At 67.6% G+C, this 56456-nt stretch carries 51 protein-coding genes (2 of these 51 only partly in view); 29 read left to right on the top strand and 22 right to left on the bottom strand.

Annotated elements, in window-relative coordinates; all coding sequences use genetic code 11:
* The 3 genes in view from ACZ50Q_RS09890 to ACZ50Q_RS09880 are tightly spaced (each overlapping or abutting the next) and all read left to right on the top strand, a layout consistent with a single transcriptional unit that may run on beyond the window.
* On the top strand, positions 1-693 hold the 3' portion of the coding sequence (locus ACZ50Q_RS09890; protein WP_464081371.1) for a glycosyltransferase family 2 protein. Its footprint begins 195 nt before the window's first position; only the last 693 of its 888 coding nucleotides appear in the window; its start codon lies off the left edge, out of view; its stop codon occupies positions 691-693.
* Positions 690-1250, top strand: coding sequence for a putative colanic acid biosynthesis acetyltransferase (locus ACZ50Q_RS09885; RefSeq protein ID WP_076520099.1), 561 nt, complete (start codon positions 690-692; stop codon positions 1248-1250). Before ACZ50Q_RS09890 ends, ACZ50Q_RS09885 begins: the two co-directional genes overlap by 4 nt.
* On the top strand, positions 1247-2518 hold the full coding sequence (locus ACZ50Q_RS09880; protein ID WP_464081370.1) for a WcaI family glycosyltransferase: 1272 nt from the start codon (positions 1247-1249) through the stop codon (positions 2516-2518). Before ACZ50Q_RS09885 ends, ACZ50Q_RS09880 begins: the two co-directional genes overlap by 4 nt.
* 192 nt (positions 2519-2710) lie before the next feature.
* On the opposite strand, the gene ACZ50Q_RS09875 is transcribed toward ACZ50Q_RS09880, so the two are convergent.
* The 3 genes from ACZ50Q_RS09875 to ACZ50Q_RS09865 all read right to left on the bottom strand — a co-directional run bounded on the left by ACZ50Q_RS09875 (position 2711) and on the right by ACZ50Q_RS09865 (position 6652).
* Positions 2711-3376, bottom strand: coding sequence for a helix-turn-helix transcriptional regulator (locus ACZ50Q_RS09875; RefSeq protein WP_464081369.1), 666 nt, complete (start codon positions 3374-3376; stop codon positions 2711-2713).
* Positions 3377-3734: 358 nt separating this feature from the next.
* Positions 3735-4484: a helix-turn-helix transcriptional regulator gene (locus ACZ50Q_RS09870; RefSeq protein ID WP_464081368.1), complete on the bottom strand. Its 750-nt coding sequence runs from the start codon at positions 4482-4484 to the stop codon at positions 3735-3737.
* 563 nt (positions 4485-5047) lie between these two features.
* Complete coding sequence (locus ACZ50Q_RS09865; protein ID WP_464081367.1) at positions 5048-6652, bottom strand: glucosamine inositolphosphorylceramide transferase family protein; 1605 nt, start codon at positions 6650-6652, stop codon at positions 5048-5050.
* Positions 6653-7029: 377 nt separating this feature from the next.
* On the opposite strand from ACZ50Q_RS09865, the gene ACZ50Q_RS09860 reads away from it, so the two are divergent.
* The 15 genes from ACZ50Q_RS09860 to ACZ50Q_RS09790 all read left to right on the top strand — a co-directional run bounded on the left by ACZ50Q_RS09860 (position 7030) and on the right by ACZ50Q_RS09790 (position 28088).
* Positions 7030-7713, top strand: coding sequence for a TetR/AcrR family transcriptional regulator (locus tag ACZ50Q_RS09860; RefSeq protein ID WP_092581399.1), 684 nt, complete (start codon positions 7030-7032; stop codon positions 7711-7713).
* Positions 7714-7804: 91 nt separating this feature from the next.
* Positions 7805-10153: an acyl-CoA dehydrogenase gene (locus ACZ50Q_RS09855; RefSeq protein WP_464081366.1), complete on the top strand. Its 2349-nt coding sequence runs from the start codon at positions 7805-7807 to the stop codon at positions 10151-10153.
* A 10-nt stretch (positions 10154-10163) separates the two neighbouring features.
* On the top strand, positions 10164-11456 hold the full coding sequence (locus ACZ50Q_RS09850) for an acetyl-CoA C-acetyltransferase (RefSeq protein WP_464081365.1): 1293 nt from the start codon (positions 10164-10166) through the stop codon (positions 11454-11456).
* Positions 11453-13420 carry a 3-hydroxyacyl-CoA dehydrogenase NAD-binding domain-containing protein gene (locus ACZ50Q_RS09845; protein WP_464081364.1) on the top strand — a complete coding sequence of 656 codons (1968 nt, stop codon included), beginning with the start codon at positions 11453-11455 and terminating at the stop codon, positions 13418-13420. The genes ACZ50Q_RS09850 and ACZ50Q_RS09845 overlap by 4 nt, the downstream gene beginning before the upstream one ends.
* 59 nt (positions 13421-13479) lie before the next feature.
* Positions 13480-14802 (top strand): OmpP1/FadL family transporter, encoded by a 1323-nt coding sequence (locus tag ACZ50Q_RS09840; RefSeq protein WP_175493223.1) that lies wholly within the window; start codon positions 13480-13482, stop codon positions 14800-14802.
* Positions 14803-14856: 54 nt separating this feature from the next.
* Entirely contained in the window at positions 14857-17247 is a 2391-nt protein-coding gene (locus ACZ50Q_RS09835; RefSeq protein ID WP_464081363.1) for a 3-hydroxyacyl-CoA dehydrogenase/enoyl-CoA hydratase family protein, read from the top strand.
* Positions 17248-17263: 16 nt separating this feature from the next.
* Complete coding sequence (locus tag ACZ50Q_RS09830) at positions 17264-18463, top strand: acetyl-CoA C-acyltransferase (protein WP_464081362.1); 1200 nt, start codon at positions 17264-17266, stop codon at positions 18461-18463.
* 16 nt (positions 18464-18479) lie between these two features.
* Positions 18480-19025 (top strand): DUF4442 domain-containing protein, encoded by a 546-nt coding sequence (locus tag ACZ50Q_RS09825; protein WP_464081361.1) that lies wholly within the window; start codon positions 18480-18482, stop codon positions 19023-19025.
* Positions 18989-19579: a chalcone isomerase family protein gene (locus ACZ50Q_RS09820; protein WP_076520087.1), complete on the top strand. Its 591-nt coding sequence runs from the start codon at positions 18989-18991 to the stop codon at positions 19577-19579. Before ACZ50Q_RS09825 ends, ACZ50Q_RS09820 begins: the two co-directional genes overlap by 37 nt.
* A 29-nt stretch (positions 19580-19608) precedes the next feature.
* On the top strand, positions 19609-21318 hold the full coding sequence (locus ACZ50Q_RS09815) for an AMP-binding protein (protein ID WP_464081360.1): 1710 nt from the start codon (positions 19609-19611) through the stop codon (positions 21316-21318).
* A gap of 282 nt (positions 21319-21600) precedes the next feature.
* Positions 21601-23718: a TonB-dependent siderophore receptor gene (locus ACZ50Q_RS09810; RefSeq protein WP_371467370.1), complete on the top strand. Its 2118-nt coding sequence runs from the start codon at positions 21601-21603 to the stop codon at positions 23716-23718.
* 194 nt (positions 23719-23912) lie between these two features.
* Positions 23913-24899 carry a 2-keto-3-deoxygluconate permease gene (locus ACZ50Q_RS09805; protein WP_369825617.1) on the top strand — a complete coding sequence of 329 codons (987 nt, stop codon included), beginning with the start codon at positions 23913-23915 and terminating at the stop codon, positions 24897-24899.
* Positions 24896-26113: a D-threonate kinase gene (gene dtnK, locus ACZ50Q_RS09800; protein WP_464081359.1), complete on the top strand. Its 1218-nt coding sequence runs from the start codon at positions 24896-24898 to the stop codon at positions 26111-26113. Before ACZ50Q_RS09805 ends, dtnK begins: the two co-directional genes overlap by 4 nt.
* Positions 26110-27162 carry a 4-hydroxythreonine-4-phosphate dehydrogenase PdxA gene (gene pdxA / locus ACZ50Q_RS09795; protein WP_076520082.1) on the top strand — a complete coding sequence of 351 codons (1053 nt, stop codon included), beginning with the start codon at positions 26110-26112 and terminating at the stop codon, positions 27160-27162. The genes dtnK and pdxA overlap by 4 nt, the downstream gene beginning before the upstream one ends.
* Before the next feature lie 5 nt (positions 27163-27167).
* Positions 27168-28088 carry a GntR family transcriptional regulator gene (locus tag ACZ50Q_RS09790; RefSeq protein WP_464081358.1) on the top strand — a complete coding sequence of 307 codons (921 nt, stop codon included), beginning with the start codon at positions 27168-27170 and terminating at the stop codon, positions 28086-28088.
* Positions 28089-28119: 31 nt separating this feature from the next.
* On the opposite strand, the gene ACZ50Q_RS09785 is transcribed toward ACZ50Q_RS09790, so the two are convergent.
* The 7 genes from ACZ50Q_RS09785 to ACZ50Q_RS09755 form a co-directional block, all read right to left on the bottom strand.
* Complete coding sequence (locus ACZ50Q_RS09785; protein WP_464081357.1) at positions 28120-29517, bottom strand: 3-carboxy-cis,cis-muconate cycloisomerase; 1398 nt, start codon at positions 29515-29517, stop codon at positions 28120-28122.
* A 28-nt stretch (positions 29518-29545) separates the two neighbouring features.
* Positions 29546-30124 (bottom strand): protocatechuate 3,4-dioxygenase subunit alpha, encoded by a 579-nt coding sequence (gene pcaG / locus ACZ50Q_RS09780; protein ID WP_464081356.1) that lies wholly within the window; start codon positions 30122-30124, stop codon positions 29546-29548.
* 3 nt (positions 30125-30127) lie between these two features.
* Positions 30128-30829, bottom strand: a complete 702-nt coding sequence (pcaH, locus tag ACZ50Q_RS09775; protein WP_464081355.1) for a protocatechuate 3,4-dioxygenase subunit beta — start codon at positions 30827-30829, stop codon at positions 30128-30130.
* A 69-nt stretch (positions 30830-30898) separates the two neighbouring features.
* Positions 30899-32179: a TRAP transporter large permease gene (locus ACZ50Q_RS09770; RefSeq protein WP_464081354.1), complete on the bottom strand. Its 1281-nt coding sequence runs from the start codon at positions 32177-32179 to the stop codon at positions 30899-30901.
* Positions 32176-32751, bottom strand: coding sequence for a TRAP transporter small permease (locus tag ACZ50Q_RS09765; RefSeq protein ID WP_464081353.1), 576 nt, complete (start codon positions 32749-32751; stop codon positions 32176-32178). Before ACZ50Q_RS09765 ends, ACZ50Q_RS09770 begins: the two co-directional genes overlap by 4 nt.
* Positions 32752-32794: 43 nt before the next feature.
* Positions 32795-33238 (bottom strand): type II 3-dehydroquinate dehydratase, encoded by a 444-nt coding sequence (locus tag ACZ50Q_RS09760; RefSeq protein WP_092581417.1) that lies wholly within the window; start codon positions 33236-33238, stop codon positions 32795-32797.
* A 20-nt stretch (positions 33239-33258) separates the two neighbouring features.
* Positions 33259-34266, bottom strand: coding sequence for a TRAP transporter substrate-binding protein (locus ACZ50Q_RS09755; protein WP_464081352.1), 1008 nt, complete (start codon positions 34264-34266; stop codon positions 33259-33261).
* 136 nt (positions 34267-34402) lie between these two features.
* Between ACZ50Q_RS09755 and ACZ50Q_RS09750 the strand changes: the two genes are divergently transcribed.
* Positions 34403-35233, top strand: coding sequence for an IclR family transcriptional regulator (locus ACZ50Q_RS09750; RefSeq protein WP_464081351.1), 831 nt, complete (start codon positions 34403-34405; stop codon positions 35231-35233).
* Here ACZ50Q_RS09750 and ACZ50Q_RS09745 read toward each other — a convergent pair.
* Positions 35230-36060 carry an IclR family transcriptional regulator gene (locus ACZ50Q_RS09745; RefSeq protein WP_464081350.1) on the bottom strand — a complete coding sequence of 277 codons (831 nt, stop codon included), beginning with the start codon at positions 36058-36060 and terminating at the stop codon, positions 35230-35232. The genes ACZ50Q_RS09750 and ACZ50Q_RS09745 overlap by 4 nt on opposite strands.
* 180 nt (positions 36061-36240) lie before the next feature.
* Between ACZ50Q_RS09745 and ACZ50Q_RS09740 the strand changes: the two genes are divergently transcribed.
* Positions 36241-37272 (top strand): TRAP transporter substrate-binding protein, encoded by a 1032-nt coding sequence (locus ACZ50Q_RS09740; RefSeq protein WP_464081349.1) that lies wholly within the window; start codon positions 36241-36243, stop codon positions 37270-37272.
* Between the two features lie 2 nt (positions 37273-37274).
* A complete protein-coding gene (locus ACZ50Q_RS09735) occupies positions 37275-37958 on the top strand; it encodes a hypothetical protein (protein WP_464081348.1) in 684 nt (227 codons plus the stop codon).
* A gap of 52 nt (positions 37959-38010) precedes the next feature.
* Here the strand turns inward: ACZ50Q_RS09735 and gudD are convergent, their stop codons facing one another.
* Both gudD and ACZ50Q_RS09725 read right to left on the bottom strand, forming a co-directional pair.
* Entirely contained in the window at positions 38011-39360 is a 1350-nt protein-coding gene (gudD, locus tag ACZ50Q_RS09730; RefSeq protein ID WP_464081347.1) for a glucarate dehydratase, read from the bottom strand.
* Between the two features lie 46 nt (positions 39361-39406).
* The gene (locus ACZ50Q_RS09725) at positions 39407-40378 is read right to left on the bottom strand and encodes a Bug family tripartite tricarboxylate transporter substrate binding protein (RefSeq protein ID WP_464081346.1); all 972 of its coding nucleotides are present in this window, start codon (positions 40376-40378) and stop codon (positions 39407-39409) included.
* Between the two features lie 213 nt (positions 40379-40591).
* Between ACZ50Q_RS09725 and ACZ50Q_RS09720 the strand changes: the two genes are divergently transcribed.
* From ACZ50Q_RS09720 to ACZ50Q_RS09705, 4 genes are all read left to right on the top strand, one after another.
* Positions 40592-41632: a LacI family DNA-binding transcriptional regulator gene (locus ACZ50Q_RS09720; RefSeq protein ID WP_464081345.1), complete on the top strand. Its 1041-nt coding sequence runs from the start codon at positions 40592-40594 to the stop codon at positions 41630-41632.
* A 159-nt stretch (positions 41633-41791) separates the two neighbouring features.
* On the top strand, positions 41792-42670 hold the full coding sequence (locus ACZ50Q_RS09715) for an RNA polymerase sigma-70 factor (RefSeq protein ID WP_464081344.1): 879 nt from the start codon (positions 41792-41794) through the stop codon (positions 42668-42670).
* Between the two features lie 157 nt (positions 42671-42827).
* A complete protein-coding gene (locus tag ACZ50Q_RS09710) occupies positions 42828-43277 on the top strand; it encodes a cupin domain-containing protein (protein WP_092581427.1) in 450 nt (149 codons plus the stop codon).
* Positions 43278-43427: 150 nt separating this feature from the next.
* Complete coding sequence (locus ACZ50Q_RS09705; RefSeq protein WP_464081343.1) at positions 43428-44432, top strand: LysR family transcriptional regulator; 1005 nt, start codon at positions 43428-43430, stop codon at positions 44430-44432.
* Positions 44433-44484: 52 nt separating this feature from the next.
* On the opposite strand, the gene ACZ50Q_RS09700 is transcribed toward ACZ50Q_RS09705, so the two are convergent.
* Genes ACZ50Q_RS09700 through ACZ50Q_RS09690 form a run of 3 tightly spaced genes read right to left on the bottom strand, consistent with a single transcriptional unit; the run spans position 44485 to position 46276 of the window.
* On the bottom strand, positions 44485-44979 hold the full coding sequence (locus ACZ50Q_RS09700; RefSeq protein WP_092581429.1) for an Ohr family peroxiredoxin: 495 nt from the start codon (positions 44977-44979) through the stop codon (positions 44485-44487).
* A 20-nt stretch (positions 44980-44999) separates the two neighbouring features.
* Positions 45000-45755: an SDR family oxidoreductase gene (locus ACZ50Q_RS09695; protein WP_464081342.1), complete on the bottom strand. Its 756-nt coding sequence runs from the start codon at positions 45753-45755 to the stop codon at positions 45000-45002.
* 41 nt (positions 45756-45796) lie between these two features.
* Positions 45797-46276, bottom strand: coding sequence for a carboxymuconolactone decarboxylase family protein (locus tag ACZ50Q_RS09690; protein ID WP_464081341.1), 480 nt, complete (start codon positions 46274-46276; stop codon positions 45797-45799).
* A 200-nt stretch (positions 46277-46476) separates the two neighbouring features.
* Between ACZ50Q_RS09690 and ACZ50Q_RS09685 the strand changes: the two genes are divergently transcribed.
* Positions 46477-47364: a LysR family transcriptional regulator gene (locus tag ACZ50Q_RS09685; RefSeq protein ID WP_464081340.1), complete on the top strand. Its 888-nt coding sequence runs from the start codon at positions 46477-46479 to the stop codon at positions 47362-47364.
* 25 nt (positions 47365-47389) lie between these two features.
* Here the strand turns inward: ACZ50Q_RS09685 and ACZ50Q_RS09680 are convergent, their stop codons facing one another.
* Positions 47390-48058 carry a FadR/GntR family transcriptional regulator gene (locus tag ACZ50Q_RS09680; RefSeq protein WP_464081339.1) on the bottom strand — a complete coding sequence of 223 codons (669 nt, stop codon included), beginning with the start codon at positions 48056-48058 and terminating at the stop codon, positions 47390-47392.
* A 198-nt stretch (positions 48059-48256) separates the two neighbouring features.
* Here ACZ50Q_RS09680 and ACZ50Q_RS09675 point away from each other — a divergent pair, with 198 nt between their 5' ends.
* Both ACZ50Q_RS09675 and ACZ50Q_RS09670 read left to right on the top strand, forming a co-directional pair.
* Positions 48257-49126 (top strand): fumarylacetoacetate hydrolase family protein, encoded by an 870-nt coding sequence (locus ACZ50Q_RS09675; RefSeq protein ID WP_464081338.1) that lies wholly within the window; start codon positions 48257-48259, stop codon positions 49124-49126.
* Positions 49127-49199: 73 nt separating this feature from the next.
* Complete coding sequence (locus ACZ50Q_RS09670; RefSeq protein WP_464081337.1) at positions 49200-50171, top strand: tripartite tricarboxylate transporter substrate binding protein; 972 nt, start codon at positions 49200-49202, stop codon at positions 50169-50171.
* Between the two features lie 46 nt (positions 50172-50217).
* Here the strand turns inward: ACZ50Q_RS09670 and ACZ50Q_RS09665 are convergent, their stop codons facing one another.
* The 5 genes from ACZ50Q_RS09665 to ACZ50Q_RS09645 are packed head-to-tail and all read right to left on the bottom strand — an operon-like array spanning position 50218 to position 55216.
* Positions 50218-51708, bottom strand: coding sequence for a class I adenylate-forming enzyme family protein (locus ACZ50Q_RS09665; protein ID WP_464081336.1), 1491 nt, complete (start codon positions 51706-51708; stop codon positions 50218-50220).
* Between the two features lie 29 nt (positions 51709-51737).
* Complete coding sequence (locus ACZ50Q_RS09660; RefSeq protein WP_464081335.1) at positions 51738-52472, bottom strand: CoA-transferase subunit beta; 735 nt, start codon at positions 52470-52472, stop codon at positions 51738-51740.
* Positions 52465-53298 (bottom strand): CoA transferase subunit A, encoded by an 834-nt coding sequence (locus ACZ50Q_RS09655; protein WP_092581437.1) that lies wholly within the window; start codon positions 53296-53298, stop codon positions 52465-52467. The genes ACZ50Q_RS09660 and ACZ50Q_RS09655 overlap by 8 nt, the downstream gene beginning before the upstream one ends.
* Before the next feature lie 29 nt (positions 53299-53327).
* The gene (locus ACZ50Q_RS09650; protein WP_464081334.1) at positions 53328-54050 is read right to left on the bottom strand and encodes an enoyl-CoA hydratase/isomerase family protein; all 723 of its coding nucleotides are present in this window, start codon (positions 54048-54050) and stop codon (positions 53328-53330) included.
* Positions 54047-55216 (bottom strand): CaiB/BaiF CoA transferase family protein, encoded by a 1170-nt coding sequence (locus ACZ50Q_RS09645; protein ID WP_464081333.1) that lies wholly within the window; start codon positions 55214-55216, stop codon positions 54047-54049. Before ACZ50Q_RS09645 ends, ACZ50Q_RS09650 begins: the two co-directional genes overlap by 4 nt.
* Before the next feature lie 305 nt (positions 55217-55521).
* Here ACZ50Q_RS09645 and ACZ50Q_RS09640 point away from each other — a divergent pair, with 305 nt between their 5' ends.
* Positions 55522-56456, top strand: partial view of a Bug family tripartite tricarboxylate transporter substrate binding protein gene (locus ACZ50Q_RS09640; RefSeq protein ID WP_464081332.1) — the 5' portion only. 34 nt of this gene lie beyond the right edge of the window; only the first 935 of its 969 coding nucleotides appear in the window; the start codon lies at positions 55522-55524; its stop codon lies off the right edge, out of view.

Raw genomic sequence — 56456 nt, 5'->3', positions numbered from 1 at the left:
AAAAAACAGTGGTGCCTGGAACAGTTGCCGTTCACGCATCCGGTCGTGCTGTACGTGGACGCCGACGAAGAGATGACGCCCGGCCTGGCGGCCGAGATACGCGAGGTGCTTCCGCGTTTTTCCGCGGGCGCCGGCGGCGCGTTCGTGCCCTTCGACTACGTGTTCTGCGGCAAGAAGCTCGAGCACGGCCACCGCGTGTACAAGCTGGCGCTGCTGGCGCGCGACCGCTCGCGTTTCCTGGACTATGACGACCTGGACGTCGCCAACATGTGGGAAGTGGAAGGCCACTACCAGCCGCAGGTCGAGGGCGAGACCTTCGCGCTGCGCCAGCGCATGGTCCACAACGATCACGATTCGCTCTATCACTATTTCGACAAGCACAACCGCTATTCGGACTGGGAAGCGAACCTGCGCACCAAGGGCCTCATGAACGATCCGCGCGAGGCCAACGTGGGCGGCCGCGCCCTGCTCAAGCGCATCTTCCAGGCCATGCCGTTCAAGGCCCCCATCGCCTTCCTGCATTCCTACGTCTTCCGGCTGGGCTTTCTGGACGGCAAAGCCGGCTATGACTATGCGGTGGCGCGCGCCATGTACTACTGGCAGATCCGCATCAAGACCGAGGAAATCCTGAAAGCGCGCCAGGCCAGCGCGGCCGCCTCCCAGCGCGATGCGGTCGCGGGAGCCGCCAAATGAGCACATTGCAACGGCTGGACCAGTTTTCGCTGGCCCCGGGGCAGCGCGGGCGGTCGGCGCTGACCGTCCAGTTGTGGTGGATGGTGCAGGGCACCCTGTTCCGCTGGTCTCCGCAGGTGGCCTACGGCTTTCGCCGGTGGCTCTTGCGCTGCTTCGGCGCGCGCGTGGGCCACAAGGTGCTGATCCGGCCCACGGCCACCGTGACCTATCCCTGGAAGGTCGAGATCGGTGATTACGCCTGGATCGGCGACGACGCCGTGATCTACAGCCTGGGACCCATCCACATCGGCGCGCACGCCGTGGTGTCGCAGCGCAGCTACCTGTGCGCCGCGGACCACGACGCCGGCCGGCCGGATTTCCCGCTGCGCGAGCGCGCGGTGCGCGTGGAGGAAGGCGCCTGGGTGGCGACCGACGTGTTCGTCGGACCGGGGGTGACGATCGGGCGCGAGGCGGTGATCGGCGCGCGCAGCTCGGTGTTCCGCAACATGCCGTCCGCAATGGTGTGCCATGGCAACCCTTGCCGTCCCATCCGGCCCCGCACCGCCACGCCGACATGAAAGTCCTCATCTATGGGATCAACTACGCGCCCGAACTGACCGGCACCGGCAAGTACACGGCCGAACTGGCCGAGTGGCTGGCCGCGCGCGGCCACGAGGTCAGCGTGGTGACGGCGCCACCCTACTATCCGCAGTGGAAAGTGCATGAGGGCTACCGCGGATCGCGTTACGCGAAGGAGACGCGCCGCGGCGTGACCGTGCGGCGCGCGCCCTTGTGGGTGCCCGAAAGACCAGGCGGCGCCAAGCGCCTGGTGCACCTGGCAAGCTTTGCGCTGTCCAGCCTGCCGTCGCTGCTGCGCGCCGCGATGCGCCGGCCTGACATCATCCTGGTGGTCGAGCCCGCCCTCTTCTGCGCGCCCGGCGCGTGGCTTGCGGCGCGCCTGTGCGGCGCGCGCGCGTGGCTGCACATCCAGGACTTCGAGGTGGACGCGGCGTTCGAGCTGGGCCTGCTCAAAGGCGCGGGCCTGCGGTCGCTGGTCAAGCGCGCCGAACGCTGGCTGATGCGCCGCTTCGACCGCGTGTCCACGATCTCGAACCGGATGCTGGATCTGGCGCTGGCCAAGGGCATCGACCCGGGCCGCGCCGTGCTGCTGCCCAACTGGATCGACGTCAACGCGATCACCCCGCTTGCCGAAGGCGGGGATTACCGCGGCCAGCTCGGCATTCCGGACAACGCCATCGTCGCGCTGTACTCCGGCAACATGGGTGGCAAGCAAGGCCTGCAGATCCTTGCGGACGTGGCCCGCCGGCTGAACCGCGAAGACCGGCTGTGGTTCCTGTTCTGCGGCCAGGGCCCCGAGCGCGCGGCGCTCGAGGAGCGGTGCCGCGGCCTGACCCGCGTCATCTTCCTGGACCTTCAACCGGCTGAACGGCTGGGCGCCCTGCTGAGCACCGCGGACATCCATCTGCTGCCGCAGCGCGCCGGCGCCGCGGACCTGGTCATGCCGTCCAAGCTGACCGGCATGCTGGCCAGCGGCCGGCCGGTGGTGTGCGGCGCGGCGCGCGGCACGGAGCTTGCCAGCGTGGTGTCGCATTGCGGCCTGCTCACGCCGCCCGAAGACGCCATGGCCATGGCCGAGGCCGTGCGCAAACTGAGCTACAACGCCCAGATCCGCGAAACCCTGGGCGCGGCCGCGCGCCGGTATGCGATGGAGCACCTGCACGTGGACGCCGTGCTGGGCGCCGCGGAACGCGAGTTCGCCGCGATCGCGAAGTCCAAGGGCCGTACGGCGCGGGCGGGCACGCAAGCGAGCGAAGGCGACGTTTAAGGTTTTTTTTGAGTCGGGGCCGTCTGCGGAAGTGTCGCAGGCGGCCTTTTTAATTGCGGTTTGCTTCACACACGCGGCTGCGCCTTCACACACGAGGCTGCGCCTTCACGCCTGCGGCTGCGCCTGAAATAAGCCAGGGCCTGTGCGGGCGGCGCCGCCACCCGCACAGGCCCTGCCTCGCACCGTGCGCGATCAGCTTGCGTCGCCCTTGTCTGGCGTCGGTTGCCCGTTGGTGTTTCTGACCAGGCCCATCTGCACCGCGATATAGGCCGCCTCGGCCTGATTGCGCGCGTTCAGCTTCCAATAGAGCGTGCGCGCATGGCTCTTGACGGTCGCGACAGATATGCCCACCTGCTGCCCGATCTCGCGCATGGTCTTGCCCTGCACGAGCAACTGCAGGATTTCCTCCTGCCGCTGCGTCAGTTCGCGCAGCTCCTGCACGGACCCATGCGTCGTGCCGGGCGGCCTGCCGGCGGGTTGGGGATAGCATTCCCCGCCGGCGATCACCAGGCTGACGGCCGCGGCCAAGGCATCGGGACTTGAGGCCTTGGGCAGGTAACCGGCCACGCCCGCCCGCGCGCAGGCGCCCATCACGCTCGGGTCCAGCGCGGAATACAGGACCAGCACCAACCTGGGCATGAAAAAGGCCATGGCCTGCGACAGGAGCCCTATGTCCTGCTCGGCGGACCCGCTGCAACCCACCACCAGCAGTTCCACTGGCTTGTTGATCGAGCTTGACATGGTGAGCAGATGGGCTGGCGAGATGGCCAGAATTTCGTCGGCGTTGCGCACACGTTCCAGCACATGCTGAATGGCGACACGAAGCAGAGCGTAGTCTTCGATCAGTACGGTTGTCATCCCGGGAAGAACCTTGTGACGCATGGCCCATTACGGTTCCCACGACGCTGGCGCAATGCCGCGCAACGCACGGGTCTACGCGCATCGCCAGGTTCGGGGGAATCCTGTCCGCGGCCTTGGGATTGCGCTGGCGAGATTAAGTGATTCGCCCTATCAATCCATGCTTGCGGACACAACCCATGCTATCAGCGGCTAGGTTCGCTGAATCTCGTTCAGGAGGATGATAGGTGGCGGAAAGCGAGGCGACAGCTACGTTTGACACCTGCTTTCTATGCCTTAGCCGTATTGGCTATGCGCAACCCCGGCAGCATCGGAACTGGGCGTTCCAGGCTGCCGGGCAGGCAGCGCAAACCTTCTACTACCCGAGCTTGCGCCCATAGATCTGCCCGGCGTCCACTTCGCGGCCATTCGGTTCATGCCATTCCAAGGTTGCGCCGCGTTGCAGCGCCGCGTAGACGGCTTCGCCCTTGTTCTTGACATGCAGGCGTTGATACAGCGTGCACGCGTGCGTTTTGGCGGTCGCTACCGAGATATTCAACATCCGGCTGACGGTCTTGATCGGATAGCCCCTGGCCAGCAGCACCAACACCTCATATTGGCGCGGCGTGATCTGGAGCAGTTGTGCGCCCGCGCTCACGGGCATGGCGCCCTTGGAGCCGGCATCGTCCGCGTCCCGCGACGGCAAGGCGCATACCGCGGAGGCCGGAGCCTGCAGCGCCTGTTCGCTCGGAAAGCATTGCCCGCCCGCCATGACCAGGCGTATGGCGGCCTCGAGGATTTCGACCGAAGCCGTTTTCATCAGGCATCCGTACACGCTGGCGCCAGGCAGGCCTTGCACCGGCATGGGCAAGGGCATGACGTCCGTCAAAAGCAGAATCCGCTTGGGCGTCAGCACGCGCTGAATCTCGTGCAAGGCGCTCCATGCTTCATCGGTATCCACCGGCAATCCGTAGATCAGGAGATCGGCGCCCGCGTGTACGCCGTCGGCCTTGGATACATCCGCAAGGCCCATTCCCTCGATTTCCCACACATCATCCAACTTGCTAAGAATCTGCCACAAACCCAACCGCAGGAGCGGATGGGCTTCAATCAGGACCATCTTGGCCATGGTGTCCTCCCGGTTTTTCGACGGGCCTCGAAGGGATCTTCGCTGTGCTGAAGACTATTATTTTCCAGCCCCTGCGGTGGGTGGTCCGCATATCCCGGAATATCTAATGAAGCTGAACCGGGACATTTGGGCTGGGCGACTTTGGTAGCCAACATAACGGATGGCATGGAACCCATCTTATGGTTCGGATTTGTCAAAATCAAGACGTTTCCGGGCGATATAATCCGATAAAATCAGAAATCAATCGTTAGCCTTAATCACGTTCGTAAATATGGATGAGAAACCCCTCTCGTCCTTTTTTACGCTAGGGTTTTCACCAGCCTCGCGCAGGGCGCGACCCCGACTCCCCTATGGAAAGGGGCCGCCGGGCGGCGTGGATAGGGCTTCAGGCTCGTGTTACAGACGAAAAAAAGCCGCGTCGGGGCATCGGCCGGACGCGGCTTCGAACAGCCGGATCGAGGGGGAAATCTGTCAACTTGTATCCGTAGACACATCCAGCCCGTGAACAGTCCCTGTATTCGAAATAACGGTAACATTTTTTATTTTGCCGCCTGGCGGCGGATTTACTCCATATAGGCGAAGTCAAATACCGTGTGCCCCCCCTGATGATGCCAATGGTGCATTGAAGCATGGCGTTTTCTCAGGAAGTTTGCGTAGTGGATTTCGCCGTCGGTTTCGATGTACGTGGTGGGTGTCAGCTCGTCGATCCGATTCAGCGACACGCCCTTGCCGTAGTGACAGAAGCCTTGGTACTGGGCGCAGCGAATCACGTCTCCGCCAGGAGACACAACGATTCCGGCGTTGCGGGCGCGCATCGGGTTGCGCACGATCGGGTTGCAGGCGTGCGGCGTCCAGGTGGTGGAGCGCGGCGAATCGGAGAAAAATGCAAATAATTCATCGCAATGGCTCTGGCCGTCGGTTCGGTCGATATTTGTTAATAACCACCAGTATTCTCCGTGTTTAAAAATAATGGTGTCGACCGCAGAAATATTCGTCATCAGATTAACGTCGAGCTCCCATTTCAGTGGAAATTCAGTGCATTTCCATAGCTCTATACTGCGATTTCCGCAGGTTTCCGGGACCATGTACGTTACCCCATCGTGTTCGAAAATATACGGAAACGAAAGGTGATACGGCAGGTTCAGCGCAGTGCCCAGCAGCCGGAAAGCCCCGTCGGAGTAGGTCGCGACCGAGATCGTGCCTTTGCGGGACGTAAAATCATAATCCTCGAAAAATATATACGGCTTTTTATCGTGCGTATAAACAAAGGGGTCGGCGAAAAACCTGCCCTTAGGCGGCTGCAATACCATGGCCTCGGACACCACGGCCTGTTGGCGCGCGGAGGGAAACATACCGATCCGCCAGCGGACATTGCGTTTCATGATGCGCCGCACAACCAGATCCGACATTAACCATGCCTGGCGCGCGATATATGCCGCGCTGTCCCATTCCGCGGGATCGGCGCGGCGCGGCCCGCTCATGATCTGCATGGCCGGCGGCGCGACGCCAGGCCGATCGCGGGCCAGCGCCTGCAGGGCGTCGTACACCATGAAATTTCCCAAACTGAATGCGCGCGCCTGGTTCTTCAGCCAGAACACCTCGGTGTTGAAACTGCGCTGGTCCAGCAGCTCGTCGTCTTCCTCTTTTTCGCCGACGCGCCACAGTTTCACGGTGGTGTGGTCTTCGCGTTGAAAGACTTCCCAGAAGCCTGCAAAACGGCTCGTCGACACCGCGATATCGGAATAGCTCAACTGCCACACGCCCAGCCGCGACCAGCTCGCCATCTGCGTGCGCGTGGCGAGCGACGCGCCCAACGTGATCACCAGATCCAGGCCCAGCGCCTGCACCTCGGCGCGCGCCTGCGCGTCCTCGTCGCCGGGCGCGAGCGCGATCACCGATGTGCCCGACTGCGGCAGGTGTTCGCGCATGTCCCGGCATGCCAGCATGGCGCGCTGCTTCTGCGGCAGCATCTTGCCCTCGAGACGGGACAGGGTGCCGAACAGCGCCTTCACGCCCAGCCGCGGCGCGCTGTCGGGCGCCTCGCCGTCCATCACCAGCAAGGCCGCAAGCTCGAAGTCCTGGCTATGGACGAGCCACTCAACCATCTCATGCATCCAGCCGGGTTGCTCATACCCGTCAACCAACAATCCCACCTTGTACGTCTTCATTTCTCGTGCTCCTGTATCAGGGCGATTGGCCTGCCGCGCCGTGTCTGCGTAGGGCCTCGCCCGGCACGCAGCCGGGGCAATGCATTCACGTTCTCGCGCTGATACTGCGGTGTTTTCCGCGTGCGTTCCAGAGCACATTCATCCTAGGGCCGGTGTCCGAGGCCATTCGGCCAATTCTCAGCCAGCGGCTCAGGGAACCCCTCATCCTTAATCCCGGCCGGGTCTCGTTCTTACGCCCGATGCGGCGGGCTCGTCCCGCAAAACCGACACATGGGACGTGGGAGGTTAGGGGTAAACCCTATTGGGGATAGCCGAGGCTCGCCTCTCGTCCTTCCCTCACGCATAATGCTTTAAAACAAACGTTTGAATTCAACCATATGCAAGAAATCAAATCCACGTCCACGAGGGAAACCATCCTGGACACCGCCGAAGCCCTGTTTGCACAACAGGGGCACGAAGCGACGTCCATGCGCCAGATCACCGGCGCGGCCGGCGTGAACCTCGCGTCGGTGAACTACCACTTCGGCTCCAAGGAGTCACTCGTGCAGGCGGTGCTCAAACGCCGCCTCGAGGTGCTGAACCGCGAGCGCATGCGTCTATTGGACGAACTGGAGGCGCAATCCGCCGGCAAGCCCCTGAAGCCCTCGCAGATCGTGGATGCGTTCTTCGGCACCCTGCTGCGCCTGGCTGCCGATCCCGCGCAGGCCGGCAGCACGTTCCTGCCGCTCCTGGAACGCACGATGACCGATCCCACGGATTTCATCCGCGCGCTGTTCGCCGAGGAGTACGCGGACGTGCTCGAGCGCTACCGCAACGCCCTCTTCGCCGCGCTGCCCGACGTGCCCCGCGCCGAGATCATCTGGCGCTTTCAGTTCATGCTGGGCGCGACTTCGTACGCCATCATGGGCACCGACCTCCTGCGCTCGGTCACCGGCCTGGGCGGCGACGATCCCGACCAACCCAACGACCGTGAACTGCTGCTGCCGAGACTGATGAGTTTCCTGCTGGGCGGGCTGCGCTCGCCCTTGCCGCACCTGGCCCCGAGTCCCGGAGGCGCCTGACCCGCCTCCTGCCCCGTCCGACCAGACCGCAGCCCGGCAAGCAACGCCAGACGGTCGCCAGACACCTGAAGAAAACCGAGGAGACAAAGAAATGGTCGCAGTCATCGTCACGTTGGTTGTCATTGCGCTCCTGGTCGCAGTGCTGCTGGGCGTGCGCCCCCTCCGCAGGGCGCTGCTGTCGGCGCCGATCTTCAATCTGTATCGCAAGGTGCTGCCGCAGATGTCCGACACCGAGCGCGACGCGCTGGAGGCCGGCACGGTCTGGTGGGAGGGCGAGCTGTTTCGCGGGCGGCCCGACTGGAGCCGCCTGCTGGCCTATCCCCGGCCGCGCCTGACCGACGAAGAGCAGCGCTTCCTGGACAACCAGGCCGAGACCGCCTGCCGCATGGTCAATGACTGGCACGTCACGCAAGAGCGCTTCGACCTGCCCGCGGACGTCTGGAACTACCTGAAGGCCGAGGGCTTTCTGGGCATGATCATCCCCAAGCAATACGGCGGACTAGCGTTCTCCGCGTATGCCCACTCCGAAATCGTCACCAAGCTGTCCACGCGGTCCTCCGCGCTGGCCGTGTCGGTGATGGTGCCGAACTCGCTCGGCCCCGCGGAACTGCTGCTGCACTACGGCACCGAGGAACAGAAGAACCACTACCTGCCGCGCCTTGCGCGTGGCGAAGAAGTGCCCGCCTTCGCGCTGACCAGCCCCTGGGCGGGGTCCGACGCGGCGGCCATTCCGGACAACGGCATCGTCTGCAAGGGCGAATGGCAGGGCCGTGAAGTGATCGGCATGCGCGTCACCTGGGACAAGCGCTACATCACGCTCGCGCCCGTCTGCACCCTGCTGGGCCTGGCGTTCCGCCTGTACGACCCGGACGGGCTGCTGGGCGGCAAGAAGGACCTGGGCATCACCTGCGCGCTGGTGCCGCACGATCATCCTGGCGTGGACACGGGCCGCCGCCACTTCCCGCTGAACGCGATGTTCATGAACGGGCCCACCCGCGGCACCGATGTCTTCATGCCGCTGGACTTCATCATCGGCGGTCCGGCCATGGCCGGACAGGGCTGGCGCATGCTGATGGAATGCCTGGCCGCGGGCCGCTCGATCTCGCTGCCCTCGTCCAATACCGGCATGTCCAAGCTCACGGCCCGCGCCGTGGGCGGCTATGCCCGCGTGCGCAGCCAGTTCCGAATGCCGGTCGGCAAGTTCGAGGGCGTCGAAGAGGCGCTGGCGCGCATCGGCGGACACACCTACATGATGGACGCCGCGCGCACCATGACGGCGGGCGCCGTGGACCTGGGCGAAAAGCCCTCGGTCGTGTCGGCCATCGTGAAGTACCACGTCACGGAACGCGCGCGCCAGGTCGTCAACGACGGCATGGACGTGGTCGGCGGCAAGGGCATCTGCCTGGGACCGTCCAACTTCCTGGGCCGCGCCTACCAGCAGATCCCCATCGGCATCACCGTGGAAGGCGCCAACATCCTGACGCGCAGCCTCATCATCTTCGGCCAGGGCGCGATCCGCTGCCATCCCTACGTGCTGGCGGAAATGCGGGCCGCGCAGTCGCCGGACCGCAAGCAGGGGCTCGACGATTTCGACGCCGCGTTCTGGGGCCATGCGGGATTCGTGGTCCGCAACACGCTGCGCGCGCTGGGCACCGCCCTGACCGGGGCGCGCTTTGCCGCCGTGAATGCCGACGTCGCGCCTGGCATGAAGCGCTATTACCAGCTTCTCTCGCGCTATTGCGCCGCGTTCGCGCTGCTGGCCGACACCTCGATGCTGGTGCTGGGCGGCAGCCTGAAGCGCCGCGAGCGCCTGTCGGCGCGCCTGGGCGACGTGCTGTCGCAGATGTACCTGATCAGCGCCACGCTCAAGCGCTTTGAGGACGAAGGCCGCCAGGCCGCCGACGCGCCGCTTGCGCACTGGTCCATCCAGGACGCGCTGTACAAGGCGCAGGAAGCCTTTGACGGCGTCCTGGACAACTTCCCCAACCGCCCCGTCGCATGGATCCTGCGCCGCATCGTGTTCCCGTGGGGCCATAGCCAGGTCCCGCCCTCGGACCAGCTCGGCCAGGACGTGGCGCGCCTGCTCATCAGCCCCAGCGCCACGCGCGACCGCCTGACCGCCGGATGCCACCTGCCCGACACCGCCGACGAACCGGTGGGCGCGATCGAGCTGGCGCTGGCGGCCACGCTGGACGCCGAGCCGATCGAAGCCAAGATCCGCGAGCTCGAAAAACGCGGCGTGCTGGACGGCAATCCGCAAGCCAACGTGCGCGACATCGCCGACGCGGCGGTGGCCATCGGCGGCATCACCGCGGAGGAATACGCCGTCGTGAAGCGCCGCAACCGCTTGCGCGATGCCGTGGTGAAAGTGGATGATTTCCCTTTTGATCTGGGCGCCGCCGGCGCGGACCGGCCCACGGCCGAACGCAAGGTCGCCTGAGGGGGAACGGATGGCATTCAAACCGGTTTACGTCATCGACGGATCGCGCACGCCCTTCCTGAAGGCGCGCACGGGCCCCGGGCCCTTCTCCGCCGGGGACCTGGCGGTGCAGGCCGGCCGCGCCCTGCTGCTGCGCCAACCCTACGCGCCCACCGACCTGGATGAGGTCATCGTGGGCTGCGCCGCGCCTTCGCCCGAGGAAGTGAACATCGGCCGCGTGATCTCGCTGCGCCTGGGGTGCGGCGACAAGGTGCCCGGCTGGACCGTCATGCGCAACTGCGCGTCCGGCATGCAGGCGCTGGATTCCGGCATCGCCAACATCCAATCGGGCCGCTCGCACCTGGTGCTGGCCGGCGGCACCGATGCGCTGTCGCGCGCGCCCGTCCTCTTTTCCGACGACATGGTGCGCTGGCTGTCGCGCTGGTATGCCGCGCGCGGCGTGGGCGCCAAGCTCAAGGCGCTGGGCGGCTTCCGGCCGAAGCACCTGGCGCCCGTCATCGGTCTGCTCAAGGGCCTGACGGACCCGGTCGTGGGCCTGTCGATGGGCCAGACGGCCGAAAACGTCGCCACGCTGTTCGGCATCGACCGCGCCGCGATGGACGCCTACGCGGCGCGCAGCCATCAGCGCGCGCTGGCTGCCCGCGCGGCCGGCATGCCTGAGATCACGCCCCTGATCGACACGCAGGGCAAGCTGCATGCCGAGGACGACGGCGTGCGTGAAGACTCCACGCCCGACAGGCTCGCCAAGCTCAAGCCCGTGTTCGACAAGCCCTGGGGCAACATCACCGCGGGCAACAGTTCGCAGGTCACGGACGGCGCGGCCATGCTGGTGCTGGCGTCCGAAGAGGCCGTGCAGAAGTGGAACCTGCGTCCGCTCGGCCGCATCGTGGATACGCAATGGGCCGGCCTGGATCCTGCGATCATGGGCCTGGGTCCCGTGCACGCCGCCACCCCGATCCTGCAGCGCCACGGCCTGGGCCTGAATGACCTGGACTTGTGGGAAATCAACGAAGCCTTCGCGGCGCAGGTGCTAGGCTGCCTGGCCGCGTGGCGGGACGAGGCCTATTGCCAGGAGAACTTCGGCACGCCAGCATGGGGCGATCTGGACCCGGCGCGGCTCAACGTGGATGGCGGCGCCATCGCCATCGGGCATCCGGTGGGCGCCTCCGGGGCGCGCATCGTCCTGCATCTGCTGCATGCGCTCCGGCGCCGCGGCGCCAGGCGCGGCATGGCGGCCATCTGCATCGGCGGCGGCCAAGGCGGCGCGATGCTGGTCGAAACCCTGGACGAGGATCGCCCATGACGACGATGCAAACGCTCTCCCACTGGCGCCTGGACCGCGACCCCGACGGCGTGGCCTGGCTGACATTCGACCGCGCCGGCAGCGCGGTCAATGCGCTGTCGGCCGACACCCTGGCCGAGCTCGCCGTCGTGCTGGACGCGCTGGACGCCGATCCGCCCAAGGGGCTCATCATCCAGTCCGGCAAGGCCACCGGCTTCATCGTGGGCGCCGACGTCAACGAATTCGCCAGCCTGGACACGCCTGAACAGGCGCGCGGCCTGGTGGCGCGCGGCTGGAACCTCATGAACCGCCTGGCCGGCGTGCGCTACCCCACCCTCGCGCTGATCCAGGGCCATTGCCTGGGCGGCGGCCTGGAACTTGCGCTGGCCTGCCGCTACCGGCTGGTCGCGGACCAGCCCGGCACCTCGCTGGCGCTGCCCGAAGTCATGCTGGGCATTTTCCCCGGCTGGGGCGGCATGCTGCGCCTGCCGCAGGTGATCGGCGCGCCCGCCGCGCTGGACATGATGCTGACCGGCCGCGGCGCCGATGCCCGCCGCGCGGCCGCGCTGGGCCTGGCCGACGCGCGCGTGCCGCCGCGCCTCTTGCTCGCCGCGGCGCGCCAGACGGTGCTGTCGCGCAAACCTGCCCGCCGCGCGCGCGGCCTGGGCGGTTTGCTGAACCGCTGGCCGCTGAAGGCCATCGTGGCCAAGCGCGCGCGCAAGCAGATCGCGGCCAAGGATCCGCTGGGCCATTACCCGGCAGCCCCCGCCATCGTGGACATCTGGGAAAAGCATGGCGGCAATGCGCTGAAGGCGCCCGAACTCATTGACCGCATCATTTCGTCCGGCACGGCGCGCAATCTGCTGCGGGTGTTCCGCCTGCAGGAGCGCCTGAAGGCCAACGGCAAGCAGCCGGGCGTCGCGCCCGCGCGCCACGTGCACGTGGTGGGCGCCGGCGTGATGGGCGGCGACATCGCCGCCTGGTGCGCGTACAAGGGCATGACGGTCACGCTGCAGGACCAGGACATGGCGCGCATCGCGCCCGCCATCAAGCGCGTCGGCGAGCTCTACGCCCGCCGCCTGAAAGATCCGCGGCTGGCGCGCGCCGCGTTCGACCGCCTCGTGCCGGACCCGGACGGGCGCGGCGTGCCGCTGGCGGACGTCGTCATCGAGGCCATCAGCGAACAGCCCGAGGCCAAGCGCGCCCTGTACCAGTCGCTCGAACCGCGCATGAAGCCCGGCGCGCTGCTGGCCACCAACACATCCAGCCTGTCGCTGGAAACGCTGCGCGCGGGGCTGGCCCGGCCGCAGCGCCTGGTGGGCATCCATTTCTTCAATCCCGTCGCCAAGATGCCGCTGGTCGAGGTCGTGCACGCGGACGGGGACGATCCCGCCGAGCAGGCGCGCGCCTGCGCCTTCGTCGGCCAGATCGACAAGCTGGCGCTGCCGGTCAAGAGCGCGCCGGGCTTCCTGGTCAATGCCGTGCTCGCGCCCTACATGCTGGCCGCCATGCGCAGCGTGGACGACGGCGTCGCGCCGGAAACCGTGGACGCCGCCATGGTGGCCTTCGGCATGCCGATGGGACCGCTGGAACTGGCGGACACGGTGGGGCTGGACATCGCGCGCGCCGCGGGCGCGGAACTTGCAGGCGGCGCCGAGCCGCCGCGCTGCCTGGCCGACCGGCTGGCGCGCAAGGAACTGGGCAAGAAGAGCGGAAAGGGCTTTTACACCTGGCGCGACGGCAAGCCGGTCAAGCAGCGCGGCGCGGACCCCGCCGCCGCGCCGGCCGGCCTGGCGCAGCGCCTGATCCAGCCGCTCATCGACGCCACGCGGCAACGCGTTGCCGCCGGCATCGTGGCCGACGCCGATCTGGCCGACGCGGGCGTGATTTTCGGTACGGGCTTTGCGCCTTTTACGGGCGGCCCTTTGCATTACCAGGAAAGCAGCACCATGCAGCACCGCAGCACAGCGGCTAGCGCCGATTAGACCGGGGCAACTCGGCAGTGGAAGAGAGAGACACACATCCAACTCGAGGAGGCAGTACCATGCGCAGACGTCCATTGTCCCTGAGCACTCTGTCGGCCGTATTGGTCGGCTTGGGCGCGTCCGCAACGTCCTACGGCGCCGGCTTTCAGCTCTTGGAGCAGAACGCCAGCGGTCTGGGCAACGCGTATGCGGGCTCGGCGGCAAACCCGGAGAATGCCAGCATCATGTATTACAACCCGGCAGGCCTGACCTATCTGCCGGGTCTCAATTTCTCCGGCGGGGTAAGCCTGGTCAGGCCATCGTTCAAGTTTTCCGACAACGGCAACAGCCGCAATCCCAGCGTTCCCGGCATTCCAGGATCGGGCCTGAACGGCTCGGTGCCCACCGGCGGCAACGGCGGGGACGCGGGCAACCTGGGTGTCGTGCCCAACATCTACGGCTCCTGGCAACTGAACGAGCAGTGGTACGTCGGCCTGGGCATCGGCGCGCCCTTCGGCCTGATGACCGAGTACGACGACGGCTGGGTGGGCCAATACCACTCCAACAAGTTCGAGATCAAGACCATCAACGTCAACCCGTCCATCGCCTACAAGGTCAACGAAAAGTTCTCGATGGGCTTCGGCGTGAACTGGCAGCACATCGACGCCAACTACAAGAAGAAAACCGTGGTGCCCATCGCCGGCCTGCCCCTGGCCACGACCGGCGACGCGGACCTGAACCTGAAGGGCGATGCCTGGGGCTGGAACGTCGGCTTCATGCTGCAACCCACGGAAGACACGCGCATCGGCCTGTCGTACCGCTCGAAGATCAAGCACTCGGCCACGGGCGACACCGACATCGACAACATCGCCCCGGGCGGCCGGTCGGTGTCGTTCGACGCCAAGGCCAACGTCGACCTGCCCGACACGCTGATCCTGAGCGCCACGCACCAGCTCAATGAAAAATGGGAGCTGTTGGGCGACGTGTCGTGGACCGGCTGGAGCAGCATCCCCGAGCTGAAGATCAAGAACTCGGGGACGGGCGCGCGCGATGACGTGCTGCCGCTCAACTTCCGCGATACGTGGCGCGTCGCGGTGGGCGCGAACTACAAGTTCGCCCCCGCCTGGAAGTGGAAGTTCGGCCTGGCGTTCGACCAGTCGCCGGTGCATGACGCCGCCGACCGCCCGACCTCCCTGCCCGACAACGACCGCTACTGGTTCTCGACCGGCGTGCAATGGGCCGCCACGAAAGACACCACCATCGACGTCGGCTACACCTACCTGTACCTGCGCAAGACGGACATCGACACCACGTCCGGCAACCAGGCCACCAAGGGCCTCGTCGCGGGCACGTACGACAGCAACGCCCACATCTTCGGGCTGCAGCTCTCGTCCCGCTTCTAGCCGTGAACGGGCGGGCGGCCGCACGCCGCCTGCCCGCTTTTTCAGGAGACTTCCTTGAGCAAGTTCGTCGTCAAACACGTCGCCGTGCTGGGTGCCGGCGTCATGGGCGCGCAGATCGCCGCCCACCTGGCCAATGCCGGCGTGCCGGTCACGCTGTTCGACCTGGCCGCCCGCGAAGGCGACCGCAACGGCACCGTCAAGAAAGCGCTGGCCGGCCTGAAGAAACTGGAACCCGCGCCGCTGGCCGGCGCGGCGCGCCTGGCCCTGATCACGCCGGCCAACTACGATGACGACCTGGAGCGCCTGCGCGGCTGCGACCTCATCATCGAAGCCATCGCCGAACGCATGGATTGGAAGACGGCGCTGTACGAGCGCATCGCGGGCCACGTCGCGCCCGGCGCCATCGTGGCGTCCAACACGTCCGGCCTGTCCATCGATGCGCTGGCCAACGCGCTGCCCGAATCGCTGCGCGCCCGCTTCTGCGGCATCCACTTCTTCAATCCGCCGCGCTACATGCGCCTGGTGGAAATCATCGCCACCTCGCACACGCAGCCGGCCGTGCTGGACCAGCTTGAAACCTGGCTCACGTCGGCGCTGGGCAAGGGCGTCATCCGCGCGCTGGACACGCCGAACTTCGTCGCCAACCGCATCGGCGTGTTCTCCATCCTGGCCGCCATGCACCACACCGCGCGCCTGGGCCTGGCCTTCGACGAAGTCGACGCGCTGACCGGTCCCAAGATCGGCCGCCCCAAGAGCGCCACCTACCGCACCGCCGACGTGGTCGGGCTGGACACGCTGGCCCATGTCGTGGGCACGATGGAAAAGAATCTGCCCGACGATCCCTGGCACAGGTATTTCGCACTGCCCGAATGGCTGTCGGCGCTGATCGCCAAGGGCGCGCTCGGCCAGAAGACCGGCGCGGGCGTCTACCGCAAGCAGGGCCGCGAGATCCAGGTGCTGGACCTGAAGACGCAGAATTACGCGCCTGGCACGGGCAAGCTGGCCGACGAGGTCGCCGCGCTGCTCAAGGAACGCGACCCGGCCAAACGCTTTGCGGCATTGCGCGCCAGCGCGCACCCGCAGGCGCAGTTCCTGTGGAGCCTGTTCCGCGACATCTTCCATTACAGCGCCGTGCAGCTCGAACACGTGGCCGACAATGCGCGCGACCTGGACCTGGCCATGCGCTGGGGCTTTGGCTGGTCGCAGGGCCCCTTCGAAACCTGGCAGGCCGCCGGCTGGCAGGCCATCGCCGCCGCCGTGGCCGAGGACATCGCCGCGGGCCGCTCCATGAGCAACACGCCCCTGCCGGCCTGGGTGCTGGAACCCGGCCGCGAGGGCGTGCATGCGCCCGCGGGGTCGTATTCGGCGCGCACCGGCAAGCTGCACCCCCGCTCCACACTGCCCGTGTATGCGCGTCAGTTGTTCCCGGAACGCGTCGTCGGCGAAGCCCCGGACGACCGAGGCGTCACGATCTGGGAAAACGAAGGCGTGCGCCTGTGGAACCTGCCCAAGGTCGATGCCGGCATCGCCATCCTGTCGGTCACCTCGCGCAACCACACGCTGGGCGCCGAAGTGCTGGAAGGCGTCTTGCAGGCGGTGGCCCGCGCCGAGCGCGAGTACGACGGCCTGGTCATCTGGCACGACGCGCCCTTTGCCGTCGGCGCCAACCTGCAGCAGGTGGTCGAGGCCTGCGCGGCCGGCCAATGGGACATGCTGGAGGCGACGGTCGAGAAATTCCAGCGCGCCTCGCAATCGTTCAAGTACGCGCAGATCCCCACCGTGGCCGCCGTGCAGGGCATGGCGCTGGGCGGCGGGTGCGAATTCCTGATGCACGCCTCGCACCGCGTGCTGGCGCTGGAAAGCTACATCGGGCTGGTCGAGGCCGGCGTGGGGCTGATCCCCGCGGGCGGCGGCAGCAAGGAATTCGCCGCGCGCGCCGCGGCGCTGGCTGCCAGGACCGCCACGCCGAGCGAGGTCTTCCCCTACCTGCAGCCGGTCTTCCAGACCATCGCCATGGCGCAGGTGGCCAAGAGCGGCCTGGAAGCCATCGAGGCCGGCTTTGCCCGCGAGCACGACATCGTGCTGTTCCATCCGGGCGAACTGCTGTTCGTGGCCATCGGCCAGGCGCGCGCCGCGGCGCAGGCGGGCTACACCCCGCCGGCGCGGCTGCAGGGCATTCCGGTGGCCGGCCGCAACGGCATTGCGAACTTCGAGATGGTGCTGGTGAACATGCGCGAAGGCGGCATGATCAGCGCGCATGACTACCGCGTGGCGCGCAGCGCGGCCGTCGCGCTCTGCGGCGGCGAGATCGAGACCGGCACGAAGGTCGACGAGGAATGGCTGCTGGCGGTGGAACGCAAGGAATTCGTGGCGCTGCTGCGCACGCCCGAGACCCAGGCGCGCATCCGCCACACCCTGGAAACCGGCAAGCCCCTACGGAATTAGCCTAAAGGAAATGGATATGAGCACGCAGATCCAAGACGCCTACATCGTCGCCGCCACGCGCCTGCCGGTGGGCAAGCGCAACGGCGCCTACGTCACCACCCGTCCCGATGACATGCTGGCCGCGGCGCTGAACGGCGCGCTGGCGCAGGTGCCCGGCCTGGATGCGGCGCGCATCGATGACGTGATCGCCGGCTGCGCCATGCCCGAGGCCGAGCAGGGCATGAACGTGGCCCGCATCGGCCTGCTGCTCGCGGGCCTGCCGCAGAGCGTGGCGGGCGTCACCGTCAACCGCTTCTGCGCGTCCGGCCTGCAGGCCGTGGCCGACGCCGCCGCCCGCATCCGCATGGGCGAGGCCGACATCATGATCGGCGCGGGCACCGAATCCATGAGCGCCATGCCGCAGATCATGGGCAACAAGGTGTCCATGAACCCGGCCATCTTTGCCCACGAAGAAAACATCGGCATGGCCTTCGGCATGGGCCTGACGGGCGAAAAGGTCGCCGAGCGCTGGAATGTGTCGCGCGAGGACCAGGATGCGTTCGCGCTGGCCTCGCACCAGAAGGCCTGCGCCGCCATCGCCGCCGGCCATTTCCGCGCCGAGACCACGCCTTTCGAGGTGGTCTCGCACCTGCCGGACGGCGCCAGCGGCGCGGTGCGCGTCGCGCGCCGCCTCATCGAGGTGGACGAAGGCCCGCGCCCCGACAGCAGCGCAGAGGCGCTGGCCCGCCTGAAACCCGTGTTCTCCACGCGTGGCAGCGTCACGGCGGGCAACAGCTCGCAGATGTCCGACGGCGCGGCGGCCGTGATCCTGGTGTCCGAACGCATCCTGCGCGAGTTCAACCTCAGCCCGCTCGCCCGCTTCGCCGGGTTTGCGGTCGCGGGCGTGCCGCCCGAGGTCATGGGCATCGGCCCCGTCGCCGCCATTCCCAAGGTGCTGGAGCGCGCCGGCATCAAGCAGGACGCGCTGGACTGGATCGAACTCAACGAGGCCTTCGCGGCCCAGTCGCTCGCCGTGATCCGGGAACTGAAGCTCGACCCCGCCAAGGTCAATCCGCTGGGCGGCGCCATCGCGCTGGGCCACCCGCTGGGCGCCACGGGCGCGATCCGCACCGCCACGATCACGCACGGGCTGCGCCGCACCGGCGGCAAGTACGGGCTGGTGACGATGTGCATCGGCACCGGCATGGGCGCCGCCGGCCTGTTCGAAGCCATGTAGCAGCGCGGCGGCCAGCGTGAAGCCCTACTGGTTCAAAAACCTGGCGCCCGAGTGGCGCGCGCGCCTGATGCGGGTGGGCTTCAACCTGCATCCGGCCTTTCGCGCCACCGGCGGCCGCGTGATGCACGTGTCGCCGGACTTCCAGCACATCCGCATCAAGCTGCCGCTGCTGCGCCGCACCCGCAACATCGTGGGGTCCATGTACGGCGGCTCGCTGTTCGCCGTGACGGACGGCGCCCACCCCACCATGCTGATGTCGGCGCTGGGACCCGACCACATCGTGTGGGACAAGGCCGCGTCCATCCGCTTTCGCAAGCCGGCCTACACCACGCTGTACGCCGATTTCCGGCTGCCGCCGGGGGAAATCGCCGAAATCCGCCGCCTGCTCGCCGCGCATCACGAAACGACCCGCATCTACACGGTCGAACTGAAGGACAAGGACGGCGTCGTCTACGCCGTCGTGGAACGCACGATCTACATCGCAGACAAGAAGTTCTACAAGCAGAAGAACACTGGAGGAGACAAATGCGTTTCAACCCCGGAGGGCGCGCCGCCGCCCTGAGCCTGATTCTTGCGGCCAGTCTGGCGGGCGCGCCCGCCGTGGCGGCCGACGCCGAGGTGGCCGGCGTGCGCGTGCCCGAGCAGCTGGCCGAGGGCGGCCCTGCGCTGGTGCTCAATGGCGCGGGCCTGCGCACCCGTTTCGTCGTGAAGGTCTACGTGGCCGCGCTGTACGTCACGGCGAAAACCCATGACGCCGCCACGCTCATCGACAGCACCGAGCCGCGCCGCATGCGCCTGCGGATGCTGCGGGACGTGGACAGCAAAAGCCTGGACGGCGCGCTGCAGGACGGATTGCGCGACAATACGGCCCCGCAGGACCTTGCCGCGCTCAGGGAATCCGCCGAGCGCCTGTCGCGCCTGATGGCCGACATCGGCGCCGCGCGCGAAGGCGACGTCATCGACCTGGACTTCGATGCCCGCGGCGTTGCGATCGCCAGCAACGGCAAGCCGCGCGGCCGCATCGACGATCCGGCCTTCGCCCGCGCCCTGCTGCGCGTCTGGCTGGGCGACAGCCCCGCGCAGGCATCCCTCAAGAAAGCCCTGCTGGGCAACTAGGGCCAGGCGCCCCAACGGAGCCGCAAGACATGGAACGAATCTGGCACAAGAGCTACCCCAGCGGCGTGCCCGCCGAGATCGAGACCGAAGGCGAGACGACGCTGGTGACGGTCATCGAGGATAGCTTCCGGCGCTTTCCGGACAAGACCGCCTACATCAGCATGGGCAAGTCGATCACCTACGCCGAGCTTGACGCGCTGACGCGCCGCTTCGCGGCATGGCTGCACGCAAACGGGCTGGGCCGCGGCGACCGCGTCGCGCTGATGATGCCCAATCTGCTGCAGTATCCCGTGTGCCTCTTCGGCGCCCTGCGCGCCGGCTGCATCGTGGTGAACTGCAACCCGCTCTATACCGCGCGCGAACTCGAACACCAGCTTGCCGACGCCGGCGCCCGCGCCATCGTGGTCGCGGAGAACTTCGCGGCGACCCTGCAAAAGGCCCTGCCCGCCACGCGGGTCGAACGGGTGCTGGTCACCTCCATCGGCGAGATGCTGGGCCCGGTGAAGGGCCGGCTCGTCGACTTCGCCGTCCGGCGCGTCAAGCGCATGGTGCCCGCGTGGTCCCTGCCCGGTGCGCAGCGCCTGGGCGACGCCTTGCGCGCCGCGCGCGCAATGCCATTCACGCCCACCGCCCTCGCCCCCGCCGACCTGGCGTTCCTGCAGTACACGGGCGGCACGACCGGCGTGGCCAAGGCCGCGATGCTGTCGCACGGCAACCTCGTCGCCAACGTGCGCCAGGCCCATGCCTGGGTCAAGCCCCTGGTCAAGGACGGCGAGGAATGCATCGTCACGGCCCTGCCGCTCTATCACATCTTCGCGCTCACGGCGAACTGCCTGACCTTCATGAAGCTGGGCGCCAGCAACCTTCTCATCGTCAATCCCCGCGATATCGCGGGCTTGATCAAGGAAATGGGCAAGGTGCCGTTCTCGGCCTTTACCGGCGTGAACACGCTGTTCAATGCCCTGCTCAATCACCCCGAGTTCGCGAGCCTGGATTTTTCGCGCCTGCGGCTCACCATGGGCGGCGGCATGGCGGTGCAGCGGTCGGTCGCGGACCGCTGGCGCGCGGCGACCGGCGTGTCCATCGCGCAAGCGTATGGCCTGACGGAAACGTCGCCCGCCGTCACCATCAACCCGTTGGACACCAAGATATTCAACGGCTCGATCGGATTGCCCGTGCCTTCGACCGATCTCTCGATCCGCGACGACGCGGGCCGCGAAGTGGCGGCCGGCGACACCGGCGAGATCTGCGTGCGCGGCCCGCAGGTCACGCAGGGCTACTGGAACCGGCCCGACGAGACCGCGCTGGTCATGTACCCGGACGGCTTTCTGCGCACGGGCGACGTCGGCTACGTCGACGAATCGGGCTACGTGTACCTGGTGGACCGCAAGAAAGACATGATTCTGGTGTCCGGCTTCAACGTGTACCCCAACGAGGTCGAAGACGTGGCGGCCCTGCATCCCGGCGTGCGGGAAGTCGCCGCGGTGGGCGTGCCGGACGAACGCTCCGGCGAGGCGGTCAAGCTGTTCGTTATCCGCAAGGACCCGTCGCTGGACGCCGAAACGCTGATCGCGCATTGCCGCAGCCAGCTCACCGGCTACAAGGTGCCGCGCTACATCGAGTTCCGCGACGACCTGCCGCGCACCAACGTGGGCAAGATCCTGCGGCGCGAACTTCGGCCCGACGCGCCCGGCGCGGCCCAACCCCAACCCGTCAGCCCCTCCCCCGGCCAGTCCTGACCCCCGCGCGCGGGGCCTGCACGGCCCCGGCGCGTCCCGCAGTGTCGCGTCCCGCCAACAGCCCGCGCAACCGGCCTCTTGCAACGCCAGGCGTCTCAAGCGCCTGAATTCACGGGACTTTCCAGGCCGATTCGCCCGGCGGCGCCCAGCCGCCGGGCCTTCTTTTACATTTTGTCCCGCCCGCCCTATTGGCTCGACGCATCGACGCAATTAATAATAGTTATCGTTGTTATTTCTATACGTAACTGGCCGCACCCGAACGCCGCCAGTGGGGAGATCCTGTTGAAACGCCACCACACCCCAGCCGCATTGCGTGCGCGGCTGCGCCCCCGTGTTCCCGCCGCCGCCGCGCTGGCCGCCTGCCTGAGCGCAGGCGCCGCGCAGGCCCAGCCCGAACAGCCCGCCACCCTGCCTGCCGTGCAGGTGCTGGGCACTGGCGAAACCGCCACCGGTCCGGTGGACGGCTACGTCGCCCGGCGCAGCGCGACCGCCACGAAGACGGATACGCCGCTGTCGGAAACGCCGCAGGCCATCACGGTGATCCCGCGCGACCAGATCATCGACCAGGGCGCCCAGAACGTGCAGGACACGATGAACTATGCGGCCGGCGTGCGCCCCAATGCCTACGGCGTGGACAACCGCGGCGACTATGTGCGCGTGCGCGGCGTGGAGCCGGTGCAGTACCTGGATGGCCTGCGCCAGTTCTTCAATTACAACAACCCGCGCACCGAGGTCTATGGCCTGGAACGGGTCGAGGTGCTGCGCGGCCCCTCGTCGATGCTGTACGGCCAAGGCAGCACCGGCGGCATCGTCAACCTGGTCAGCAAGCGCCCGCAGGCCGAACAGCAGGGCGAGATCGGCGTACAGCTGGGCAACTTCAATCGCCGTGAAATCCAGGCCGACATCACCGGCCCGCTGACCGAAGACGGCCAGTGGCTGTACCGTGTCGTCGCGCTGGGACGCGACAGCGACACGCAGGTGCAATACGCGCCGGACGACCGCCTGTTCCTCGCGCCGTCGCTCACCTGGCAGCCCAGCGCGGCCACGTCGCTCACGCTGCAGGCCTCCTGGCAGAAGGACAAGTCGGGCACGACGCAATCGTTCCTGCCGTGGAGCGGGACTGTCGCGCACAATCCGAACGGCCGCATTCCGACGCGCCGCTTCGCCAGCGAGCCGGGCTTCGATGCCTACGACACCGAGCAATTCAACGTGGGCTGGCTGTTCGAGCATCAGTTCAACGACACCTGGAAATTCCGCCAGAGCTTTCGCAATACGGTCAGCAGCGTGGATTACAAATCGCTCTACCCGAACGTGTATGGCGATCGGCGCGGCGACTCGTACATAGACCCCGAACAGACCACCGTCGACCGCTACTACTACATCAACAAGCCCCGCATGCGCACGCTGCTGGCCGACCAGAACCTGGAAGGCAAGCTGAACTGGGGCCGCACGCAGCACACCGTGATTGTCGGCATGGACTACTCGCGCTACCGCGAAACCAGCAGCGCGGACAGCGGCCTGGGCTCGCCGCTCAACCTGTACCACCCGATCTACGGCAATGCGCCGGACTACACGCTGACCGACGCGCCCAAGCAGCGCCAGCAGCAACTGGGCTTCTACGCGCAGGACCAGATCGCGTTCGACAAGAACTGGATCCTGCTGGCCGGCATCCGGCGCGACCGCGTCGAAAGCACGACCGACGGCCAGGACAAGGAAACCGACCAGGCCACCACCAAGCGCTTCGGCCTGATGTACGCGGCCGACAACGGCTGGTCGCCGTACGTGAGCTACAGCGAATCCTTCACCCCGATCGCGGGCGCGGACTTCTACAACCAGCGCTGGAAGCCCATGCGCGGCAAGCAATGGGAAGTGGGCCTGAAGTACATGCCCGTCGACGCCGACCTGGAATTCACGGCGGCCGCCTACGACCTGCGTGAAAGCAACCGCCAGACCAACGATCCGGACAATCCCAACAACCAGATCCAGGCCGGCAAGACGCGCACGCGCGGCGTCGAACTGGAAATGCGTGGGCGCGTCACCAAGGACGTGGACGTGATCGCCAACTACATCTACACCGACATCGATCCGCAGCTGGAGGCGATGCCCAAGCACATGGTGTCGCTGTGGAGCAAGTATCGCTTCGCCATCGCGAACCAGCCGGGCTTCGCAGTCGGGGCCGGCGTGCGCTTCCTGTCCAAGTTCCGGGACGGCGGCGCCCCCGAGACGCCGTCGGTGACCCTGTTCGACGCGATGGTCAGCTATTCGAACGGCCCGTGGCGCTATGCGCTGAACGTCAACAACATCGCGGACCGCACGTATGAAGTCGTCTGCCTGGACCGCGGCGACTGCTTCTACGGCGCCCGCCGCACCGTGATGCTGAGCGGCGCCTACCGCTTCTGACAGGGCGTTGCGTCCCTGAATGCGGGACTCCAGCAGGGCACACACCTGTACGTACAGCATGTACGTACAGGTGTACACTACGATTTTTTCAACCGCCTGACAGACGCGCGCATGAACGTCTGCACCCCAGAAAAATCGTCCTGGAGACCCCGATAGTGTCGACCGCAACTACCCGCTCGCCCTTTTTTGGCACCATGCAGAAAATCCCCGGTGGATTGATGCTCGTGCCGCTGATCCTGGGTTCCCTGATCGGCACCTTCGCCCCCGAGGCCCTGGCCATCGGCGGCTTCACCACGGCGCTGTTCAAGAACAGCGCGCTGCCGCTGATCGCGCTGCTGATCTTCGCGACCGGCACGCACGTCAACGCCCGCACCGGCGGCCCCATCCTCGCGACCGCCGGCACCATCCTGCTGATGAAGACGCTGGTGCCCGCCACCCTCATCATCATCCTGGGCAGCTATGTCGGCCTGGACGGCGTGTGGGGCGTGTCCATCCTGGCGCTGCTCGCGGCGTTCGACAACAGCAACGGCGGCCTGTGGCTGGCCTACACCGGCCAGTACGGCGACGCCCGCGACCGCGGCGCGTATGTGGCCAGCGCGGTCAACGACGGCCCCTTCTTCAGCCTGCTGTTCCTGGGCGCCTCGGGCCTGGCCGACATACCGATGATCGCCCTGGTGGCGGCGCTGGTGCCCTTCCTGCTGGGCGTGGTCGTGGGCAACCTCGATCCCAAGTGGCGCGACGTGCTCAAGCCCGTGCCCAACATCGTCATCCCGTTCTTCGCCTTTGCGCTGGGCACCGGCATCAACCTGGGCGCGGTCGTCAGCGGCGGCGTCAGCGGCCTGATCCTGGGCCTGATCATCAGCCCCATCACCGGCGGCCTGGTCTACCTGGGCTATCGCATGATCCTGCGCCGCGGCGGCAAGAGCGGCCTGGGCTTCGCGGCCGGCACCACGGCCGGCAACGCCATCGCCACGCCCGCCGTGGTCGCGGCGGCCGACCCCAACTTCCAGCAGTACGTGTCCACCGCCACCGCGCAGGTCGCCGCGTGCGTGCTGATCAGCTCCATCCTGGCGCCCGTGCTGGCCTCCTGGTTCCTCAAGCGCGCCGGTGAGCTCAAGTCCGAGGATGCCGACGCCACCGTCGCACCGCCCCTGACCCAGGCGCGCGGAGAGGCCTTGTGAAACCTGCCATCGCCATCGTCGCCGACGACCTGACCGGCTCCGGAGACACCGCCGTGCAATTTGTGCGCGCCGGCTGGAACACGCACCTGTCGATCGGCGGCGCCGATGAGGCCCTGGCCGGTCCCGCCCACGACGACGTCGAGGTGCTGGCCGTCACCACCCACAGCCGCGCGCTGGACGCGTCCGACGCGGCCGCGGTAATCCGCCTCAACGTACGCCAGCTGCGCGAGGCCGGCGTGTCGCGCCTGTACAAGAAGGTCGATTCGACCCTGCGCGGCGCGTTCAAGGCCGAGATCGACGCCGCGCGCGACGCCTGGCGCGACAACGCGATCGCGGTGATCTGCCCGGCCTTCCCGGCCACCGGCCGCACCGTCCAGCAAGGCATCCTGTATGTGAACGGCAAGCCGGTCACCGACACGTCGGCGGCCACCGATCCGGTCACGCCGGTGACCGAAAGCCATATCCCCACCCTGCTGGGCTGCGCCCACGTCGCGCCCGTGGCGGACGACACGCCGGAATCGCTGGCCGCGCGCATCGCGCAGGCCGGCAATACGGTGGTGGTCGACGCGGCCACCGACGCCGATCTGGAACGGCTGGCGCGCGCCATCGGCCTGCTGGGCGAACGCGCCCTGCCCGTGGGCGCGGGCGGCCTGGCCGTGCCGCTGGCCCGCGTCTGGGCCGGCGCCGACCAGACCGCGCCCGTCGTGGTCGTGGTCACCTCGCAGCACAGCGCCGCGCGCGCGCAGGCCGCCGCGCTGCAGGCAGCCGGCGCCGACACCTGGAGCCCGTCGCTCGAGCAGCTTGCCGACGACGCGCAATGGCAGGCCTGGAGCCAGCCCCTGCTGCAGGCCCACGGGCAGGCGCCGCTGGAGGCGGGCACCATCCTGCTGCTGGCCCCCGAGGGCCAACGTGACGGGCTGGATTCCGATAAGGTCGCCGACCGCCTCGGGAGCCTCGCCGCGCAATTGATTGCCGCCTCCCGCGCCGCGGGCGTGGTCGCCACCGGCGGCGACGGCGCGCGCAGCGTGCTGGTGGCGCTGCAAGCCAACGGCATTGCGCTGGTGGATGAAGTCATGGGCGGCGTGCCTCTGGGCACGCTGACCGGAGGCACGGCCGCAGGCCTGCCCGTGGTGACCAAGGCCGGCGGCTTTGGCACCGAAGACGTACTGGTTCGCGCGGTGCGCGCGATCCGCGACAGGAGATTCAAGCGATGACACAAACCCCTACCGCGAAGCTGCCCCTGCTGGCCGTGACCTTGGGCGACGTAGCAGGCATCGGGCCGGAAATCACGGCCAAGATGCTCATGGGCCACGACGAACTGCGCCAGAAGGCGCGCCTGTTCGTCGTCGGCGACGTGGACGTCATGGCCAACGCGGTGCGCAACCTGGGCGGCGACCCCGCCATCGTGCGCAAGCTGGACCGCGCGGCCGACGCCACCAACACGCCGGGCACGATCGAAGTGCTGCAGGCCGGCCCCTCGCTGGCCCACGTCAAGCTGGGCGAAATCAGCGCCGACGCCGGCGACGGCTCGGTGCGCTTCGTCACCACGGCCTGCGCCCTGGCGCGCGCCGGCGAGATCGACGGTATCGTCACCGCCCCGCTGAACAAGGCGGCCATGCACGCCGCCGGCCACAAGTGGCCCGGCCACACCGAGCTGCTGGCCCATGAGTTCGGCGTCAAGACCTTCTCGCTGGTGCTGTCCGCCGGCGATCTCTACATCTTCCACGCCACGACGCACGTCTCGCTGCGCCAGGCCATCGAAGACGTGAACCCGGCCCGCATGCGCGCCGTCCTGCGCCTGGCCGGCTCGTTCGCCACGGCCCTGGGACGCGGCGACGAGCCCGTGGCCGTCGCCGGGCTGAACCCGCACGCCGGCGAAAACGGCATCTTCGGCAGCGAAGACGCCGACATCCTGGCGCCCGCCGTGGCGGAAGCCAACGCCGCCGGCATCCTGGCCGCCGGCCCCATCCCGGCCGACGCGCTGTTCCCGCAGGCCGTGCGCGGCAAGTGGAAGTTCGTGGTCGCCTGTTACCACGACCAGGGCCACGCGCCCTTCAAGTCCGTGTACGGCGACGACGGCGTCAACATCACCGTCGGCCTGCCGGTCGTGCGCGTGTCCGTGGACCACGGCACCGCCTTCGACATCGCGGGCAAGGGCATCGCGCGCGAAGACAGCCTCATCCTGGCCGCCGAGCGCGCCGCGCATCTGGCCCCGGGCTGGACGCATGTATGGGAAACTGCGCGGGCACAAACCGGAGGTTGATTCCCATGGCGCCCGCCACGCACGACGCATTGCCCGATCTTGACCGCGCGGGAGACATCCCGCTGCACGCCCAGGTGGCGTCGCGGTTGCGCGGATACATCCGCTCGAACAAGCTCGCCGCAGGCGCCGTGCTGCCCAGCGAGGCCGCGCTGTGCGACCGCTTCGGCGTGGCGCGCAGCGTGGTGCGCCAGGCCCTGGCGGCCCTGGCCGCCGAAGGACTGATCCAGCGCGAATCCGGGCGTCCCGCCACCGTGGCGGCGCCCCAGGAACACCGGCGGCTGGTGCAGCGGTCCACCGGCCTCTACGAACAGTTCGCCCAGTCGGGCGTATCGCTGCAGACCCGCGTGCTGGCCCTGGGGCCGGCAACGCCCCCCGCCGAGGTCGCCGAGTTCTTCGGCACCACTCGCCTCCTGATGCTGGAACGCCTGCGCCATGTCGCCGAGGCGCCGCTGGCCTACGTGCGCACCTGGCTTCCCGCCGACGCCGTGCCGGGCCTGCGCGCCGAGCATCTGGTCGATGCCTCCCTGCACGGCGTGCTGACGCGGCAATTCGGCCTGCGCCCCGGCGCCGGCCGCAACCAGATCCGCGCCGTCGCCGCCGACGAAAAGCTCGCCGCCCTGCTCGACACGCAGGCGGGCACGCCGCTTCTGATGCTGCAGGGCCAGGGCATGGACCAGCATGGCAAGCCGCTGGAATGGTTCACCACCTGGCACCGCGCCGAACAGCTCGTGTTCGACGTGGACGTCAGCATGGGACATGAAAGCGTGCACCCCCGCTTGCACGACACCCCCAGCGAATCGCCGGCGCCGTCCAATGGACACGACGCGCCGGGCCACGATCCACAGGAACATGACCCGCTGGCGCGCGCACAGGCGCTGGTGGCGGAGCTGTCGGCCGAGCTGGCCCGGTTGCGCCGGCAGTCCTGAGCGCGCCCCGCGCGGACCGGGCCGCCGGCGCTCAGGCCGCGTGCCCCTCGTCCCCTGCCGCGCGCCAATCCGCCAACACCCTGTCGCAGATGGCGCGCGCCTGGCCGACGTAGTTGGCCGGATCGGCAAGACGGTTCAATTCATCGTCGCTCAGCAGACCCCGCGTCGCGGCATCGCTGTCCAGGGCATCGCGCAGCGCGTCGCGCAGGGCCAGCCCCCTGGCCACCGCATCCCGCGACGCGCGCTCGACCAAGGCATGCGCGGGCAGGCGGCCCAGGCGAGCGCCCAGCGCCAGCATGTAGGCCTCGGCCAGGATGAGACCGTCCGTGGTCTCCAGATTCTGCGCCATCCGCCGCGGATCCACTTCCAGGCCGTCCAGCACGCCGGTCAGGTGGCGCAAGGCGCCGCCGGTCAATGCGGCAAGCTGCGGCAGCGCGTCCCACTCGGCCTGCCAGCCGCCCAGCGCACGCTCGTGTTCCTGGGTCATCGCCGACAGCATGGTCGACACCAGCGGCGGCACGCGGATCGCGGCCGCCAGGATGGCGGCGCAGCCCACCGGATTGCGCTTGTGCGGCATGGTGCTGGACCCGCCACGTCCGGGCGCCGACGGTTCGCTCACCTCGGCGATCTCCGACTGCGCCATCAACGACACATCCCGGGCGATCTTGCCCATCGTGCCGCTCAACACGCCTAGCGAGGCCGCCAGGTTTGCAAGACGGTCGCGATGCGTATGCCACGGCATCGCGGGCACGCCCAGCCCCAATTCGGCGGCCAGGGCGCGCGACACGTCGGCCGCCGCCGGCCCCAGGCTGGCCAGCGTGCCCACCGCGCCGCCGAACTGCAGCAGCGCGATCTGCGACGTGTCCTGCCGCAGCCGCTGCCGGCCGCGCGCCAGCGCCTCCAGCCAGCCCGCGGTCTTGGCGCCAAAGGTGGTGGGCAAGGCATGCTGCAGCCACGTGCGCCCCACCATGATGGTGTCGCGATGCGCGACGGTCAGGCGCGCGCAGGCCTGCGTGGCGCTTGCAAGGCCCTGGTCCAGCCTCGCGCCCACCTGCAGCAGCTGCAGGACCAGCGCCGTATCCAGGATGTCCTGGCTGGTTGCCCCCCAATGCACGTACCGGGCCGCCTCGGCATCCGTGCGCGCGACGGCGGCCGTCAATTGCTTGACGAAGGGGATCGCGATATTGCCCGCCTGCACGGCGGCTGCGGCGATGGCGTCCAGGTCCAGCATCGCGGCCGCCTCGCCACCGTGGCAGACCCCATGGATGATCCGCGCCGCGTCCGCCGGGATGACGCCGCACTGCGCCTGCGCCGTCGCCAGGGCGGCCTCCACGACGAGCATCTGGCTGACGGTCCCGGCGCCCGAAAACTGGGCCAGGATGACGCTGTCTGAGTAGATGGCTTCGGTCAGCCCGGAAGGGATGCTCATGCGATAGGCCTCTGCGCGCACGGAATAATCAGATGTCGAAGAACACGGTTTCGCCCGGCCCCTGCAGGATGATGTCCCAGCGCAGGGCGCCGCCTTCGGCCGGCTGCGCCACCAGCGTGGCGCGCCGGCTGGCCGGAACCCTGGCAAGAATCCAGTCCTGCTCGTTGGCGCGCGCTTCGTCCGGAAAGTACATGCGGGTCGAAAGGTGCTTGAGCAGGCCGCGCATGAAAACGGACACGACCAGATGCGGCGCCTGCGTCTGGCCGTCCGGCGCCGGCACGCCCCCCGGCTTGATGGTGGTGAAGCGGAATCCGCCGTCCGCCTGCGTGGGCACGCGTCCGAAACCGCTGAATCCCGCCCGGCCGGCGTCGCCCGGCGCATGCCTGGGGTCGTCCGGGTGGCCGTATACGCCGCGCGCATCGGCCTGCCATATCTCGATCATGCCGTCGGACACGGGATTGCCCTCGCCATCGATGATGCGTCCTTCGATGATGACGGGCGTCGCGCCAAGGTCGCCGAGGCCTTGCGTCAGGTCATCGCGGTTCAGCCCCGACAGTCCGATGTGCAGATAGGGGCCGACGGTCTGCGAACAGGTGGGATAGAGCATGCGTTACTCCATGGGCGTTGCGTTGCGCCCGCGCAGGACGATATCGAAGCGGTAGCCCAGCGCGTACTCGGGCACGGTGGTTTCCCAGTCCAGCGCGGCAATCAGCCGGTTGCGCGCCTTGGCATCGGGCACGCACTGGAATATGGGATCGAACTCCAGCAGCGGATCGCCCGGGAAATACATCTGGGTGACCAGGCGCGTGGCGCAGGCGCGGCCGAACAGCGAAAAATGGATATGCTGCGGCCGCCATCCGTTGAAATGGTTGCCCCACGGGTACGCCCCCGGCCTGATCGTCTTGAACTGGTAGCGGCCAAGCGCATCCGTCACGGTCCGGCCTTCGCCGCTGAAATTCGGATCCAGCGGCGCGTCGTGCTGGTCGCGCTTGTGCAGGTATCTGCCCGCGGCGTTGGCCTGCCAGATCTCGATGAGCGCATCGGGCACGGGCCTGCCGTTCTCGTCCAGCACGCGGCCGGACACGAGAATGCGCTCGCCGATCGCTTCGGCCGAGGACACGCGCGTCAGGTCGTTGTCGCCTTTGTTGACGAACTCCGCGCCGAACGCCGGCCCGGTGATCTCGGACAGCGTCTGGGGCACGACGATCAGCGGTTCGTTCGGCGAGCGCAAACGGGTGGATCCGTACGGATCGAAGCGATAGCCGGGCTGGGTGTCCCAGAAAGGACGCCGGTACTGGGCAAGATTGGACATCGCGGCAAATCTCCTATGAGACGCCGCCGGCGCGGCCGGCGCGCCAGGCAGCATGGGTGTCCTGGCCGGCTATCCGCCGAACCAGCGCGCGGGAACGATCACCAGGGCAGGAAAGGCCACCATCAGGAACATGACGAGGAACTCCGCGGCCATGAACGGCAGGACGCCGCGCGTCACGTCGTCCAGCTTCATCTTTCCGACCCCCGCCACCACGTTGAGCACGGTGCCCACGGGCGGGGTTACCAGGCCGATCGAGTTGTTGATGATGAACAGCACGCCGAAATACACCGGATCGATGCCCGCCGCGCGCACCACCGGCATCAGCACGGGGGTCAGGATCAGGATGGTGGGCGTCATGTCCATGGCCGTGCCCACCACCATGACCAGCGCCATGATGGCGGCCATCAACAGGATCTTGTTGCCCATGTACGGCTGCAGCATGTCCACCACCTTGGCGGGCAGGTCCGCCACGGTGATCAGCCAGGCGCTGACCATGGCCGCCGCGATCAGGAACATGACGATGGCGCTGGTCTTGGCCGCGGACACGAACACCGCGAACAGCTGATTGAGCTTGAGCTCCCGGTAGACCAGCGTCGACACCAGCAAGGCGTACGTGGCGGCGACCACCGCCGCTTCAGTCGGGGTGAAGACGCCCATGCGCAGGCCGACCAGGATGATGACCGGCAGCATGAGCGCCCACCCCGCCTTGCGCAACGCGGTGACGATCTCCCGGGCGGACTTGCGCGGCGGCGGAACGATCTTCTCGCGCCGGACCAGCCAGGCCCACGTCAGCCACAGGGCGCCCCCGATCATCAGGCCGGGCGCGATGGCCGCCATGAACAGCTTGGAAATGGACACGTTGGCCGCCACGCCGAAGATGACCAGTCCGATGCTGGGGGGAATGACCGGCCCGATCACGCCGGTGGCGGCGATCAGGCCGCCTGCGGTCGGCTTCTTGTGTCCGGCGCTGACCATCATGGGCAGCAGCAGCGCGGTCAGGGCCGCGGCGTCGGCCACGGCCGATCCCGACAACGCCGACAACAGGCAGCCCGCCATGATCGTGACGTAGCCCAGCCCGCCCCGCACGTGTCCGACCAGCGCGAGGGCCAGGTCCACGATACGGCGGGACAGCCCGCCAACGTTCATGATTTCTCCCGCCAGCATGAAGAACGGCACCGCCAGCAGCGGAAAGCTGTCCGCCCCGCCGATGACGTTCTGCGCCAGGATCTGCGCATCGAAGATGTCCAGATGCCACATGAGCGCCACGCCGCTCGCCAGGAGTGCGAAGGCAATGGGCACGCCCAGCGCCATGACGCCCAGCAGCGATCCGATGAAGACTGCAATCGTCATGCGCTTCTCCCTGGCGCGCCATTGCCCGCTTCGTCCAGGATCTGCTTGAGCTGCACGGCTTCCTCGGATTCCTGGACCATGATCAGGTCCGCATCACGCAGCTTGCCGGTCAGGACGCGGTACAGATCCACGGCGATGATGAGGCCCGCCATCACGGAAAACACCAGCCCGGCCGCGTAGACGATGGCCATGGGCAAGCCGCTCACGGGCGCGCTGACGTCCGCATTGATGACCGCCTGCGCCCAGCTCCCCTTGAACATGAGGCCGACGATGTAGAGCATGAGCAACTGCCCCAGCACGAGACAGATCTTCTTGCCGGCCGTCGGAAGCTTGGCCACGACCATGTCCATGCCGAGATGCCCGCGTTCTTTCAGGGCGATCACCGCGCCCAGGAAGGTCAGCCAGATGAACATCCACCGGGACAGTTCCTCCGACAGGGTGATGCCCGAGTTGAAGCCATAGCGCGCGACGACATTGCCGAAGACCAGCACGACCATGGCCGCAAGCAGCAGGGCGATGGCAAATTCCAGCACGCGGCAGATGGCGCCGATGAATCTGTCTATGGCGACCATGTCCGGGCCCCTCGACGCGATTGCGGATGCAGGTCGGGCCGCCTCATGCCTTGGCGTCCTGCAACAGACCGACCAGGCCGCGCAGCGCCATCAGGTAGGACAGCGGCCCCAGCCCCTGCACCGTGCCGCGCACCGCGGGCGAAATGATCGAATGCGCGCGCCAGGTCTCGCGCGCGGCGATGTTCGACATGTGCACTTCCAGCGTCGGAAACGGCATGGCCTTGATGGCGTCGTGCAGCGGCACGCCGTGCTGCGTCAAACCGGCGGGATTGACCAGCGCGCCGTGGGCGGCGTCGATGTTCTCGTGCAGAAAATCGATCAGCGCGCCCTCATGGTTCGATTGCAGCGTGGCCAACTGGACGCCCAGTTCCGCGGCCAGCGCCGCCAGGCGCTGGTTGATCTCCGCCAGCGTCGTGGTGCCGTAGATGTGCGGCTCGCGGCGGCCGAACAGATTGAGGTTGGGGCCGTGCAGGACAAGGATCTTCATGATGGGAGGCCGGGTGCGGTTTACTTGCGGATGCGGGCGAGTTCGTCGTTGTAGAGCTTGACGATTGCCGGGTCATAGCTGCTGGTGAAGTGCTCGATGACCGGCTTGACGACCTGCTGCATGCGGGCCTTTTCGCCCGGCTCGATGGTGTTGAACTGGATGCCCTTGGCCTGCAGCTCCGCGACGGCCTTCTGCGCGGCGGCCCGGCTGACCTTGCGCTGGTAGCCGCGGGCCTCGTCGGCCGCTTCGTGCAGGATCTTCTGCTCGGCGGGCGACAGCTTGTCCCAGAATTTCTTGCTGACCAGCACGATGTTCGCCGCGTACACATGGTTGGTCGCGCTGACGTACTTCTGCACCTCGTAGAACTTGTTCGACAGGATTACCGAATACGGATTCTCCTGGCCGTCGACCGCCTTGGATTCCAGCGCGCCGTACAGTTCCGCGAAGGGCATGGGAACCGGATTGGCCTTGAAGGCCTTGAACGTCTCCAGGAACACGGGGTTGGGAATCACCCGGATCTTCAGGCCCGACAGGTCCTCCGGCTTGCCGATGGGATGCCGCGAGTTCGTCACGTTGCGAAAGCCCAGGTCCCAGAAGCCCAGCGCAACCAGGCCTTTCTCGGGCAGCTTGGCGATCAGGGCCTGGCCCAGCGGCCCATCCAGCAAGGCGTCCGCCTGGCCGAAGTCGGTGACCGAAAACGGCAGGTCGATCAGCCCGAATTCCTTGACGATGCCCGCCAGCGACGTCGAGGCCGGCGCCGACATTTCCTGCACCCCGCCTTGCAACCCCGACTGCTGCTGCATTTCATTGCCGAGCTGGGACGCCGGGAATTCCTTGACCTTCAGCTTTCCGCCGCTCTTTGCAGCCACCAGTTCGGTGAACTTCTGCACCCCCGCGCTCACGGGATGATCGGTGTTGTTCAGATGGCCGAAGCGTATCGTGCGTTCCTGGATGTCCTGCGCGGCGGCCGTCAGGGCGGTCGCGCCAAGCGCGGCCATCAATGCGATGCGGCAAATGCTGGTCTTCATCGTTGTCTCCGGTGTTTTTTGGAATTTTTTCGATGTCTGGCAAGACTCGGTACTGGAATGTAATTCCGAGTGGAATAGTTTTCCACCTAGGGTTATCATCCATTACCCCATCACCCCCCAACCTTGTTGAGATGACATGGCCGGAGTTCTTGAACGCGCGCTCGCCGTCATGGAGTACCTGTCCTCCAGACCCGAAGGCGTGCCCCTCGCTTCCCTCGCCCAGCAACTGGAAATTCCCCAGAGCGCCGCGCACCGCCTGCTGACGGATCTGTGCCGCTGCGGCTACGTGCGCCAGATACGGGACCACGGCGATTACGCGCTCACCGCGCGGGTGGCATCGATCGGCCTGAGCTATCTGGCCGCCACCGGTATCGTCGACATCGCCCAGCCGCTGGTGGACCGCCTGGCGGAGATCTCGGGAGAGCTGGTGCGCCTGGCCATCGTGGACAACGACGAACGCCTCACCTGGGTCGCCAAGGCGCAGGGCGCCCGCCATGGCTTGCGCTATGACCCCGAGATGGGATCCGAAGCCAGGCTGTCGTGCAGCGCCTCGGGCCACGCCTGGATGCTGACGATGAGCGACGAGCGCGCGCTGGACCTGGTCTCGCGGCAGGGCTTCGGGTCACCCGAGGAATACGGTCCCAACGCCCCCACCACCATCGCCGCCCTGACCAAGATGCTCCAGGCCGGCCGCAAGCGCGGCTACGCCATGATCAACGAAGTGTTCGCGCCGGGCATGACCGCCATGGCCGCGCCCGTGCAGCGCAAGGGCGAACCCGCCATCGGCGTGTTGAGCATCGCGGGCCCCGCGATGCGGCTGACGGAAGCGCGGATGGAGGCGCTGGGCCCGGATCTCCTGGCGGCCGCGCAAGAGCTCGCGCTGGCCAGCCTGGCCTCGCCCATGTTCAGGACGCGCTTTCCCATGCAGGGGCGCAATTCCGGAGACGAGGCCCCCCCAGCCCCTTAAACCGCGCGCTCCGGCTCCGGGCCGGGGCCGTTTCCCCAGGTGCCCACGCGCGCCGAGCGCAGCAGCGGCGACGCATCCGCGGCCTGCGCCAGCTCGCTTGCCGCACGCAGCAGCGCCGGCCCGGATTTCTCCATGGCCTTCAGGGTCAGGCGTTGCGAGGGGCCGGCCACCACCAGGACGCCCGTGGTCTGTTGCCCCGGACGCCGGACGGGCGCCGCCATCGCGCTCATGCCTGCGGCATAGACATCCTGCAGGATGCTGTAGCCCCGACGGCGATGCGTATCCAGGCTGGCCAGCAGCGCCCGTATCGACGTGGGCGCATTCGGACCGAAGTCGCGCGGCTTGCCCAGCCCCTGCTCGGTGACATAGGCGATGGCCTGGTCTTCGGGCAGCGTCATCAGCCAGGCGTGTCCCGCCGCGCTGCACGACAGGCGCAGATCGATGCCCATGTCCGGATCGTAAAGAAGGCCGGACTTCGCGCCCTGGGCCTTGGCCACCAGCGTCAGGCGCTTGCCGTCGACGATGGCCAGGCGCACCAGCTCTCCGGTGGTTGCGGCAAAGCGGTCGATCACCGGCTGAGCGATGTCGATCACGCCGGATCGGCTCAGGAAACTGAGGCCCATTGAGGCAAGCTTCGTCGTCAACGCATATTCGCCCCGCACGGAAGTCTGGCGGACGTAGCCGAATTTGATCAGTTCGTGCAGGGTCCGATGGCATCCGCTGCGCAACTGGTGCAAGGCATCCGCGATATCGGCCAGGTTCGCGCCTTCAGGGTGAGCGGCCAGGTACTCCAGCAACGCCAGTGTCTTTTCGATTGCCCCGCTCATCGCGCCCTCCCACGGCTTCGCCCATGACGTCATTCAATTCATCGTTCAATTTTTGAATTCGATCAAATTTTGAACGGGATTCAAAATTATGCCCTATGCTCGCAGCCGGATATTGAACCCATGGTTCCGCCGCCGCATCAACCGGACCTTTGCCAACGACAACCGAGAAAGGTGCTTGTGATGACTTCAAAGACTATGTCCCTGCGCATTGCCGTGAATGCGGCCGCATCCCTCCTGGCCTGCCTTGCCGTGACGGGAACGGCGATTGCGCAAGACATCAAGGCGCGCACGATGAAGTTCGCCTTCAGTCTGGCCGCGGACCATCCCTTGGGCCAGGGCGCGCAGAAGTTTGCCGATCTGGTCGCGGAGAAAAGCGGCGGCAAGATGAAAGTGTCGATCTACGCCAATGCGGTGCTGGGCGGAGACCCCCAGAATCTGTCGGCGGTGCGCGGCGGCACGCTGGACTTCACGTCGATGGCGACCGGGCTGCTGGCCGGGATCGACAAGCGGTTCATGGTCTTCGATCTGCCGTTCCTGTTCAACGACGCGCGCGAAGCCTACGCGGTCTCGGACGGACCCGTCGCCCAGGGGCTCCTGAAAGGCCTGTACGACCACGGTCTGGTCGGACTGGGAATCTGGGACCTGGGCTTTCGCAACATGACCAACAGCAAGCGCCCCATCGCGCAGGTGCAGGACCTGCAGGGCCTGAAAATGCGCGTCATCGCCGCGCCCGTCTACATCGACATGTTCAAGACCCTGGGCGCCAATCCGGTGCCCATGACGTTCGGCGAAGTCTACGGCGCGCTGGAATCCAAGGCGATCGACGGCCAGGACAACCCGGTGGGCGTGATCCTGTCCGCCAAGTTCGCCGAAGTGCAGAAGTACCTGTCGCTGACGCGCCACATCTACACGGGCATGCCCTTCCTGATGAGCCGCAAGACGTGGGACGGCATGTCGGAAGCGGAGCGCAAAATCATCCTGGAGGCGGCCGCCGAGGCCAAGGCCGAGGAACGCCGCATCTCGCAAGCCAAGGAAGCAGTCGCCCTCGACGACCTGCGCAAGGTCATGCAGGTCAATGCCCTGACGCCCGAAGCGGTCGACCGCCTGCGCGGCGCCGTCAAACCGGTCGTGGACAAATTCGCGGGCGAAATCGGTCCCGACGTCATGCAGCAGGTCACCGCGGAAATCGCCGCCTTGCGGACCAAGAAGTGACCATGGCCATTCTTGGAAAAGCCGCCATCGCCATGTGGTGGGACATGTCGCCGGGTTGGCGCGCGGAGTTCGAAGACTGGCACAGCCATGAGCACTTTCCGGAGCGCATGGGGATCCCCGGATTCCTGCGCGGATCCCGCTGGACCAGCGCGCACGGAGGCGAGGGATTCTTCGTCATGTATGAACTGGACGCCTACGCGACGCTGGTGTCTCCCGGCTACCTCGACCGGCTCAACGCGCCCACCCCCTGGTCCACCAAGCTCATGCCGCAGCATCGCAACATGATCCGCAGCCAGTGCCGCGTGCTGGAGAGCGTCGGCGGCGGCCTGGCGCGCTATGCGCTGACCCTGCGCCTGTCGCCGCGGGCGGGGTCTGAGGATGCGCTGCATGCGTACCTGAAGGCGCATGCAGCCGCCGCGGCGGCGCGGCCGGGACTGACCGGCGCGCATCTGCTGGTGACGGACACGCCGCGCATGGCGGCCACTGCCGAGCAGCAGATACGCGGAGGAAAGGACCGCGCGGCCGACTGGATCTACATCGTCAACGGCTACGCCATCAACGCCGTGACGGCCTGCGACGGCGAAATCCTCAATTCGGCGCAGATGCGCGCGTACACGGGCGAGGCGCCGGCCTGGTCGGAAGTCTATTGCCTCTCCCACACCCTGGAGCCGGCCCGGGCGACGTAAGCGTCCTCCCGGCCCCGCCTTCACCCGCATAGCTTGCGCGCCGCGCCGACGTTCAACGCACCATGCAGGGCCGCTTGTTGTCGAACTGCCAGCCCGGGATCAGATACTGCATCGCCGTCGCGTCGTCGCGCGCGCCCAGGCCGTGCTGCAGGTAAAGCTGGTGCGCCTTGTCGACGGCGTCCAGGTCCAGTTCGATGCCCAGCCCGCCGGTCTGCGGCAGGTCGATGTAGCCGTCGCGGATCTGCAGCGGGTTGCGGGTCAGGTGCTGGCCGTCCTGCCAGATCCAGTGCGTGTCGATCGCGGTCACCTTGCCCGGCGCCGCGGCGCCCACGTGCGTGAACATCGCCAGCGACACGTCGAAATGGTTGTTGGAGTGCGAACCCCAAGTCAGGCCGAACGCCTGGCAGGTCTGGGCAACGCGCACCGAGCCCTGCAGGGTCCAGAAATGGGGGTCGGCCAGCGGAATGTCGACCGATTGCAGCGACAGCGCATGCGCCATCTCGCGCCAGTCGGTGGCCACCATGTTGGTGGCGGTGGGCAGGCCGGTGGCGCGGCGGAACTCGGCCATGACCTCGCGGCCGGAGAACACGCCTTCGGCGCCGCAGGGGTCTTCGGCATAAGCCATCACGCCATGCAGATCGCGGCACAGGCGCACCGCGTCTTTCAGCAGCCAGCCGCCATTCGGATCGAGCGTGATGCGCGCCTCGGGGAAACGCTCGTGCAGCGCACGGATCGCCTCGACCTCTTCCTCGCCGCGCAGCACGCCGCCCTTGAGCTTGAAATCCTGGAAGCCGTAGCGGTCATACGCGGCCTCGGCCAGGCGCACGATGGCCTCGGGCGTCATCGCCTTTTCATGCCGCACCCGCAGCCAGCCGTCGGCGTCGGGCGCCGTCTGGTAGGGCAGCGGCGTCTGCGCGGCATCGCCCACGTAGAACAGATAGCCCAGCATCTGCACGGAGGTGCGCTGCACCCCCTCGCCCAGCAGCGCGGCGACAGGCACGCCCAGATGCTGGCCCAGCAGATCGAGCAGCGCCGATTCCACCGCCGTCACGGCATGGATGGCCACGCGCAGGTCGAAGGTCTGGGCCCCGCGGCCCGCGCTGTCCAGCCCGGCGAACGCCTGGCGCATGCGGTTCAGCGTGTGCTGGTAGTTGCCGATGGAGCTGCCCGCGATGAGCGCGCGCGCGTCTTCCAGCGTGGCGCGGATCTTCTCGCCGCCGGGGACTTCGCCCACGCCGGTGTTGCCGGCGCTGTCGGTCAGGATGACGAGGTTGCGCGTGAAGTAAGGCGCGTGGGCGCCGCTCAGATTGAGCAGCATGGAGTCCTGGCCGGCGACGGGCACGACCCGCATGTCGGTAATCGTGGGCGTCTGGCGTGAGGCTTGCGATGCGTGGAGAGTCATGATTGCTTCTTGAAATAGCCCGGCCGGGGCGGCCGGGCGCGTTGCGTCATTGCACGGAGATGCCGCCGGTCTCGATGACCTGCTTCCAGCGCGCGCTTTCCTGCTGCTGGAACTTGGTGAATGCGTCCGGCGAGTTGGCGACGATTTCCAGGCCGATGTCGGTAAAGGGCTTGCTGAGGGACGGATCCTTCAGTGCGGTGGTGAGCGCGGCGGACAGCTTGTCGCGCACGTCGGCCGGCAGGTTCTTCGGCGCCACGACCGCCTGCCACGCGTAGACATCGACGCCCGGCACGGAGACCTCGGCAAACGTGGGCACGTCGGGCAGCACGGGCGAGCGCTTGGAGCCCGTGACCGCGATGGCCTTGAGCTTGCCGGCCTTGATGTGCGGCAGCACGGCGTTCACGTTCTGGAACGACATGTCCACCTGGTTGCCGAGCAGATCGGAGATGGCCGGGGCGCCGCCCTTGTAGGGCACGTGCAGGCCCTTGGTGCCGGTCTTCTGCCAGAACAGCTCCGCGGTCAGATGATCCGACGAGCCCGCGCCCGACGTGGCGAAGCTGATGCCGCCGGGCTTGGACTTCAGGAGCGCCAGCACGTCCTGCACGCTGTTGACCTTGGCGGCGAGCTGCGGGCTGACCACCAGCACGTTGGGCGTCTGCACGGCCACGGTGAGGTACGTGAAGTCCTTGGCCGGATCGTAGGGAATGCCTTTCATGAGGTGCGGCGCCACGACCAGGGGCGCCAGCGACGTGACCAACAGCGTGTAGCCGTCCGGCGCGGCGCGGGCCACCTGCGAGGCGCCGATGGTGCCGGTGGCGCCAGCCTTGTTTTCCACGACGAAGGACTGCTTGAGCTGCTCTCCCAGCTTGTTGGCCAGCGCGCGCGCCACCGAATCGGTCGCGCCCCCGGGCGGGAACGGCACCACCATGGTGACGGGCTTGTCGGGCCAGGCGTGCGCCACGCCGGCCGCCGCCATCAGGCTCAATCCAACTATCCACTTGCGCGCGTTGCGAGTCATTGCTTGTCTCCGGTCTGGTTTGTATTTTGGACGTCTACGTTAACGTTAACATTTTTTCTGTTAACGTTAACATCACGGCTTTTTTAGGATATTTCCTGGCCGACCGCCGTCACCATCCGGATAAACCCTGATCTAGCCCGCCCCGCAAAACGGGGGACAGCGGTTAGGCTTGATGCTTGTTTCACCCGGTTTTTTTCCTCTCCCTGTTACCCGATGCGCGCGTCCCGAATCCCCTCTGCCGGCTCCCCTGCCCGATCCTCCGAACGCGCCAGCGTCACCGTGCGGGAGGTCGCGCAGGCGGCCGGTGTTTCGATGATCACGGTGTCGCGCGCGATCAACACCCCGCAGCAGGTGTCTCCCGCCACGCTGGACAAAGTCACCGCCGCGATCCAGGCGCTGGGCTACGTGCCCAACCTCATGGCCGGCAGCCTGCGCCTGTCGCGCAGCAACCTGGTGATGGTGCTGGTGCCCTCGATCACCGGGTCGCTCTTTGGCGGCATGCTGACCGAGCTGACCCGGTCCCTCGACGCCAAGGGCTTTCAGCTCATGGTCGGCCAGAGCGGCTACGACTCGCCGCGCGAAGACGCGCTGCTGCGCGCCATCATCGGGCGCCGTCCCGACGGCATCGTGCTGACGGGCGTGATGCATTCGCCGCAGGGCCGGCAGTTGCTCAAGGCGTCCGGCATCCCCATCGTCGAAACCTGGGACACCACCGACGCGCCGATCGACATGCTGCTGAGCCTGTCGCACGAGGCGATCGGCGCCGCCGTAAGCCATTACCTGCGCGATGCGGGCAAGACCCGGCAGGCCGTGCTGAGCGGCGACGACCCGCGCGCCCGGCTGCGCGCCGAAAGCCTGGTGCGCGCCGCCCTGGAATCCGGCCTGCCCGAACCGCTGGTGCACTACCTGCCCGCGCCCACGACACACGCGCAGGGCCGCGAAGGACTGCGCGCCCTGCAGCGCTCGGGACAGGGCATCGACGCCGTGTTCTGCAGCTCGGACCTGATGGCCGCCGGCGTATTGACCGAGGCGGCCGTGCAGGGCCTGGACGTCCCCCGGCAACTGGCCGTGGTCGGCTTCGGCGACATGGACATCGCCGCCTCGATGTCGCCTGCCATCACCTCGGTGCACGTGGACGGCGCCGCCATCGGCGCGCAGGCCGCCGAGATGATCGGCCTGCGCGCCAACGGCCAGCGCCCCGCGCAATCGGTGGTGGAAATCGGCTTTCGCATCGTGGCCCGCGACAGCGCGTAGTCGACGCGGCGCTGCCGCCCCTGTGCTCGAATGACATCGTGCTGTAGCCCACTCGGGACGGCATTGGAGACGGGCCGGGCGGTCCCGCGTGCTTGTTCCAGCCTGGTCCCTGCGGCAAAATACCTGCCTTCCTCCCTTGCCTCGGCGCTGGCCCTCCCCATGTCCGACTCCGTCGCCCTCTTCGACCAGCACCGTCCCCGCCTCTACGCGATCGCCTACCGCATGCTGGGCGCCGTGGCCGAAGCCGAAGACGTGGTGCAGGAGGCGTGGCTGCGCTGGCACGGCGCCGACCGCGGCGTCATCGCCAACCCGGAGGCGTGGCTCGTCACCGCCACCACGCGGCTGTCCATCGACCACCTGCGCGCCGCCAAGGCCGAGCGCGACAAATACGTGGGCGTGTGGCTGCCGGAGCCCATGCTGATGGCCGCCCCCGCCACGCCAGAACAGATCCACGAACAGGCCGACGACGTGTCGGTTGCGTTCCTTTTCATGCTGGAGCGCCTGTCGCCCGAGGCGCGCGCGGCGTTTCTCATGCGCGATGTGTTCGATGCGGACTACGAAGACATCGCGCAGACGCTGGACAAGACCCCGGCCGCGGTCCGCCAGATGGTGCGCCGCGCCCGCCAGCAGTTGCGCCAGGGTGCGCCGCGCGAAGCCGTGCCGCGCGCAACGCTGCAGCGGCTGCTGCAGGCATTCGCCGAGGCAATGCAGCGCAGCGACTTCCATGGCCTGCTCGCGCTGCTGAGCGATGACGCCGAGCTCATCGGGGACGGCGGCGACAAGGTCTCCGCGTTTGCCCGCCTGGTGGGCGGCAAGCGGCTGGCGCAGCTTTTCTACGCCGGCAAGCGCCGCTATCGCGACGCCCTGGATGTCAGGGTCGTCCAGGTCAACGGCCAATGGACGCTGCTGCGCTTCATCGACGGCGAGCTGGAATCCGTGCAGTCCTACGAAACTGACGGCAAGCGCCTGACCCGGGTGCTGGTGCAACGCAACCCGGACAAGCTCGCCGGCATCGCCGCCGCCCTCGCGCGGCAGTGACATGCGGCAGTGAAATGCGGCAGTAACACGCGGCGCGCTGGCGCATCGGTCCTTTTGGTGCGTGGCAGGCAACACGGTGATCCCCTGCGCGGTGCTACCGCCCCGACTTCCTCGCTTCTACGATGGACCCGTCATCACTTCCAGCCAAGGACAGGTCATGTCAAAGATCACGAAGTTCGGATTGCCCTTTATCGCCGCCGCCGCGCTGCTCGGCCAGCCCGCCCATGCCGCATCCCACGATGCCGCGTCCCATCCCGCGTCGCCCTCCGCCAGGCCAGCCGATCCCATCGTCTCCGAGCTGATGGCCAAGGACCTGCCGGACATCGCCGGCAAGGATGCCGTGATGCTCATCGTGGACTATCCGCCCGGCGCGGCCGACCCGATCCATCGCCACGACGCCCACGGCTTCGTCTATGTGCTGGAAGGCAGCATCGTCATGCAGGTCAAGGGCGGCAAGGAAGTCACCTTGACGCCCGGCCAGACCTTTTACGAAGGCCCGGACGACATCCACACCGTGGGGCGCAACGCCAGCCAGACCCGGCCCGCCAAGTTCCTGGTCGTGCTGATCAAGAAAAGAGGGGCGCCCGCCCTGACTCCGGTCCAATAGGGGCGCGCCGAAGGATGGTGCACCCGGGCCGGATCCCGGCCCGCCAGCAGGCCTTCCCCCACGGGAAGGCCTTTTTTTACGCGCGATGTCACAGGATTGCCCGGCGCAACGTCTTAGCAGTAGGATCAACTTACTTGCCGCGCCGCCACCATGTCGACACCCTCCCCCGCCCCCGCGGATCTCCCTTCTTCGAACGGACCGGATTCCCTGGCTGACAGCTTTGCCACCAGCTACGCCGGTGTCATGGCCTTCATCGCCGTCGCCGCCGAAGGCAACTTCGCGAAGGCCGGCGACCGGCTCGGCATCGGCCGCTCGGCCGTCAGCCGCAGCGTGCAGAAGCTGGAAGACCAGCTCGGCACGCGCCTGTTCGTGCGCACGACGCGCAGCACGTCGCTGACGCCCGAGGGCCAGCGCTTCTACGAACAGTGCCATCCCGGCGTCGAGCGCATCATCCAGGCCCTGGACGACATGCGCGAACTGCGCGAAGGCCCGCCCTCGGGGCAGCTGCGCGTGTGCGCCACCGTGGGCTTCGGCCGCAAGATCGTCGCGCCGCTGCTGAAAGGGTTTTGCGAGGCCAATCCCGGCATCTCGGTCGAGCTGCTGCTGGACGACGGTCCCACCGACTTCACCACGGACCGGGTCGACGTGTCCTTCCGCAACGGACGCATGGAAGACAGCCAGGTGATCGCCAAGAAGGTGATCCCGATGCAGATGCTGCTGTGCGCCTCGCCCGCCTATGCCGCGCGCCACGGGCTGCCGGCCACCGTCGACGACATCGACCGCCATCGCTGCGTGAACTTCAAGCTCGCGTCGGGACGGGTCTACGAATGGGAGTTCAAGGTGTCGGGCCATCTGCGCAAGGTCGCCCCGGCCGCCATGCTGACCTTCAACGACGCCGACCTGGTGCTGCAATCGGTGCTGGACGGCCATGGCATCGCGCAGATGGCCGCCTACCAGGTCTGCGACCACCTGCGCGCCGGCAAGCTGGTCGCCTGCCTGCCGCAATACGCGCCCGACGATCGCGGGCATTACCTGTGCTTCCTGAGCCGCCAGCATTTGCCGGTGCGCATGCGCGTGTTCATCGACTACATGACCGAACAGATCCGCGCGATGGATCTGCAGATCCTGGACAGTCTGCTGGCGAAGCCGGTGTGAGGTCGGTGCATCGCGCAACGGCGCGACAGGATTCCGGCCCTGCGTCGCCGCCCTACTGCGTCAGCGCCACCACGCTTTCGATGCCGCCCTGCGCCATTTTGGAATAGGGACAAAGGCGTTCGGTGTTGCGCACCAGTTCCTCGGCGATGGCCTTGTCCAGCCCCGGCAGGTGGATATTGATGTCGGCGGTCAGCGCGAAGAGTCCGTCCACGGGATCGCGCCCGAACGAGATGGTGGCCGTGACCGACGCCTCGGGAATCGACAGGCCGGACCGCTCGGCCAGCATGCTGAGGGCGCCATGGAAGCATGCGGCATAGCCCGCGGCAAAGAGCTGCTCGGGGTTGGTGCCCCCGCCCGTGCCGCCCAGTTCGACGGGCAGGCGCAATTCCACGACCAGTTCGCCGTCGTCCGAGATGGCGATGCCCGACGCGCGGCCGTGCGCCGCCTCCCCGCCGCGCACCGTCACGCTGGTGGTGTACAGGGGACGGAAGTCGCCGCCCCGGTACTTGTCCAAAAGGGTCTGGGAAGGAGGCCGCAATTTGCTCATGAGGGTCCTTGTGCCCGCCGCTACTTTCTTGTGCCCGAACGGCTGAACCAGGTTTCGAAGTCGATCTCGCCCAGGCGCGCGCCGGGTCCCGGCACCAGCGTATCGTCGTCCAGCAGCGCGCCGAAATAGCGCACGCCGGCGTCCGCGTGCACGGTGCGGGCGTCGCCGATTTTACCCATGTAGCGCTGGGCCAGTTCGGCCAGGCGCACCTTCTGCGGACCGGCGATCTCCACGATGCCGTTCACCGGCGCACCCAGCGCCGCGTCGGCCATGGCCAGGGCCACGTCGTCGGAGGCGATGGGCTGCACATACGCGGACGGCAGCCGTACGTCGTCGCCCTGCGCGCCCGACTGCACGATGCCGCCCAGGAACTCGAAGAACTGCGTGCTGTGGACGATGGTGTACGGAATGCCACCGGCCTCGATCAGGTCTTCCTGCACGATCTTGCCGCGGAAGTAGCCGCTTTCGGCCAGGCGGCGCGTGCCCACCACCGACAGCGCGACGTGATGGCGCACGCCCGCGCGCTTCTCGGCCGCCAGCAGGTTGCGGCCGGCGGCCTGGAAGAAATCGAGCACAGCCTGGTCTTCGAAGGACGGCGAGTTGGCGACGTCCACCACCACGTCCACGCCGGTCAGCGCGGCATCCAGGCCTTCGCCCGTGACGGTGTTCACGCCGGTCGCGGGGGACGCGGCGACGGCCTCATGGCCGCGCCCGGTAAGCAGTTTGACGAGCTTGGAGCCAATCAGGCCCGTGCCGCCGATGACGAGGATTTTCATGATCGATCCTTGGTTGCTGGGTTGCTGGATTGCTGGGTTGCTTAGCTGAATTGCGCCTTGTCCAGGCCGTAGGCCTTGTCCGCGGAGCCGGGAACGGTCTGGAAGCCCACGTTCAGGCGGTTCCAGCCATTGATGGCCATGATCGCGAAGCTGAGGTCCGAGAGTTCCTTTTCCGACAGTTCGCCGCGCACGCGCTCGTACACCTCGCTGGGCACGCCGTGCGCGCCCAGCGTGGTCAGGGCTTCGGTCCACGCGAGGCACGCGCGTTCGCGCGCCGAGAACTGGTTGGATTCGCGCCAGATGGCGACGTGGTGCAGGCGCAGTTCGCGTTCGCCGGCGATCTTGGCCTCCTTGACGTGCATGTCCAGGCAGAAGCCGCAGCCGTTGATCTGCGACGCGCGGATGTCGACCAGGGTCAGGATCGACTTTTCGATGGCGCCCGACTTGGCCAGCATGGTGAATTCGACCAGCTTCTTGAACAGGTCGGGCGATTGGGCAAAGGCGTTGATGCGTTGGGTCATGATGGCTCCTCGGGGGGTGGGCGCTACCCGGCGGATCGGCCGGACTGCGCAGGCTTGAACGACGCCCAAATCGTAGGTCTGCTCGAACGGCGGCAGTAGATCCTGGCGAGGGAGCACGATGTTGCCGCAATGGCAACAATCGCCCGGGACGAACGCGACGACAATGAACGGGCACTGACGGCTCGCGCCCGGAACACACCATGAACAGAAACGATATCTCGATGCAGGACCTCCACTACTTCGTCGAAGTCGCCAAGCGCGGGAAGCTGTCCGCCACCGCCGCCGGCCTCGGCATCCCGGTGGCCACCCTGTCCCGCCGCCTCACGCAGCTGGAACAGACGCTCGGGTACAAACTGCTGAACCGCACCACGCGCAGTGTCAGCCTGACGGCGATCGGCCAGCGATACTTCGACGAATGCGCCGCGCACGTCCAAGGCGCCCTGTCCGCGCACGAGGTCATCAACGCCAGCCTGAATCACCTGGCCGGGACGCTGCGCGTGTCGGTCATGCCCGGGCTCACGACGATCCTGCCGGCCGTGCTGAAGGAGCTGCGCGCCACCTATCCGCAGATCTCGTTCGAGGTCGAGCTGGGCACGTCCGACATCGCGCGCAATGGCCAGCAGTTCGACCTCATGCTGCGCACGGGCGACCTCGAGGATTCCGCGCTGATCCAGAAGCACGTGGCCCAGGTCCACTGGGTGCTCGTCGCGGCCAGCAGCTACCTGGACCGCTTCGGGCGCCCGACCTGCCCCGAAGACCTGGGCCTGCACGAGCGCATCATTACGGGCGACCTGCCTGACTGGACGCTGGGCGAAGGCGAGGGCCTGCTCAACGTCCGGGGCCCCGCCCACATCGGCACCAACAGTTCGGCCCTGGGCGTGCAACTGGCCACGGCCGGGCTCGGCATTGCCTGGATGCCCAGCCATCTGGCGTTGTCGCAGACCCTGCGGGAGCTGGCCCTGGAGCAGATCCTGCCGGACTGGAAACTGCCCCCGGCCACCATCTACGCGCTATCCGACAACCGCGTCACGCCAGCGCGGGCAAAGGTGTTCATCGATACGCTGCAGCGCCATCTGCAGGTGAACTGACCCCTGCTGCGCGCCCGCCGGCGTCCTATCCCAGCAGGTTGTCCCGGACATGCAGCAGGTGCCGGCGCACGGCCGCCATGGCGCGGTCGGCGTCGCGGTCGTGCAGCGCCTCGACGATCTCGCGATGTTCTGCCTGATACGCCGCGCGCCGCTCGGGCGTGAGGCTCTTGCGCTTGAGCGCGCCCCACGTGGCCTGCGAGCGCGCCGCGGTCATCAGCGCAAAGACCTTTTCAATGAACAGATTGTGGGTGGCCGTGGCCATCAGCGCGTGCAGCCTGGCGTCCCACACTTCGAACGCCTCGAAGCTGGTCGCGGCCTCGGCTTGCTCGCACGCATGCTGCATCGCGGCGAAGTCGGCGGGCGTGCCGTGCTGCACCACCAGCGCGGCGATGGCCGGCTCCAGCACCAGGCGCGCGGCCATCAGTTCGGCCGGGCTGGTGGACAGCACTTCGCCGCGCAACAGGGCCTCGGTCTGCGCCAGCGTGGAAGGCGGATTGGCGTAGGTGCCGCTGCCCACGCGCTGCGAGATGAGGCCTTCTTCCTTCAATTGCGAGAGCGTGCGGCGCACGGTGGACCGGCTCAGGCCGAACTGCTCGCTCAGCGCGCGCTCGGTCGGCAGGCGATGGCCGGCCGGCCACGCGCCGGATTGAAGGTTTTCGATGATGACCGCGCGCATGGCGGAGGCTTTGTCCATGGGGACTCCGGGGTGGGATCACCGCGCGATGATACCAAATCAGTCCAATACAGGCGCGTCAGCCTGGAAACAACCCATTCGCCAAGGGCAGTTTTTGGTTTATCCTGCCCAATAACCCGCAATTGGGCCGATCATTAGGTCAAATTGGTATCTTTTGGTACACCATCAAGGGCGGCCGCGGCCGCCGTAGGAGCAAGCATGAAAATCGCGGTATTTCGAGTCAACGGCGAGCGGCGCGTGGGCGTGGTCACGGACGACGGCAGCGCGGTGACCGCGCTGGACTTTCCCCCGGCGCTGGCGGCGGCCGGCGCGCTGACGGCCGTGCAATGGCTGGCCGAGGGCCGCGCCCTGCCCGCGCAGACCGGTCCGTCCTATCGCTGGGACCAGGTCGAACACGAAGCCCCGCTGCCGGCGCAGCCGCGCAACCTGTTCTGCGTGGGCCGCAATTACCACGCGCATGCCAAGGAACTGCGCGATTCCGTATTCAAGGACAACGACGCCAACCCGGAATCCTGGCCCATCGTCTTCACCAAAGTGCCGCAAACCGTGGTGGGCCCGTGGGCCGATGTGACGCTGCCCACCGGCATCTCCGACAAGATCGACTACGAAGCCGAACTGGCGGTGGTCATCGGCAAGGGCGGGCGCAACATCTCGCGCGCCGAGGCAATGAGCCATGTGGTCGCGTACACCGTCGTCAACGACGTCACGGCGCGCGACGTGCAGATGCGCCATCAGCAATGGGACCTGGGCAAGTCCTTCGACACGTTCTGCCCGATGGGCCCGTGGCTGGTCACGGCCGACGAGCTGGACGGCCAGAAGACACGCGTGCGCTGCTGGGTGAACGGCGAGTTGCGCCAGGACGGCAACACGGAAGACCTGATCTTCGACATCCCGACGCTGATCGAAACCTGCTCGCGCGGCATCACCCTGTATCCGGGCGACGTCATCGCCACCGGCACGCCGGCTGGCGTGGGCCAGGGCCTGAACCCGCCGCAGTTTCTGAAGAGCGGCGACACGGTTCGGATCGAGATCGACGGCATCGGCAGGATCGAAAACCGGTTCGTCTGAAGCGGGGTAGAAAGAGCGCCGGTCACAAGAAACCGGCGCCGCGCAGCACACCGCATATCAACAGGAGTGAGACATGAATCTGCGCTGCAAACTGGTGGCCGCGGCCGCCCTGCTATGCCTCGGGACGGCGGCCGCATCGGCTGCCGGCTATCCCGAGCGTCCCGTGACCCTGGTGGTGCCCTTCCCGCCCGGCGGCGTCGCCGACACCATCGCCCGTCCGCTCGCCCAGGCCCTGGGCGACAAACTGGGCCAGCCCATCGTGATCGAGAACAAGGGCGGCGCCGGTGGAGCCATCGGCATCGGCCAGGCGGGCCGCGCCAAGCCCGACGGCTACACGCTGCTGATGAGCCTCTCGTCGATTTCCATCCTGCCGGCCGCCGACCGCCTGCTGGAACGCAAGCCGGCCTATCAACTGGACCAGTTCGTACCCATCGCCCGCATCACGGCCGATCCCACCGTGCTGGTGGTGCGCGCGGATGCGCCCTACAAGACCTTGGACGAATTCATCGAGGCGGCCAGGAAACAAGGCGGCAAGCTGAGCTATGGGAGTTCGGGCATCTACGGCACGATGCACGTGCCGATGGAGATGCTGCAGAACGCGGCCGGCATCAAGATGATGCACGTGCCGTTTACGGGCGCGGGGCCGGCGGTGCAGGCGCTGGTGGGCGGCCAGGTCGATGCGCTGGCCACCGGGCCGTCCAGTGTCATGCCGCTCATCCAGGCCGGGCGTGTCAGGCCGCTGGCGCACTGGGGCGAGGGCAAGCTGGACAGCCTGCCGCAGGTGCCCTCCCTGAAATCGCGCGGGTATGACGCGAGCTTCGTGCAGTGGTCCGGCGTCTTCGCGCTGGCGGGCACGCCGCCCGCCGTGATCGACACGCTGCGCCGGGCCGTCAAACAGATCGCGGATGACCCCGCGCTGCAGGCCCGCATCGCCGGCACCGGCAGTCCCGTGCAATACCTGGACGCGCCGGACTTCGACGCGTACTGGAAAAAGGACTCTGCATCGCTGGAGGTGGCGGTCCAGCGGATCGGCAAGGTCGAGTAAGACGCCCGGCCCCGCGCGCACCCGCCGGGCCGGGCATCCCCCCGCGTCACACCGTTTCCCGCGCCGCCGCCTGCCGCGCCAGCGCCTTGCGGTCCACCTTGCCCACCGCGTTCTCGGGCAGGCGGTCCACAAAGAACACCTCGCGCGGCACGTAGATGCGGCCCAACCGCGCCAGCACCTCGGCCTGGATGCCCGCCGCGTCGGGCGCGGCATCCCCCTTGCGCTGCACGAAGATCACCGGGGTCTCGCCCAGGTCCTCGTCGGGCGCGCCCACCACGCAGCACGCGGCCACGCCCGCCAGACCCGTCACGACGCCCTCGATCAGGGCGGGCGAGAGGTTCTCGCCGCCCCGGATGATCACGTCCTTGATGCGGCCGGTGATGGCCAGGTATCCCTGCGCGTCGAATCGTCCCTGGTCGCCGGTGCGCAGCAGCGTCGGCGTGCCCGCGTCGGCGCTGTCCACGCCCAGGTAGCCCAGCATCAGGCTATCCCCCGCGATGCAGATCTCGCCTTCCGCGCCCGGCGGGGCGAGGCTGCCGTCGGGCAGGCGCAGGCTGACGTCCTGCCCTTGCAGCACCGTCCCCACCGAGCCGACGCGCCGCGCCGCGGGCGGATTCATGGTGGACGTGCAGGTGGCCTCGGACAACCCGTAGGACACGACCAGCGGGCAGCCCAGAAACGCTTCGATGCGCCGGTGCAGGGCCTCGGTGATGGGCGCCGAACCGCAGCGCGCAAAACGCAGCCCGGCGAGGCTATCCGGATCGAAGGCGAGGTCCAGCATGCGCGCATACATGGTCGGCACGCCGGTGATGATGGTGGGCCGGAAGGCGGTCAGCAGTCCGGGCATGTCTTCGGCGCGGAACCGGCCGGCCAGCGCCACGCTGGCGCCCGCCAGCAGCGGCGCGAAGATCTGGTTGTTCAGCGCGTTGGTGTGGTGCAGCGGCATGACGTGCAGCAGGCGGTCGGCGGGCGTCAGTTCCGTGTGCGCCAGCACGCCGCGCGCATTGTTTGCCAGGCCCCGATGGCTGAGCAGCACGCCCTTCGGGTTGCCGGTGCTGCCCGAGGTGAACAGCAGCAGGCCCGGCGCATCGGCGGCCACGCCGGCCCCGGTCCAGACACACGCGCCCTGCGCGGCCTGGGCCGCGTCCTGCAGGCGCGCGGCAGGTAGCCCGCAGGCCTGGACGACCGCGGTATTGGGTTCGTCGGCCAGCATCCAGGTCAGGCCCACGGCGGCCACCCGCCGGGCGGTTTCGTCGGCCGACAGGCGGGGCTCCAACGGACACGGGCACGCCCCCGCGGCCATCGCGCCCAGGATGGCAAGGACCTGCGCCAGCGACCGCTCCATCGCCACGCCGACGTAATCGCCCGGGGCAACGCCGGCGGCGCGCAGGCCGCCCGCCACCTGTCCCACGCGGCGATGCAAGTCCGCATAGGTCAACGTTTCCTCGGCGGTCACGATGGCGGGCAGCGCCGCCCGGTCCGGCTGCATCCACAGGCGAGCAAACGCCGCCACGACCGTGGCATCGGCTTTCGTCATGAGGTTTCCCCTTAGGTGTGGAAGCGGCGTCAGCGCAGCGCGACGGCGGCGTCGCGCTCGAACTGCCCGTCGGCGTCCAGCTCGCGCAAGGCGCGGGCTTCGCTTTCCGTGGGCGGCTCGGTCGGACCGGCGCCCGTGGCGTCGAACTCGAAACCCGTGCGCTCGCGCACCTCGGACAAGCTGGATTCCGGATGCCAGGACTGCAGCACCAGCCGGCCCTCGCGCTTGACGAACACCGCGATCGGCGTCACCACGCCATGAAACCCGCCCCAGGAAGTCATGAAGTCCAGCTTGGGCACGAAGGTGCGGCGCGAATGCTCGGTGCGCCAGGTGCAGGCGCGCCGGGCCGTGGGCAGCATCACCGCCCCGCCCCCGCCGCCCGGCAGGCGCACCTTGGGTTCATGCCAGTCGCCGATGCAGGAATTGTTGGCGCAGCCCGCGCCGTCGATCTGCGCGGCCCCGAGAAACGTCAGGTCCATGCGTCCCCGCGTGCACAGGTCGTAGAAGTCTTCGTTCGAGAAGATCGATGCCGTGTGCTCGGCCAGCACCGGATCCGAACTGGAAAGCGGAATATGCGAGGGCCGCGGGTTCACGCCTCCGGCCACGTTGATGTAGACGAAGTCCCAGTCGTAGGCGCGCTTGGCCAGCAGGCAGGCCAGCATGGGCATGGTGGAATTCACGCCGCTGAAGGTGATCTCGTCCGGGCGGATGAAGCGCGCCAGATTGGTGACGATGTATGAAAAGCCCGACCATTGTTCAGCCATGATTCCCCTCCCGCGCTTCAGGCGCCGCGGCCATGTGCGCCCGCAGATCGCTGTTCTTGTCCATGTAGGTCTCCACCGCCGGATAGTCGATGGCGTAGGCGGGCCAGCACGACCCCGGCCAGGCGCCGCCCGGCACCACCGCGTAGGCCTGCACCATGAAATACGGCACCAGCGTGGATTCGGGCTGGGCCTCGAACACCGCGCTGTCCACGACCTTCTCGGCCACCACCAGCACGCTGCCCGCGGCGCGCGACATGATGCGGTCCCAGTGCGCCGTGCCCGCCACGCGCACGTTGCCCTGCGCGTCGACTTCGGAGGCCTGGATCACGGCGAAATCCGGCCGTATGGCCGGGACCACCCAGGTCTTCTCGCCGCTGCCATACGGATCGTCCAGGCATTTCCAGCCATTGAGTTCCGGCAGGCCGCTGCCGTGCAGGCCCCCGCAGGGCTGGAACGGCACGCCGAAGGCGGCCGCTCGCAATCCCGCCGTGAGGCTGGCGCAGGCGTGTTCTTCCAGTTCGATCTCATGGCGTTCCACGGCGCGCCGGTACCAGGGCGCGAGGCCGAAGTTGCCTTCCATTGCGACGATGCCCGCGCGCACGCGGCGCAGCACGCCCGCGCGGCACAGGATGTCCACGTCATAGCCGGGCGATTGCTTGATGAGTTCGAGGTTGCGCTTTTCCTGGCGGATGAGCTCGCGCACGAAGGCGAACGGTCCGCGATGCAGGAAGCTGCCGCCCAGCGCGATCGATGCGCCGTCGGGCACCAGCGCAGCCAGTTCCTGCAGCGAGCATTGCTTGTTCTTTTGGTTGAATCCTGAAGCCATTGTCTTCCCTCCTGCTCCATGTGGCGCGGCTAGCGCGCCTGCAGATATGCCGCCACGCGGTCTTTCAAGCCGGGCGCCGATGCCGAGCGCACCAGCCGCGCCAGGTCGATATCCGGCGCTTCCTGCGACAGGGCCGCATAAAGCTGCGCGCGGCTCTCGTCCGTCAGGGCGGCGGCCGTCTCCAATGCCTGCTCGCCGATCTGCGCCCATTCCTGGGGCGGCGCAAGCCGGCTGGCGAATCCGTCGCGCAAGGCGTCTTCGGCGTTGAACGTCGCGGCCTGTTCAAGAATCGTGCGCGCACGCTCCGCGCCGACCAGCGCCGCAAAGCGACGCGTGCCCAGCACCAGCCCGAATTTCAGGCCCGGCATGCGGAACGTCGCGTCCGGCGCGCCGATGCGCCACTTGCAGGCGCCGAACACGTCGACGCCCGCGCCGAAATTGCGGCCGTGCGCGAGCGCCACCGTGAGGCACGGCGATGCCGCCAGCCGCTGCAGCAGGGTTTCGATGCGCACGAAGCGCAGCAGCAGGTCGCCTTCGCTCTGTGACTGCCAGTCGCCGAAGTCAAAGCCCGCGCTGAAGTTCTTGCCTTCGCCCTGCAGCACGATGACCTTGGCGCGCTGCGCCTCGGCCTCGTCCAGCGCTGCGATCAGGGCCTCGACCAGGTCCGCCGACAGCGCGTTCATTTTCTCGGGCCGCGCCAGCGTCAACACATGCCGCGGCCCCTGGCGGTCGATACGCAGGACGCCGCTCATGCCGCCGCTCCCTTGGCGGCGGCGCGCAGCGGTCCCAGCACATCGTCGTTGTGCTCGCCCAGCGCGGGGGGACGGCGCCGCAACGCCGTGGTTTCGCCATCGAATCGCACCGGCAGCCCGAAAGTGCGGGTCTGCACGCCATTGGGCAATTCCAGCGGCTGCACCCAGCCCATGTGCTCGACCTGCGGATCGGCCAGCACTTCCGAATAGGTATTGATCGGCGCGCACGGCACGCCGGCCGCGCGAAAGCGCGCCAGCCACGCTTGCGCATCGTCTTCGGCGAAGATGGCCTCCAGGATGTCACGCAGCGCGGTCTGATTGCGCGCGCGCGCGCTGGTGTCCGTGAAGCGCGGATCCGCCAGCAGGTCATCGCGTCCCACCGTCGCGCATACGGCCTTCCATAGCGCCTGGTTGCCCGCGGCCATGCCGAAGTAGCCGTTCTTGCAGCGAAACGCCTGGTACGGCGCGTTGCGCGGATGCGCCGAACCCAGCTTGACCGGGTCCTTGCCGCTGCCAAAGAACTCGGACGTCTGCAAGGCCGCGATGCCCAGCGTGGCGCCCAGCATCGGCACGTCGATGTGCGTGCCCTGGCCGCTGGCCTGGGCCGCGCGCAGCGCCGACGCGATGGCGAAGGCGCCGTACAGTCCCGCCGAAAAGTCCGCCAGCGGCACGCCGCATTTGACGGGCTCTCCGCCGGGCTCGCCAGTCACGCTCATGATGCCGCTCATGGCCTGGATGGTGAGGTCGAAGCCGCCTTCCTGCGCGCGCGGACCCGACTGGCCGTAGGCCGAGATCGAGCAGTACACCAGCCTGGGATTGGCCTCGCGCAACTGGACATAGCCCAGGCCCAGGCGGTCCATCACGCCCGGGCGGTTGTTCTCGATGAGCACGTCGGCGCGCAGCGCCAGTTCACGCGCGAGGGCGAGATCGCCGGGGTCTTTCAGGTTCAACGTCACGGACCGCTTGTTGCGGTTGAGCGAGGCGAAGTTTTCGCTGTAGCCGTCGGAAATGGGCGGCCAGCTGCGCAGCGTGTCGCCGCCCTCCGGGTTTTCCACCTTGATCACGTCCGCGCCCATGTCCGCCAACAACATGCCGCAAAAGGGTCCCGCTGCAACGTTGCAAATCTCCAGCACCGTGATGCCGGCCAGCGCCGAACTGGGTGTCATGTCTGACCTCTCGTTATGAAAATTCAATATTTGGGATGCGAAAAACAATCTAAGTATCGACGATGAAGGATGGCATGATCCAGCCCTGTGAGGGCAAGAACCGGCATTTCCTGGCGTTTTCCTAGTGCAATCCCTTAGTCCATCGGTTAATTGTTGACCAGCATAGCACCGTGTGGAATTCTAGGTAAACCATTTATTGGAATCTCAATCCTATATTTTAGGATTTATAAAAAGGACCGCAGCACGGCCTCCCCGTCCCAGGAAAAGGCCCACGCATGCCGGCCCGCCCCACCGAGGAGACTTGCATGAAACTGTTTTGGCGTATTGCCCTGGCCAGCACGGTGCTGGCGCTGGGAGCCCAACCGGCGGCCGCCGACACCTGGCCCACGAAACCGGTGCGCATGGTGGTCCCGTTTCCGCCGGGCGGCGCGACCGACGCCGCGGCGCGCATCTACGCGCAGCACCTGGGTGACTATCTGGGCCAGAGCGTCGTGGTGGAAAACAAGGCGGGCGCGGGCGGCGAAATCGGCGCGGAGTTCGTCGCCAAGTCGGCCGGCGACGGCTACACGCTGCTGATGGGCGCGGTGGGCAGCCATGCCATCCACGCGGCCATGCCCGACAAGCCAGGCTACGATTTCGGCACCGCCTTTGTCGGCGTGTCGATGGCCACCAGCATGCCGATGGCCGTGGCGGTGAACAGCAGCAAAATCCCGGCCAAGAACGTGCAGGAGCTGATCGCGCTCGCCAAGAGCAAGCCCGGGTCGATCACGTTCGGATCGGCCGGCCCCGGCACCTCGCAGCACATGGCGGGGGAACTCTTCCAGGCGGTGACCGGCACGCGGCTCATGCACGTGCCGTATCGCGGCAGCGGGCCGGCCATCACGGATCTTTTGGGCGGCCAGATCGATATGGTCATCGAAACGCTGCCCGCGCTGCTGCCGCAGGTGGCCAGCGGCAAGATCCGCCTGCTGGGCGTCACGACCGCCAAGCGCGCCACGGCCCTGCCCGACCTGCCCACGCTGATGGAACAGGGCGTGAAGGATTACTCGGTTGCCACCACCTACGCCCTGCTCGCGCCGGCGGGCACGCCGCCCGCGGTCGTCGACAAGTTGTCGGACGGCATGCGCAAGGCCGCCGCGATGGATTCCGTGCAGCAGGCCGCGTTGAAGCTGGGTGCGGACGCCATCGCCACCTCGCCCGCCGACACCAGCCGCATGCTCAAGCAGGAGGTCGCGCGATG

It is taken from the genome of Achromobacter sp. T5-5 (assembly GCF_055397965.1).
Note: the sequence above shows the minus strand (reverse complement) of the source record. Positions and strands in the feature narration are given on the sequence as shown.

What these genes read in the sequence shown, in the direction of transcription:
- ACZ50Q_RS09815 (WP_464081360.1), top strand. Translation starts at nt 19,609, where the DNA reads ATGGAACGAATCTGGCACAAGAGCTACCCCAGCGGCGTGCCCGCCGAG.
- ACZ50Q_RS09750 (WP_464081351.1), top strand. Translation starts at nt 34,403, where the DNA reads ATGGCCGGAGTTCTTGAACGCGCGCTCGCCGTCATGGAGTACCTGTCC.
- ACZ50Q_RS09755 (WP_464081352.1), bottom strand. Translation starts at nt 34,266, where the DNA reads ATGAAGACCAGCATTTGCCGCATCGCATTGATGGCCGCGCTTGGCGCG.
- ACZ50Q_RS09745 (WP_464081350.1), bottom strand. Translation starts at nt 36,060, where the DNA reads ATGAGCGGGGCAATCGAAAAGACACTGGCGTTGCTGGAGTACCTGGCC.
- ACZ50Q_RS09865 (WP_464081367.1), bottom strand. Translation starts at nt 6,652, where the DNA reads ATGAAGACGTACAAGGTGGGATTGTTGGTTGACGGGTATGAGCAACCC.
- ACZ50Q_RS09650 (WP_464081334.1), bottom strand. Translation starts at nt 54,050, where the DNA reads ATGAGCGGCGTCCTGCGTATCGACCGCCAGGGGCCGCGGCATGTGTTG.
- ACZ50Q_RS09875 (WP_464081369.1), bottom strand. Translation starts at nt 3,376, where the DNA reads ATGACAACCGTACTGATCGAAGACTACGCTCTGCTTCGTGTCGCCATT.
- ACZ50Q_RS09645 (WP_464081333.1), bottom strand. Translation starts at nt 55,216, where the DNA reads ATGACACCCAGTTCGGCGCTGGCCGGCATCACGGTGCTGGAGATTTGC.
- ACZ50Q_RS09790 (WP_464081358.1), top strand. Translation starts at nt 27,168, where the DNA reads ATGGCGCCCGCCACGCACGACGCATTGCCCGATCTTGACCGCGCGGGA.
- ACZ50Q_RS09660 (WP_464081335.1), bottom strand. Translation starts at nt 52,472, where the DNA reads ATGGCTGAACAATGGTCGGGCTTTTCATACATCGTCACCAATCTGGCG.
- pdxA (WP_076520082.1), top strand. Translation starts at nt 26,110, where the DNA reads ATGACACAAACCCCTACCGCGAAGCTGCCCCTGCTGGCCGTGACCTTG.
- ACZ50Q_RS09860 (WP_092581399.1), top strand. Translation starts at nt 7,030, where the DNA reads ATGCAAGAAATCAAATCCACGTCCACGAGGGAAACCATCCTGGACACC.
- ACZ50Q_RS09845 (WP_464081364.1), top strand. Translation starts at nt 11,453, where the DNA reads ATGACGACGATGCAAACGCTCTCCCACTGGCGCCTGGACCGCGACCCC.
- ACZ50Q_RS09770 (WP_464081354.1), bottom strand. Translation starts at nt 32,179, where the DNA reads ATGACGATTGCAGTCTTCATCGGATCGCTGCTGGGCGTCATGGCGCTG.
- ACZ50Q_RS09675 (WP_464081338.1), top strand. Translation starts at nt 48,257, where the DNA reads ATGAAAATCGCGGTATTTCGAGTCAACGGCGAGCGGCGCGTGGGCGTG.
- ACZ50Q_RS09850 (WP_464081365.1), top strand. Translation starts at nt 10,164, where the DNA reads ATGGCATTCAAACCGGTTTACGTCATCGACGGATCGCGCACGCCCTTC.
- pcaG (WP_464081356.1), bottom strand. Translation starts at nt 30,124, where the DNA reads ATGCTCTATCCCACCTGTTCGCAGACCGTCGGCCCCTATCTGCACATC.
- ACZ50Q_RS09830 (WP_464081362.1), top strand. Translation starts at nt 17,264, where the DNA reads ATGAGCACGCAGATCCAAGACGCCTACATCGTCGCCGCCACGCGCCTG.
- ACZ50Q_RS09655 (WP_092581437.1), bottom strand. Translation starts at nt 53,298, where the DNA reads ATGGCTTCAGGATTCAACCAAAAGAACAAGCAATGCTCGCTGCAGGAA.
- ACZ50Q_RS09885 (WP_076520099.1), top strand. Translation starts at nt 690, where the DNA reads ATGAGCACATTGCAACGGCTGGACCAGTTTTCGCTGGCCCCGGGGCAG.
- ACZ50Q_RS09880 (WP_464081370.1), top strand. Translation starts at nt 1,247, where the DNA reads ATGAAAGTCCTCATCTATGGGATCAACTACGCGCCCGAACTGACCGGC.
- ACZ50Q_RS09680 (WP_464081339.1), bottom strand. Translation starts at nt 48,058, where the DNA reads ATGGACAAAGCCTCCGCCATGCGCGCGGTCATCATCGAAAACCTTCAA.
- ACZ50Q_RS09695 (WP_464081342.1), bottom strand. Translation starts at nt 45,755, where the DNA reads ATGAAAATCCTCGTCATCGGCGGCACGGGCCTGATTGGCTCCAAGCTC.
- ACZ50Q_RS09820 (WP_076520087.1), top strand. Translation starts at nt 18,989, where the DNA reads ATGCGTTTCAACCCCGGAGGGCGCGCCGCCGCCCTGAGCCTGATTCTT.
- ACZ50Q_RS09840 (WP_175493223.1), top strand. Translation starts at nt 13,480, where the DNA reads ATGCGCAGACGTCCATTGTCCCTGAGCACTCTGTCGGCCGTATTGGTC.
- ACZ50Q_RS09740 (WP_464081349.1), top strand. Translation starts at nt 36,241, where the DNA reads ATGACTTCAAAGACTATGTCCCTGCGCATTGCCGTGAATGCGGCCGCA.
- ACZ50Q_RS09725 (WP_464081346.1), bottom strand. Translation starts at nt 40,378, where the DNA reads ATGACTCGCAACGCGCGCAAGTGGATAGTTGGATTGAGCCTGATGGCG.
- ACZ50Q_RS09735 (WP_464081348.1), top strand. Translation starts at nt 37,275, where the DNA reads ATGGCCATTCTTGGAAAAGCCGCCATCGCCATGTGGTGGGACATGTCG.
- ACZ50Q_RS09805 (WP_369825617.1), top strand. Translation starts at nt 23,913, where the DNA reads ATGCAGAAAATCCCCGGTGGATTGATGCTCGTGCCGCTGATCCTGGGT.
- ACZ50Q_RS09765 (WP_464081353.1), bottom strand. Translation starts at nt 32,751, where the DNA reads ATGGTCGCCATAGACAGATTCATCGGCGCCATCTGCCGCGTGCTGGAA.
- pcaH (WP_464081355.1), bottom strand. Translation starts at nt 30,829, where the DNA reads ATGTCCAATCTTGCCCAGTACCGGCGTCCTTTCTGGGACACCCAGCCC.
- ACZ50Q_RS09760 (WP_092581417.1), bottom strand. Translation starts at nt 33,238, where the DNA reads ATGAAGATCCTTGTCCTGCACGGCCCCAACCTCAATCTGTTCGGCCGC.
- gudD (WP_464081347.1), bottom strand. Translation starts at nt 39,360, where the DNA reads ATGACTCTCCACGCATCGCAAGCCTCACGCCAGACGCCCACGATTACC.
- ACZ50Q_RS09690 (WP_464081341.1), bottom strand. Translation starts at nt 46,276, where the DNA reads ATGACCCAACGCATCAACGCCTTTGCCCAATCGCCCGACCTGTTCAAG.
- ACZ50Q_RS09685 (WP_464081340.1), top strand. Translation starts at nt 46,477, where the DNA reads ATGAACAGAAACGATATCTCGATGCAGGACCTCCACTACTTCGTCGAA.
- ACZ50Q_RS09670 (WP_464081337.1), top strand. Translation starts at nt 49,200, where the DNA reads ATGAATCTGCGCTGCAAACTGGTGGCCGCGGCCGCCCTGCTATGCCTC.
- ACZ50Q_RS09715 (WP_464081344.1), top strand. Translation starts at nt 41,792, where the DNA reads ATGTCCGACTCCGTCGCCCTCTTCGACCAGCACCGTCCCCGCCTCTAC.
- ACZ50Q_RS09870 (WP_464081368.1), bottom strand. Translation starts at nt 4,484, where the DNA reads ATGGCCAAGATGGTCCTGATTGAAGCCCATCCGCTCCTGCGGTTGGGT.
- ACZ50Q_RS09665 (WP_464081336.1), bottom strand. Translation starts at nt 51,708, where the DNA reads ATGACGAAAGCCGATGCCACGGTCGTGGCGGCGTTTGCTCGCCTGTGG.
- ACZ50Q_RS09710 (WP_092581427.1), top strand. Translation starts at nt 42,828, where the DNA reads ATGTCAAAGATCACGAAGTTCGGATTGCCCTTTATCGCCGCCGCCGCG.
- ACZ50Q_RS09705 (WP_464081343.1), top strand. Translation starts at nt 43,428, where the DNA reads ATGTCGACACCCTCCCCCGCCCCCGCGGATCTCCCTTCTTCGAACGGA.
- ACZ50Q_RS09855 (WP_464081366.1), top strand. Translation starts at nt 7,805, where the DNA reads ATGGTCGCAGTCATCGTCACGTTGGTTGTCATTGCGCTCCTGGTCGCA.
- ACZ50Q_RS09720 (WP_464081345.1), top strand. Translation starts at nt 40,592, where the DNA reads ATGCGCGCGTCCCGAATCCCCTCTGCCGGCTCCCCTGCCCGATCCTCC.
- ACZ50Q_RS09700 (WP_092581429.1), bottom strand. Translation starts at nt 44,979, where the DNA reads ATGAGCAAATTGCGGCCTCCTTCCCAGACCCTTTTGGACAAGTACCGG.
- ACZ50Q_RS09785 (WP_464081357.1), bottom strand. Translation starts at nt 29,517, where the DNA reads ATGAGCATCCCTTCCGGGCTGACCGAAGCCATCTACTCAGACAGCGTC.